Annotated in this window: 51 protein-coding genes, 1 tRNA gene and 1 riboswitch (2 of these 53 running past the window's edge); of the genes, 29 read left to right on the top strand and 23 right to left on the bottom strand. The window is 72.3% G+C overall.

Annotation, left to right across the window (positions count from 1 at the left end; genetic code table 11):
• Nucleotides 1–484, top strand: the end of a protein-coding gene (rlmB, locus tag HGB54_RS10435) for a 23S rRNA (guanosine(2251)-2'-O)-methyltransferase RlmB (protein ID WP_168916367.1). It extends 524 nt beyond the left edge of the window; only the last 484 of its 1008 coding nucleotides appear in the window; its start codon lies beyond the left edge, outside the window; its stop codon occupies nucleotides 482–484.
• Between the two features lie 79 nt (nucleotides 485–563).
• On the opposite strand, the gene HGB54_RS10430 is transcribed toward rlmB, so the two are convergent.
• Both HGB54_RS10430 and HGB54_RS10425 read right to left on the bottom strand, forming a co-directional pair.
• Nucleotides 564–1892 (bottom strand): DUF4032 domain-containing protein, encoded by a 1329-nt coding sequence (locus HGB54_RS10430; RefSeq protein WP_168916366.1) that lies wholly within the window; start codon nucleotides 1890–1892, stop codon nucleotides 564–566.
• A gap of 115 nt (nucleotides 1893–2007) precedes the next feature.
• Nucleotides 2008–3111 (bottom strand): ABC transporter ATP-binding protein, encoded by a 1104-nt coding sequence (locus HGB54_RS10425; RefSeq protein WP_168916365.1) that lies wholly within the window; start codon nucleotides 3109–3111, stop codon nucleotides 2008–2010.
• Between the two features lie 250 nt (nucleotides 3112–3361).
• Between HGB54_RS10425 and HGB54_RS10420 the strand changes: the two genes are divergently transcribed.
• The 6 genes from HGB54_RS10420 (at nucleotide 3362) to HGB54_RS10395 (ending at nucleotide 8737) form a co-directional block, all read left to right on the top strand.
• Nucleotides 3362–4294, top strand: a complete 933-nt coding sequence (locus tag HGB54_RS10420) for a DsbA family protein (RefSeq protein WP_168916364.1) — start codon at nucleotides 3362–3364, stop codon at nucleotides 4292–4294.
• A 32-nt stretch (nucleotides 4295–4326) separates the two neighbouring features.
• Nucleotides 4327–4399, top strand: a tRNA-Thr gene (locus HGB54_RS10415).
• 184 nt (nucleotides 4400–4583) lie between these two features.
• Nucleotides 4584–5519: a hypothetical protein gene (locus HGB54_RS10410; RefSeq protein WP_168916363.1), complete on the top strand. Its 936-nt coding sequence runs from the start codon at nucleotides 4584–4586 to the stop codon at nucleotides 5517–5519.
• Between the two features lie 62 nt (nucleotides 5520–5581).
• Nucleotides 5582–6565 carry a Gfo/Idh/MocA family protein gene (locus tag HGB54_RS10405; RefSeq protein ID WP_168916362.1) on the top strand — a complete coding sequence of 328 codons (984 nt, stop codon included), beginning with the start codon at nucleotides 5582–5584 and terminating at the stop codon, nucleotides 6563–6565.
• Nucleotides 6566–6641: 76 nt separating this feature from the next.
• Entirely contained in the window at nucleotides 6642–8138 is a 1497-nt protein-coding gene (locus tag HGB54_RS10400; protein ID WP_168916361.1) for a D-alanyl-D-alanine carboxypeptidase/D-alanyl-D-alanine-endopeptidase, read from the top strand.
• 14 nt (nucleotides 8139–8152) lie between these two features.
• A complete protein-coding gene (locus tag HGB54_RS10395; protein WP_168916360.1) occupies nucleotides 8153–8737 on the top strand; it encodes an isochorismatase family protein in 585 nt (194 codons plus the stop codon).
• Between the two features lie 61 nt (nucleotides 8738–8798).
• Here HGB54_RS10395 and HGB54_RS10390 read toward each other — a convergent pair whose 3' ends face one another.
• The gene (locus tag HGB54_RS10390) at nucleotides 8799–10646 is read right to left on the bottom strand and encodes an ABC transporter ATP-binding protein (protein ID WP_168916359.1); all 1848 of its coding nucleotides are present in this window, start codon (nucleotides 10644–10646) and stop codon (nucleotides 8799–8801) included.
• Nucleotides 10647–10769: 123 nt separating this feature from the next.
• Here HGB54_RS10390 and HGB54_RS10385 point away from each other — a divergent pair, with 123 nt between their 5' ends.
• From HGB54_RS10385 to HGB54_RS10375, 3 genes are read left to right on the top strand one after another with little or no spacing between them, the layout of a single operon-like run.
• Nucleotides 10770–11696, top strand: coding sequence for an ABC transporter ATP-binding protein (locus tag HGB54_RS10385; protein WP_168916358.1), 927 nt, complete (start codon nucleotides 10770–10772; stop codon nucleotides 11694–11696).
• Entirely contained in the window at nucleotides 11693–12535 is an 843-nt protein-coding gene (locus HGB54_RS10380; protein WP_228545796.1) for an ABC transporter permease, read from the top strand. Before HGB54_RS10385 ends, HGB54_RS10380 begins: the two co-directional genes overlap by 4 nt.
• Nucleotides 12532–13347 (top strand): ABC transporter permease, encoded by an 816-nt coding sequence (locus HGB54_RS10375; protein ID WP_168916357.1) that lies wholly within the window; start codon nucleotides 12532–12534, stop codon nucleotides 13345–13347. Before HGB54_RS10380 ends, HGB54_RS10375 begins: the two co-directional genes overlap by 4 nt.
• A 69-nt stretch (nucleotides 13348–13416) precedes the next feature.
• Here the strand turns inward: HGB54_RS10375 and ribH are convergent, their stop codons facing one another.
• The 5 genes from ribH to HGB54_RS10350 form a co-directional block, all read right to left on the bottom strand.
• Nucleotides 13417–13887 carry a 6,7-dimethyl-8-ribityllumazine synthase gene (gene ribH / locus HGB54_RS10370; RefSeq protein ID WP_168916356.1) on the bottom strand — a complete coding sequence of 157 codons (471 nt, stop codon included), beginning with the start codon at nucleotides 13885–13887 and terminating at the stop codon, nucleotides 13417–13419.
• Complete coding sequence (gene ribB, locus HGB54_RS10365; protein ID WP_168916355.1) at nucleotides 13884–15167, bottom strand: 3,4-dihydroxy-2-butanone-4-phosphate synthase; 1284 nt, start codon at nucleotides 15165–15167, stop codon at nucleotides 13884–13886. Before ribB ends, ribH begins: the two co-directional genes overlap by 4 nt.
• Nucleotides 15164–15769, bottom strand: a complete 606-nt coding sequence (locus tag HGB54_RS10360) for a riboflavin synthase (protein WP_168916354.1) — start codon at nucleotides 15767–15769, stop codon at nucleotides 15164–15166. The genes ribB and HGB54_RS10360 overlap by 4 nt, the downstream gene beginning before the upstream one ends.
• A 5-nt stretch (nucleotides 15770–15774) precedes the next feature.
• Entirely contained in the window at nucleotides 15775–16812 is a 1038-nt protein-coding gene (ribD, locus tag HGB54_RS10355; RefSeq protein WP_228545795.1) for a bifunctional diaminohydroxyphosphoribosylaminopyrimidine deaminase/5-amino-6-(5-phosphoribosylamino)uracil reductase RibD, read from the bottom strand.
• Between the two features lie 69 nt (nucleotides 16813–16881).
• A riboswitch (FMN riboswitch) is annotated at nucleotides 16882–17032 on the bottom strand.
• A gap of 35 nt (nucleotides 17033–17067) precedes the next feature.
• Nucleotides 17068–18096 carry a sugar-binding transcriptional regulator gene (locus HGB54_RS10350; RefSeq protein ID WP_168916353.1) on the bottom strand — a complete coding sequence of 343 codons (1029 nt, stop codon included), beginning with the start codon at nucleotides 18094–18096 and terminating at the stop codon, nucleotides 17068–17070.
• Between the two features lie 116 nt (nucleotides 18097–18212).
• On the opposite strand from HGB54_RS10350, the gene HGB54_RS10345 reads away from it, so the two are divergent.
• The 4 genes from HGB54_RS10345 to HGB54_RS10330 all read left to right on the top strand — a co-directional run bounded on the left by HGB54_RS10345 (nucleotide 18213) and on the right by HGB54_RS10330 (nucleotide 23682).
• Complete coding sequence (locus HGB54_RS10345) at nucleotides 18213–19943, top strand: glycerol-3-phosphate dehydrogenase/oxidase (RefSeq protein WP_168916352.1); 1731 nt, start codon at nucleotides 18213–18215, stop codon at nucleotides 19941–19943.
• Nucleotides 19944–20100: 157 nt separating this feature from the next.
• Nucleotides 20101–20856 carry an MIP/aquaporin family protein gene (locus HGB54_RS10340; RefSeq protein WP_168916351.1) on the top strand — a complete coding sequence of 252 codons (756 nt, stop codon included), beginning with the start codon at nucleotides 20101–20103 and terminating at the stop codon, nucleotides 20854–20856.
• 176 nt (nucleotides 20857–21032) lie between these two features.
• Nucleotides 21033–22547: a glycerol kinase GlpK gene (gene glpK, locus HGB54_RS10335; protein WP_168916350.1), complete on the top strand. Its 1515-nt coding sequence runs from the start codon at nucleotides 21033–21035 to the stop codon at nucleotides 22545–22547.
• 280 nt (nucleotides 22548–22827) lie between these two features.
• Nucleotides 22828–23682, top strand: coding sequence for an endonuclease domain-containing protein (locus HGB54_RS10330; protein WP_168916349.1), 855 nt, complete (start codon nucleotides 22828–22830; stop codon nucleotides 23680–23682).
• A gap of 124 nt (nucleotides 23683–23806) precedes the next feature.
• Here HGB54_RS10330 and HGB54_RS10325 read toward each other — a convergent pair whose 3' ends face one another.
• The 5 genes from HGB54_RS10325 to HGB54_RS10305 form a co-directional block, all read right to left on the bottom strand.
• Nucleotides 23807–24529, bottom strand: coding sequence for an HAD family hydrolase (locus HGB54_RS10325; RefSeq protein WP_168916348.1), 723 nt, complete (start codon nucleotides 24527–24529; stop codon nucleotides 23807–23809).
• A 52-nt stretch (nucleotides 24530–24581) separates the two neighbouring features.
• Nucleotides 24582–25151 carry a GNAT family N-acetyltransferase gene (locus tag HGB54_RS10320; RefSeq protein ID WP_168916347.1) on the bottom strand — a complete coding sequence of 190 codons (570 nt, stop codon included), beginning with the start codon at nucleotides 25149–25151 and terminating at the stop codon, nucleotides 24582–24584.
• A 4-nt stretch (nucleotides 25152–25155) separates the two neighbouring features.
• Nucleotides 25156–26160: a tryptophan--tRNA ligase gene (gene trpS / locus HGB54_RS10315; RefSeq protein WP_228545794.1), complete on the bottom strand. Its 1005-nt coding sequence runs from the start codon at nucleotides 26158–26160 to the stop codon at nucleotides 25156–25158.
• 101 nt (nucleotides 26161–26261) lie between these two features.
• A complete protein-coding gene (locus HGB54_RS10310) occupies nucleotides 26262–27122 on the bottom strand; it encodes an exodeoxyribonuclease III (protein WP_168916346.1) in 861 nt (286 codons plus the stop codon).
• A gap of 84 nt (nucleotides 27123–27206) precedes the next feature.
• A complete protein-coding gene (locus HGB54_RS10305) occupies nucleotides 27207–28277 on the bottom strand; it encodes a YihY/virulence factor BrkB family protein (protein ID WP_168916345.1) in 1071 nt (356 codons plus the stop codon).
• Between the two features lie 111 nt (nucleotides 28278–28388).
• Between HGB54_RS10305 and HGB54_RS10300 the strand changes: the two genes are divergently transcribed.
• Together HGB54_RS10300 and HGB54_RS10295 are read left to right on the top strand one after the other, a co-directional pair.
• The gene (locus HGB54_RS10300; RefSeq protein ID WP_168916344.1) at nucleotides 28389–29354 is read left to right on the top strand and encodes a hypothetical protein; all 966 of its coding nucleotides are present in this window, start codon (nucleotides 28389–28391) and stop codon (nucleotides 29352–29354) included.
• 112 nt (nucleotides 29355–29466) lie between these two features.
• Nucleotides 29467–30687, top strand: coding sequence for a hypothetical protein (locus tag HGB54_RS10295; protein WP_168916343.1), 1221 nt, complete (start codon nucleotides 29467–29469; stop codon nucleotides 30685–30687).
• A 99-nt stretch (nucleotides 30688–30786) separates the two neighbouring features.
• Here HGB54_RS10295 and HGB54_RS10290 read toward each other — a convergent pair whose 3' ends face one another.
• Genes HGB54_RS10290 through sdhC form a run of 4 tightly spaced genes read right to left on the bottom strand, consistent with a single transcriptional unit; the run spans nucleotide 30787 to nucleotide 34161 of the window.
• The gene (locus HGB54_RS10290; RefSeq protein ID WP_168916342.1) at nucleotides 30787–31539 is read right to left on the bottom strand and encodes a succinate dehydrogenase iron-sulfur subunit; all 753 of its coding nucleotides are present in this window, start codon (nucleotides 31537–31539) and stop codon (nucleotides 30787–30789) included.
• Nucleotides 31539–33326, bottom strand: a complete 1788-nt coding sequence (gene sdhA / locus HGB54_RS10285; protein WP_168916341.1) for a succinate dehydrogenase flavoprotein subunit — start codon at nucleotides 33324–33326, stop codon at nucleotides 31539–31541. The genes HGB54_RS10290 and sdhA overlap by 1 nt, the downstream gene beginning before the upstream one ends.
• Nucleotides 33326–33769 carry a succinate dehydrogenase, hydrophobic membrane anchor protein gene (gene sdhD, locus HGB54_RS10280; RefSeq protein ID WP_168916340.1) on the bottom strand — a complete coding sequence of 148 codons (444 nt, stop codon included), beginning with the start codon at nucleotides 33767–33769 and terminating at the stop codon, nucleotides 33326–33328. Before sdhD ends, sdhA begins: the two co-directional genes overlap by 1 nt.
• A gap of 2 nt (nucleotides 33770–33771) precedes the next feature.
• On the bottom strand, nucleotides 33772–34161 hold the full coding sequence (sdhC, locus tag HGB54_RS10275) for a succinate dehydrogenase, cytochrome b556 subunit (protein WP_267237863.1): 390 nt from the start codon (nucleotides 34159–34161) through the stop codon (nucleotides 33772–33774).
• A 263-nt stretch (nucleotides 34162–34424) separates the two neighbouring features.
• Here sdhC and HGB54_RS10270 point away from each other — a divergent pair, with 263 nt between their 5' ends.
• From HGB54_RS10270 to HGB54_RS10240, 7 genes are all read left to right on the top strand, one after another.
• Entirely contained in the window at nucleotides 34425–35546 is a 1122-nt protein-coding gene (locus tag HGB54_RS10270) for a mannose-1-phosphate guanylyltransferase (protein WP_168916339.1), read from the top strand.
• Nucleotides 35547–35782: 236 nt separating this feature from the next.
• Entirely contained in the window at nucleotides 35783–36871 is a 1089-nt protein-coding gene (locus tag HGB54_RS10265; protein ID WP_168916338.1) for a BMP family lipoprotein, read from the top strand.
• 248 nt (nucleotides 36872–37119) lie between these two features.
• Nucleotides 37120–38634, top strand: a complete 1515-nt coding sequence (locus HGB54_RS10260) for an ABC transporter ATP-binding protein (RefSeq protein ID WP_168916337.1) — start codon at nucleotides 37120–37122, stop codon at nucleotides 38632–38634.
• Entirely contained in the window at nucleotides 38631–40004 is a 1374-nt protein-coding gene (locus HGB54_RS10255) for an ABC transporter permease (protein WP_168916336.1), read from the top strand. The genes HGB54_RS10260 and HGB54_RS10255 overlap by 4 nt, the downstream gene beginning before the upstream one ends.
• Complete coding sequence (locus HGB54_RS10250; RefSeq protein ID WP_168916335.1) at nucleotides 40001–41296, top strand: ABC transporter permease; 1296 nt, start codon at nucleotides 40001–40003, stop codon at nucleotides 41294–41296. Before HGB54_RS10255 ends, HGB54_RS10250 begins: the two co-directional genes overlap by 4 nt.
• A 70-nt stretch (nucleotides 41297–41366) precedes the next feature.
• Nucleotides 41367–41783, top strand: coding sequence for a cytidine deaminase (locus HGB54_RS10245; RefSeq protein ID WP_168916334.1), 417 nt, complete (start codon nucleotides 41367–41369; stop codon nucleotides 41781–41783).
• Complete coding sequence (locus HGB54_RS10240) at nucleotides 41783–43081, top strand: thymidine phosphorylase (protein ID WP_168916333.1); 1299 nt, start codon at nucleotides 41783–41785, stop codon at nucleotides 43079–43081. The genes HGB54_RS10245 and HGB54_RS10240 overlap by 1 nt, the downstream gene beginning before the upstream one ends.
• A gap of 68 nt (nucleotides 43082–43149) precedes the next feature.
• On the opposite strand, the gene uriH is transcribed toward HGB54_RS10240, so the two are convergent.
• The gene (uriH, locus tag HGB54_RS10235) at nucleotides 43150–44103 is read right to left on the bottom strand and encodes a uridine-preferring nucleoside hydrolase UriH (RefSeq protein ID WP_168916332.1); all 954 of its coding nucleotides are present in this window, start codon (nucleotides 44101–44103) and stop codon (nucleotides 43150–43152) included.
• 62 nt (nucleotides 44104–44165) lie between these two features.
• On the opposite strand from uriH, the gene HGB54_RS10230 reads away from it, so the two are divergent.
• The 3 genes from HGB54_RS10230 to HGB54_RS10220 are packed head-to-tail and all read left to right on the top strand — an operon-like array spanning nucleotide 44166 to nucleotide 46020.
• On the top strand, nucleotides 44166–45302 hold the full coding sequence (locus HGB54_RS10230) for an adenosine deaminase (RefSeq protein ID WP_168916331.1): 1137 nt from the start codon (nucleotides 44166–44168) through the stop codon (nucleotides 45300–45302).
• Nucleotides 45299–45751: a PTS sugar transporter subunit IIA gene (locus HGB54_RS10225; protein WP_168916330.1), complete on the top strand. Its 453-nt coding sequence runs from the start codon at nucleotides 45299–45301 to the stop codon at nucleotides 45749–45751. Before HGB54_RS10230 ends, HGB54_RS10225 begins: the two co-directional genes overlap by 4 nt.
• On the top strand, nucleotides 45748–46020 hold the full coding sequence (locus tag HGB54_RS10220) for a PTS sugar transporter subunit IIB (protein ID WP_168916329.1): 273 nt from the start codon (nucleotides 45748–45750) through the stop codon (nucleotides 46018–46020). The genes HGB54_RS10225 and HGB54_RS10220 overlap by 4 nt, the downstream gene beginning before the upstream one ends.
• Before the next feature lie 54 nt (nucleotides 46021–46074).
• Here the strand turns inward: HGB54_RS10220 and HGB54_RS10215 are convergent, their stop codons facing one another.
• The 3 genes from HGB54_RS10215 to HGB54_RS10205 form a co-directional block, all read right to left on the bottom strand.
• Nucleotides 46075–47211, bottom strand: coding sequence for a hypothetical protein (locus HGB54_RS10215; RefSeq protein ID WP_168916328.1), 1137 nt, complete (start codon nucleotides 47209–47211; stop codon nucleotides 46075–46077).
• A gap of 193 nt (nucleotides 47212–47404) precedes the next feature.
• Nucleotides 47405–49084: a phospho-sugar mutase gene (locus HGB54_RS10210; protein WP_168916327.1), complete on the bottom strand. Its 1680-nt coding sequence runs from the start codon at nucleotides 49082–49084 to the stop codon at nucleotides 47405–47407.
• Between the two features lie 69 nt (nucleotides 49085–49153).
• Complete coding sequence (locus HGB54_RS10205) at nucleotides 49154–49987, bottom strand: purine-nucleoside phosphorylase (protein ID WP_168916326.1); 834 nt, start codon at nucleotides 49985–49987, stop codon at nucleotides 49154–49156.
• Between the two features lie 79 nt (nucleotides 49988–50066).
• Between HGB54_RS10205 and HGB54_RS10200 the strand changes: the two genes are divergently transcribed.
• Entirely contained in the window at nucleotides 50067–51506 is a 1440-nt protein-coding gene (locus HGB54_RS10200) for an NAD(P)H-quinone dehydrogenase (protein WP_168916325.1), read from the top strand.
• 252 nt (nucleotides 51507–51758) lie between these two features.
• Nucleotides 51759–52763 (top strand): PDDEXK family nuclease, encoded by a 1005-nt coding sequence (locus HGB54_RS10195; RefSeq protein ID WP_168916324.1) that lies wholly within the window; start codon nucleotides 51759–51761, stop codon nucleotides 52761–52763.
• A gap of 114 nt (nucleotides 52764–52877) precedes the next feature.
• On the opposite strand, the gene HGB54_RS10190 is transcribed toward HGB54_RS10195, so the two are convergent.
• Both HGB54_RS10190 and HGB54_RS10185 read right to left on the bottom strand, forming a co-directional pair.
• Complete coding sequence (locus HGB54_RS10190) at nucleotides 52878–54653, bottom strand: acetyl/propionyl/methylcrotonyl-CoA carboxylase subunit alpha (RefSeq protein ID WP_168916323.1); 1776 nt, start codon at nucleotides 54651–54653, stop codon at nucleotides 52878–52880.
• A 92-nt stretch (nucleotides 54654–54745) separates the two neighbouring features.
• Nucleotides 54746–55375, bottom strand: coding sequence for a Maf family protein (locus tag HGB54_RS10185; RefSeq protein ID WP_168916322.1), 630 nt, complete (start codon nucleotides 55373–55375; stop codon nucleotides 54746–54748).
• A 64-nt stretch (nucleotides 55376–55439) separates the two neighbouring features.
• On the opposite strand from HGB54_RS10185, the gene HGB54_RS10180 reads away from it, so the two are divergent.
• Nucleotides 55440–55479, top strand: partial view of a class I SAM-dependent RNA methyltransferase gene (locus HGB54_RS10180; protein WP_168916321.1) — the beginning only. The gene runs 1193 nt beyond the window's last position; 40 of the gene's 1233 nt are visible here — the first part of the coding sequence; the start codon lies at nucleotides 55440–55442; the stop codon falls past the right edge of the window.

The raw sequence follows: 55479 nt of genomic DNA, 5'->3' as shown, positions 1-55479 counted from the left end.
GTCCGCCCGCAAGAAGGGCCAGGTGCCGCTCCTCATGGCGCTCGACGGCGTCACCGATCCGCGCAACCTCGGCGCGATCATCCGCTCGACGGCCGCGTTCGGCGGGCACGGCGTGATCGTGCCGCAGCGCCGCTCGGTCGGCGTCACCGCCGCCGCGTGGAAGACCTCGGCCGGCGCCGCCGCGCGCACGCCCGTCGCGATGGCCCCGAATCTCACGCAGACCCTCAAGCAGCTGAAGAGCGAGGGGATGTTCATCCTCGGGCTCGACGGCGGCGGCGACGTCTCCCTGCCCCAGCTCGAGCTCGCCGACCAGCCGATCGTCATCGTCGTCGGCAGCGAGGGCAAGGGCCTGTCGCGCCTCGTCACCGAGACCTGCGACGCGATCGTCTCCATCCCGATCACGGCGGCGACCGAGTCGCTCAACGCGGGCATCGCGGCGAGCGTCACGCTGTACGAGGTGGCGCGGAGGCGCGGGGCGAAGTAGCCCGGTCAGGCCGGGTCGGGCCCGGGCGGCGCAGCCGTGCGCGTGCCCGGACCCCGCCGCGCGGGCCGCAGCCGCGCGCTCAGACCTTGTCGCGCCAGGAGCCCGTCACGATGTCGTCCTCGTCGTCGCCGAGCGCCAGCTCGATCTCGCCGGTGTCGAGGGTCGGGGGCAGCGTGATCGTCTCGGTGGTCGGGGCGATCACGGTCGCCTCGTCGCGGCGGTGGCGCAGCACGGTGTCGATGTACGAGCTGAGGGCCTCGGCGAGGGGGATGGCGCGCTTCTCGTTCTGCGAGAGGTACCAGCGGTGCTCGAGCAGCTGGTGGAACACCTCCGGCCCCTCGAGCTTGCCGCGCAAGTCCCTCGGGATGGCGCGGACGACGGGCTCGAACACGCGCACGAGCCACTCGTGGGCGACGACCTCCTCGTCGGCATCCCGGTTCGGGTAGTTCGCGGCGACGTATGAGTCGAGGTCGTTGAGCAGGCGCCGCGCCTGGTTCTCGCCGGCGTCGATGCCCGTGAGACGGATGAGGCGGCGGGTGTGATGCCCGGCATCCACCACCTTCGGCTGGATGCGCACCTCGGTGCTGTCGCCGTCGGTGCGGATCGCGAGCTCCTCGATGTCGAAGCCGAGGTCGTTGAGGCGCTCGACGCGCTGCGTGATGCGCCAGCGCTCGGAGCGGTCGAAGGACTCCCAGCCGGTGAGCTCCTTCCACAGCGTGCGGTAGGCCTCGATGATGCGATTCGAGACCTCGACGGCGTCGACGTTGTCGTCGAGGCGCCCGCCGGCCTCGAGGTCGAGCAGCTCGCCGGCGATGTTGACGCGGCCGATCTCGAGGTCGTTCTCGCGCTGCCCGTTCGAGAGCCCGCCCTCGTAGAGCTGGCCGGTCTCGGCGTCGACGAGGTAGGCGGCGAAGGCGCCCGCGTCGCGGCGGAACAGCGTGTTCGAGATCGACACGTCGCCCCAGAAGAAGCCGACGATGTGCAGGCGCACGAGCAGCAGGGCGAGGGCGTCGACGAGACGCGTGGCGGTGTCGGGGCGCAGCGTCTGCGAGTAGAGGGCACGGTAGGGCAGCGAGAAGCGCAGGTGACGGGTGACGAGCACCGGCATGAGCTCGCGGCCCTCGTCGTCGAGGCGGCCGGTGATGACGGCGACGGGGTCGACGCAGGGGATCTCGAGGCGCTGCAGCGTGCGCAGCATGTCGTACTCGCGCCGCGCCATCTCCTCCGTCGTCTCCTTGATGGCGACGACCGAGCCGCTGAGGTGCACGAAGCGCACGAGGTGGCGCGAGATGCCCTTGGGCAGGGCGGCGATCGCGTCGTCGGGCCAGACGTCGAGCGGCAGGTTCCACGGCAGGTCGAGCAGACCCGGGTCGACGACGGCGGCGGTGATGTTCAGCGATGCGCTCATGGCGGCCCTTCGCGGTTCGGTGCGGGGTTCGGGATGCTCGGCGCGCGTGCACCGGAACGCCGCGAGGGCGGGCGCGTCATGCGACGCGCCCGCCCTCGCTAGGCAGTGCTCCCGATCAGGCGGCGGTGATCGGCGCCCGGTTGAGGCGCAGGCCGGTGCCGGTGTCGAAGACGTGAACGTGCTTGGGCTCGGGGGTCACGACGACGGTCTCGCCGGCGTTCGGGTGCGAGCGGCCGTCGACGCGGGCGACGACGTCGACGCGCTGGCCGTTGACGTCGGCGTGACCGTAGAGGTAGCCGTCGGCGCCGAGCTCCTCGACGACGTCGACCTCGACCGAGAGGCCCTGCGAGCCGGCGGCGCCGACGATGAGGTCCTCGGGGCGCACGCCCACGGTCACCGAGGGGTCGGTGGCGTCGGAGAGCGAGTCGCGGTCGACCGGCGCGATGCCGGTGCCGAACTGCACGCCGCCGTCGACGATGGTGGCGGGGAACAGGTTCATGGCGGGCGAGCCGATGAAGCCGGCGACGAACACGTTGCGCGGGGTCTCGTAGAGGTCGCGGGGCGTGCCGACCTGCTGCATGACGCCATCCTTCAGCACGGCGATGCGGTCGCCCATGGTGAGGGCCTCGGTCTGGTCGTGCGTGACGTAGACCGTGGTGACGCCGAGGCGGCGCTGCAGCGAGGCGATCTGGGTGCGGGTCTGCACGCGCAGCTTGGCGTCGAGGTTCGACAGCGGCTCGTCCATGAGGAACACCTGGGGCTGGCGCACGATGGCGCGGCCCATGGCGACGCGCTGGCGCTGACCGCCGGAGAGGGCCTTGGGCTTGCGGTCGAGGTAGGGCTCGAGGTCGAGCAGCTTCGCGGCCTCGAGCACGCGGGTGGCGCGCTCCTCCTTGGCGACGCCGGCGATCTTGAGCGCGAAGCCCATGTTCTCGGCGACCGTCATGTGGGGGTACAGCGCGTAGTTCTGGAACACCATCGCGATGTCGCGGTCCTTCGGCGGCACGTCGGTGACGTTGCGGTCGCCGATGAAGATGTTGCCGTCGTTGACCTCTTCGAGGCCGGCGAGCATGCGCAGGGTGGTCGACTTGCCGCAGCCGGAGGGGCCGACGAGGACGAGGAACTCGCCGTCGGCGACCTGCAGGTCGATCGCGTCGACCGCGGGGACGGTCGATCCGGGGTACAGGCGGGTGGCCTTGTCGAACGTGACTGATGCCATGGTTGTGCTTCTCCTTCACCGGCAGGTACGTGCCGGACGATCCGTAGTGAATGGAATGACGACCCTCGGGCCGGGATGAGCGACCCCGGTCATCAGGCCTCAGTATGCCACCGATCGGGCCTCGACTGGATACTGGGCGGCGTTCGCCGTACCCTTTCCCGGGGCCGTTCGCGCCCGACCCGCCCTTCCCGCACTCCGGCGGCCCCGCGGACGGCACGACGCCATCACCCCACGAATCAGAGGACGACCCATGACGGACAGCGACGCGGCGAGCAGCTCGGAGGGCGCGATCGAGCGCCGCGCCGAGGCCCGCGACAAGGCCCGCCAGCTGCGGGCGACGCAGAAGCGCAAGGACCGCCGACTGCGCCTGCTGCTGCAGGGCGGCCTGGGCCTCGCGGTCGTCGCGGTCATCGCGATCGTCGCCGTCGTCATCGTCGGCTCGGTGCGCCCGGAGGGCTCCGGCCCGCGCAACATGGCCAGCGACGGCATCCGCTTCGACGCCGGCTTCGAGGTCAGCACCACGGCGGGGCTCGCGCCCGGCGAGCAGCCGACCCCGTCCGAGCCGAGCGCCGCGGGCGTCGTCGACGTCGTCGTCTTCACCGACTACCTGTGCATCTTCTGCGCCGACTTCGAGGCCGAGATGGATGACCTGCTCACGACCCTCGTCGACTCGGGCGCCGCGACCCTCGAGATCCACCCCCTCTCGACGCTGACGAACCGCTCGGCGGGCACGCAGTACTCCCTGCGCGCGGCGAACGCCGCGGCGTGCACGGCGAACTTCGCGCCGGCCTCGTTCCTCGCGGTGCACTCGGCGCTCTTCGAGGCCCAGCCGGAGCCCGACACCGAGGGGCTCACCGATGCCGAGCTGCTCGAGCTCGTGCAGCAGGCGGGCGCCGACTCCGGATCGATGGAGCGCTGCATCGAAGAGCGCCGCTTCTCGGAGTGGGTGCAGGCCGCGACCGCCCGCGCGCAGACGGGGCCGCTGCCCGTCGCCTCGACCGAGGTCGAGTCGCTCGGCGGCACCCCGCTCGTGCTCGTCAACGGCGTGCGCTACGCCGGCACCGACCCCTTCGACGCGGCCGACTTCTCGCAGTTCATCCTGCAGGCGGCCGGCGACGACATCGACCTCGAGCCCTCGCCGTCGCCGTCTCCGTCGCCCTCGGCATCCCCCGCAGCCCCCTGACCCGCCGGTAGGCTGGCGATCGTCTCCGCCGCGCCCCGTTAGCTCAGCTGGTAGAGCAGCTGTCTTGTAAACAGCAGGTCGCAGGTTCGAATCCTGTACGGGGCTCCGTCCGCCCGCCCCTGCCCCCTGATCGGGGGATATCCCCGCAGCGACGCGCCCCCAGTGCGGGGGTGGACCGCTCGGGCGCGGCCCTCCGCGGCTTGGCCTCGTGGTCGTGGGCCGCATACGGTGGCAGGGCAGCGGCCGGGGGGCCGCCGCGCAACAGGATGCTCTGGGGGGAGCCCGTTCCATGGCGCGCACATCCGCTGTCGTCGGCACCGCGCTCGCGGCCGCCGTTCTCGTCGCCGCGCCGTTCTTCGGCGCCGCCGGGCTGGAGTCGCTGTCGGGCTCGCCCGCCGGCGCGACCACGGCCGCGGTGTCGGGCGCCGAGGACGACGCCGTCATCCGCATGATCGACGACGTCGCGCCCGCGGCGGAGCGCGCGGATCAGCGGGAGCGCGCGGAGGCGCTCGCCCGTGCGGCCTCCGAGGAGACCGCCGCGCTCGCGGCCGCCGCCGTCGCGAAGACCGAGCGGGATGCCGCTGCCGCGCTCGCGGCCGCCGAGGCCGTCGCCGCCCAGGCCGCCGCCGAGGCTGCTGAGGCCGCCGCGGCCGCCGCATCCGCATCCTCGGCCGCCGCCTCCGCTTCCCCGGCAGCCGGATCGCCCGCGGGCGCCCCGTCGGCTCCGGCCGCTCCGACCTGCGCGGGCATGCCCGGCGGGGGCACGGCGGGCGCTCCCGGCGCGGCCTCGCCGCTCGGCGTCGCCGGCACGACCTCCTCCGATCTCGCGCAGTTCGCGCAGGCCTACAACCGCATCCGCGTGAGCAACTGCCTGCCGCCCATCCCGTTCTCGAGCATCCGCTACGACTCCTGCATGGAGCAGCGGCTGTTCTGGATGGCCGAGGACCCGTCGACGGATCCGCTCAGCGCCTGGGGCCACGCGGGCTCGCAGCGCAGCGACGGGGTGCCGAGCGTCGGCTGCGACGGCAACCTCGCCGGGGGCACGGGCAACACCGGCGCCTCGGTCGCGCAGAAGTGGTGGGATTCGGGCAGCCACCGGGCCTCGCTGTACAAGCCGGGGGCGAGCGTCGCCGGGGTGTGCATCCTGTTCTCGATGACGCACGGGGGCGTGCCGAACGAGCCGTACGACTTCACCCGCGCCGCCGCCCGCTGGACGAGCTGCTGACCCGCAGCGCCTAGGCTCGTCCTCGCGGACGGTGCCGACGCCGGCCGCGGGAAGGCCGCACTGTGAGCACTCGACCGCGCTGGGGGATCCTGGCCACGGGCGGCATCGCCCGAGCGATGACCGGCGACCTGCTGCTCGCCGGCCACACCGTCACGGCGGTCGGCTCGCGCCGGCCCGAGGCCTCCCAGGCCTTCGCCGCCGAGTTCGGCATCGCGAACGCGCACGGCTCGTACGAGGCGCTCGTCGCCGACCCCGAGGTCGACGTCGTCTACGTCGCGACCCCGCACTCGCACCACGCGGCCAACGCGATCCTCGCGATCGAGGCCGGCAAGCACGTGCTCGTCGAGAAGGCCTTCACCCTCACGCAGGCCGAGGCGCAGCGCGTCGCCGACGCCGCCGAGCAGGCGGGCGTCGTCGTCATGGAGGCGATGTGGACGCGGTTCCTGCCGCACATGGTGCGCCTGCGCGAGATCCTCGCCTCGGGGATCCTCGGCGAGGTGCGCACCGTGCTCGCCGACCACACCCAGGCCCTGCCCACGAACCCCGAGCACCGCCTGCAGAACCCCGAGCTCGGAGGAGGGGCCCTGCTCGACCTCGGCATCTACCCCGTGGCCTTCGCCGTCGACGTGCTCGGCATGCCGCAGGGCGTGCACGCGCACGCCGCGCTCACCCCGACGGGCGTCGACCGGCAGACGGCGATGATCCTCGACTACGCCGACGGCCGGCAGGCGGTGCTGCACACGGCGCTCGACACCGCGGGCCCGAACCGCGCCGCCGTCATCGGCACCGAGGGCTCCATCGAGATCGACCGCACCTTCTACGTGCCCACCTCGTTCACCGTGCGCGACCGCGACTGGAACGAGATCGAGCGCTTCGAGAGCGACGTCGAGGGGCGCGGCATGCAGTTCCAGGCCGCCGAGATGGAGCGGCGCATCGCCGGCGAGGCGGCCAGTTCCCTCCCGCTCGACGAGACGGTGGCGATCATGAGCCTGCTCGACGAGGTGCGCCGCCAGATCGGCGTGCGCTACGCCGCCGACGACGCCTGATCGGGCGGGCCGCGGCGGCGCCGACCGCGATACCGGCCGGGATGCCCCTGCCGGGGCCCCTGCGTATCATGGCCGGGTGACGCAGCCCTCCGACGACGACGCCGCGCCCGCGCCGGCCCGCCCGAGCCGCAGCCTCCTCACCCCGGGCCGCCGCCGCGCGCTCGTCGTCACCGCGGCGGTGCTCGGCGCCCTCGCCCTGCCGGCCGGCGCGCTCTTCGCCGGAGCGGCGGTGGGGGCGCGCGAGCTCGCCCCCGCGTCGGCCCCGGCGCCCACCGGCTCGAGCACCCCGGCGCCGACCCCCACGGCCGTCGTCGACCCGCCGCGCACGGCCCCCACCGTCGCGGTCGAGTCCAGCCGACTGCGCACCTGCTCCATCCAGAGCCTGGCGAGCGATCCGGTGCTCGGCAGCTTCTCCGCCGCGGTGGTCGACGCCGCCACGGGCGAGCTGCTCTTCGACCGCGGGGCCGACGAGCCCGTGCGCACCGGCAGCGTCATGAAGACCCTCACCGCCGCCGCGGCGCTCGCCGTGCTCGGCCCCGACTACCAGCTCGTCACCCGCACCGTCACCGGCGAGACCCCGGGCTCGGTCGTGCTCGTGGGCGGCGGCGACGCGACCCTCAGCCGCACCGCGCCCGGGCAGGAGAGCGTCTACCCCGGTGCTCCCAAGCTCGCCGACCTCGCCGCGCAGACGATCGCCGCCTACCGCGCGGCCAACGGCGCGGACGCCGTCATCACCGAGCTCGTGCTCGACGCCGGCTACTGGAACCCCGACGACCGGTGGCACCCCTCGTGGGATCGGGGCGAGCAGACCCAGGGCTGGCTCTCGGAGGTGGTGGCCCTGCAGGTCGACGGCGATCGGAACGATCCGAGGGCCGTGCAGTCGTCGCGCAGCACCGACCCGGTCGGGCGCGCGGGGCAGTGGTTCGCCGAGGCGCTCGCGGCGGCGGGCAACCCCGGCGTGAGCATCCGCCAGGGCAGCGCCACCGGCGAGGCGGCCCCGCTCGCCGAGGTGCGCTCGCAGCCCGTGCGCACCCTCATCGGGCAGATGGTGCCGTTCAGCGACAACACGCTCGCCGAGATGCTCGCGCGCGTCATCTCGCTGCAGCAGGGCCTCGGCGGCTCGGCCGCCTCGATCGACGACGCCTACGCGCAGGCGCTCGCCGGCTACGGCATCCCGGTCGACCGCCTGACGATCATCGACGGCTCGGGCCTCAGCGACCTCAACGCGGTGCCGCCGGTCTACGCGGCGCAGCTGGCCGTCAAGGTCGACGCCGGCGAGGGGGCGCTCGGCGTCGTGCGCGACGCCTGGCCGATCGCCGGCCAGACCGGCACCCTCACCAACCGCTACACGGGCGACAACGCGGCGGCGCGCGGGGCCGTGCGGGCGAAGACCGGCCTGCTCGCCGACGGGCACATGCTGAGCGGCAGCATCCGGGCGGAGGACGGCACGCAGCTCGCCTTCTTCTTCTCGGCCACCGCGCCGGGCCTCGGCGAGAGCAACGGTACCCGGGTGCAGCTCGACACGCTCGCGACCGCGGTGTTCCGCTGCGGCGACAACCTCTCGACCCTCTGACCGGAAGGCCCGCCATGACCCGCGCCCTGCTCATCATCGACGTGCAGAACGACTTCACCGAGGGCGGCGCGCTCGGCGTCGACGGGGGAGCGGCGGTCGCGGCCGGCATCACCGAGCACCTGCGGGCGGCGGGCGGTGACTACGCCCTGGTCATCGCCTCCCGCGACTGGCACGACGGCGAGGGCGACAACGGCGGCCACTTCGCGCGGGATGCCGATCCCGACTTCGTGACGACGTGGCCGGTGCACTGCGTGGCCGGCACCGCGGGCGCCGAGTACCACCCCGCCCTCGATGCGGGCGCCGTCGACGTGCACGTGCGCAAGGGGCAGGGCGTGCCCGCCTACTCGATCTTCGAGGGGACGACCGACGAGGGCCTCGCCCTCGCCGAGGTGCTCGACGAGGCGCGCATCGACGCGGTCGACGTCGTGGGCATCGCCACCGACTACTGCGTCCGGGCTTCCGCTCTCGACGCCCTCGGCGCCGGACGCTCGGTGCGCGTGCTCGAGGGCCTCGTCGCCGGCGTCGCCGCCGAGTCGAGCCGCGCGGCGCTCGCCGAGCTCGCGGCGGCGGGCGCCGAGGTCGTGCCCGCGCGCGACTGAGCCGCAACGCGCCTGGCTCGACCGCGTCGGACCCGCCGCGCGGCGGGCCGGCCGCGCCGCCTCAGACCAGCAGCTGGTGCTTCGCCAGGTCGCGGTAGAGCGGCACCGCGGCGACGAGCTCGCTGTGCGTGCCCGTGCCGACGACGCGGCCGTGGTCGAGTACGACGATCTGGTCGCTGTCGACGACCGTCGAGAGCCGGTGCGCGATGACGATGAGGGTGCGGTTCTCGGCGACCGCGTCGATCGCCTCGCGCATGAGCTGCTCGTTGCGGCCGTCGAGCGAGGAGGTCGACTCGTCGAGCAGCAGGATGGGCGGGGCCGCGAGCAGCGCGCGCGCGATCGCGAGCCGCTGGCGCTCGCCGCCCGAGAGCATGACGCCGTCCTCGCCGACCTGCGCGTCGAGCCCGGCGTCGGTGCGGTCGAGCACCTCGCCGAGGTTGACGCTGCGCAGCACGGCGATGCACTGCTCGTCGCTCGCCTCGGGGGTGCCGAGCAGCAGGTTCTGCCGCAGGGTGCCGGCGAGCACGGGGGCGTCCTGCTCGACGTAGCCGATGCGGCTGCGCAGCTCGGTGCGGTCGAGGGCGCGGATGTCGACGCCGCCCATCCGGATGACGCCCTCGGTCGCGTCGTAGAAGCGCTCGATGAGCGAGAGCACGGTCGACTTGCCCGCCCCGCTCGGGCCGACGAGCGCGGTGCGCGATCCGGTCGGCACCTGGAAGCTGACGCCGCGGAGCACCGTCGTGTCGCGCTCGACCTCCCCGGCGACGGCCGCCGCGGCCTTCTCGGCCTCCGTGCGGTGGGCCTGCTCGGGGTAGCGGAAGCCGACCGCGTCGAACGCGAGCGCGACGTCGGCCGAGGAGGCGTCGGCGGGCGCGGGCTCGAGAGCGGCATCCCCGTCGGTCTCGCTCGGCAGGGCGATGATCTCCTGAATGCGGCCGAGCGCGCCGAGCGCCGAGTTCACGCTCGTGATCGCCCCGAAGGCCTGACCGAGCGGGCCGATCATGAGGAAGAGGAACAGGATGAACGCCACGAGGTCGGCGATCTCGATGGCGCCGGAGGCGACGCGGAACCCGCCGACGCCGAGCACGACGAGGAACGAGACCTGCAGCGCGATCGACGAGATCGGCACGACGAGGGCAGAGATCTTCGCGACCTTGATGCCCTGCTCCCACGCGCCGCGGGCATCCGCCTCGACGCTCGCGATCTCGCGATCGGTCGCGTTCGCGGCCCGCACGGTGCGCACGGAGGAGATGGCGCGCTCGACGGCCGCGGCGAGGTCGCCGACGCGCTCCTGCGCCTTGCGGCTGGCGACCCGGATGCGCGCCGAGAGCACGACGACGGTGACCACCGAGACGGCGATCACGAGCAGGGTGAGCCCCAGCAGCAGCGGGTCGATGACGAGCATCGCGATGAGCGCGCCGACGAAGGTCAGGCTGCCGCCGATCGCCTCGACGAGGCCCTGCGTCAGCACGGCCCGCAGCAGGGTGGTGTCGCTGCCGACGCGGCTGACGAGGTCGCCCGTGCGGCGCTGGTCGAACTCGGCGATGGGCAGGTGCAGCATGCGGCGCACGAGGCTGCGGCGGCTCGAGAGCACGACGCCCTCGCCGGTGCGCTGCAGCAGGTAGTGGCCGAAGCCGCTCAGCAGGCCGCTGACGACGACGAGCAGCACGAGCAGCGCGACGAGACCGCCGAGGTCGCCGCCGCCCTCGACCACGGTGATGACCTGACTGACGAGCAGCGGCTGCGCGAGCGAGGCCCCGGCGCCGAGCACGCTGATGACGATGACCCACGAGAGCACCTTCTTGTGCTCGAGCAGGTACGGCATGAGCTGCGAGAACGTGGCCCGCGGGCCGTCGTCGGGGGTGCGGCCGAAGCCGCGGCGCGGGCGGGCGGGGGCGGGGGTGCTCATGGGTTCCTTCGACGGCTCGGGATGCTGCGCTCCAGTCTGCCGGAGCGGCCGAGCCGCACCGCCCGTGTTCGCTGACAGGGTGGCCGCCGGCGGTGTCGGAGTGCCGGGATATGCTCGACTCCCGTGCCCCAGCCCGTCATCTCCGCGACGTCGCTCACGAAGACCTACGGCGACTTCACCGCCGTCGCCGGCATCGACTTCGAGGTCGCGCCGGGCGAGTCCTTCGGCCTGCTCGGCCCGAACGGCGCCGGCAAGTCGACGACGATGCGCATGGTCGGCGCCGTCTCCACCCGCACGGCCGGCGAGCTCTCGATCCTCGGGCTCGACCCCGACCAGCACGGGCCCGACATCCGCTCGCAGCTCGGCGTCGTCCCCCAGCAGGACAACCTCGATCAGGAGCTGCGGGTCCGCGACAACCTGCTCGTCTACGGCCGGTACTTCGGTCTGCCGCGCTCCGTGATCGCCGAGCGGGCGGATGCCCTGCTCGAGTTCGCGCAGCTGACCGACCGCAGGAAGGCCAAGGTCGACGACCTCTCCGGCGGCATGAAGCGCCGCCTCACGATCGCCCGCGCGCTCATCAACGAGCCGCGCATCCTGCTGCTCGACGAGCCGACGACGGGCCTCGACCCGCAGGCCCGGCACATCCTCTGGGACCGCCTGTTCCGCCTCAAGGAGCAGGGCACCACCCTCGTTCTCACGACGCACTACATGGACGAGGCCGAGCAGCTGTGCGACCGGCTCGTCGTCGTCGACGAGGGCCGCATCATGGCGGAGGGGTCGCCCGCCGCGCTCATCCGCGAGTACTCGAGCCGCGAGGTGCTCGAGGTGCGCTTCGGCAGCGATAAGAACGCCGAGGCCGCCGAGCGCCTGCAGGGCATCGGCGACCGCCTCGAGGTGCTGCCCGACCGCGTCCTCGTCTACGGCGAGGACGGCGAGGCCGCGCTCGAGCGCATCACGCAGCTCGGGCTCGCGCCGATCACCTCGCTCGTGCGGCGCTCGAGCCTCGAGGACGTCTTCCTGCGTCTCACCGGCCGGAGCCTGATCGAATGACCTCTCTCGATACCACCCAGGGCCTCGAGCGCGACGACGCGCGCCGTGCGGTGCAGGGCGGCGCCGCCCCGCGCCGCTTCGGCGCCTGGTACGTCGCCGAGCACCGCCTCCTCGCCATGAAGGGCTACGCGGGCGACGCGCTCTTCCAGAGCCTCGGCAACCCGTTGATCTACCTCTTCGCGCTCGGCGTCGGCCTCGCGAGCCTCGTGCCGCAGGGCGTCGGCGGGGTCACCTACCTGCAGTTCGTCGCCCCCGCGCTCATGGCGACGGCGGCGATGACGGTCGCGGCGAACGAGACCAGCTACCCCATCCTCTCCGGCTTCAAGTGGAACCCGATCTTCTTCGGCATCAACGCCTCGCCGATCGCGCCGGGGCAGATCGTGTCGGGCATGTTCATCCAGATCGCCCTCCGGGCGCTCGTCACGGTCGCGATCTACTTCGGCGTGATCGTGCTGTTCGGCGCCATCACCTCGCCGCTCGGCGGGCTCGCGATCCTCGTCGCCACCCTCACGGGCATGGCGATCGGCACGGTGATCGCCTCCTACACCTCGACGATCGTCGACGACAAGGGGCAGATGGCGATGCTGCAGCGCTTCGGCATCACGCCGCTGTTCCTGTTCTCGGGCACCTTCTTCCCGCTCGAGCAGCTGCCGATCCTCCTGCAGCCGATCGGCTGGGTGTCGCCGCTCTGGCACGGCACCGAGCTCGGCCGGGTGCTCACCTACGGGCACGTCGAGCCCCTGTGGCTCTCGGTCACGCACGTCGGCTACCTCGCCGGCCTCGTCGTCGTGGGCCTCTGGGCCACGCGTCGGCACTTCGCCCGGAGGCTGAACAAGTGACCGCCGCGACCGCCCCCTCCCGCACGCCCGCGCGCGGCGCGCTGTACGCCGGCAACACCCGTGCCGTCATCGCGCGCGGCCTGCTCGCCACGCGCAGCACCAACTACCTCGTCGTGCTCAGCGGCTTCTTCGAGCCGGTCTTCTACCTGCTCTCGCTCGGCATCGGCTTCGGCGCCCTCGTCGGCTCGGTGCAGACCTCGACGGGCCAGGAGGTGCCGTACGCGGCGTTCATCGCCCCGGCCCTGCTCGCGGTCTCGGCGATGAACGGCGCCGTCTACGACTCGACCTGGAACGTCTTCTTCAAGCTCAACCACTCGAAGCTCTACCAGGGCATGCTCACGACGAGCCTCGGCCCGCTCGACGTCGCGCTCGGCGAGATCTTCCTCGCCCTCCTGCGCGGCGCCATGTACGCGGTGGGCTTCATGGTGGTCATGCAGGTCTTCGGCCTCAACCTCGCCTGGACGGCGCTGCTCGCGCTGCCCGCCGTGCTGCTCATCGCCTTCGGCTTCGCGAGCATCGGGATGGCGATCACGAGCTACATGAAGACCTTCCAGCAGATCGAGTGGGTCACCTTCATCATGCTGCCGATGTTCCTCTTCTCGGCGACGTTCTACCCCATCACGGTCTACCCGGAGCCCATCCAGTGGCTCATCCAGGCGCTGCCGCTGTGGCACGGCGTCGAGCTCGTGCGCGGCCTCACCACGGGCGCGCTCAGCGGCATGATGCTCGTGCACATCGGCTACTTCCTGGTCATGATCGCGATCGGCATCGTCTTCACGACGAACCGGCTCCGCGCGCTGTTCCTGAAGTAGCCGACGGACGACGACGGCGCCCGCCCCTGATGAAGGATGCGGGCGCCGTCGTGACCGGCTCTGGGCGGCTCAGCCCCGGATGACCCGCAGCGCCTGCGCCGTGGCGAGGGCGGCCTCAGCCGCCTCGGCGCCCTTGTCCTCCTTCGAGCCCGGCAGGCCGGCCCGGTCGAGGCCCTGCTGCTCGTCCTCGAGGGTCAGCACGCCGAAGCCCACGGGCTTGCCGGTGTCGAGGGCGACGCGGGTGAGGCCGTCGGTCGCGGCGGAGGACACGAACTCGAAGTGCGGCGTGCCGCCGCGGATGATGACGCCGAGCGCCACGACCGCGTCCGCGCCGTTCTCGAGCGCCGCCTTGCTCACAACGGGCAGCTCGAACGAGCCGGGGGCGGCGTACTCGACGATCGTCGCGCCGGAGGCCTCGAGCACGCGACGTGCGCCGGCGAGAAGGCCCGCGCTGATCTCGGCGTGCCACTGACCGGCCACGATCGCGACCGTGAGGCCGGTTCCGTCGACGTTCAAGGTGGGGCTTCCTGCTCCGCTCATGCGGTGCGTCCTTCCATCTGGGCGTACACGGGGGCGCTGGTGATGCTATCGGGCAGGCGGTGGCCCATGCGGTCGCGCTTCGCGCTGAGGTAGCCCTGGTTGTCGTCGCCGACGCCGACGAGCAGCGGCACGAGGGACGAGACCTGGATGCCGTACTGCGTCAGCTGGCGCTGCTTCTCGGGGTTGTTCGACAGCAGGCGCACGCGCGAGACGCCGAGGTCGCGCAGCATGTCGCTCGCGGCCTGGTAGTCGCGCGAGTCGGCGGGCAGCCCCAGAGCGAGGTTCGCGTCGAGGGTGTCGTAGCCGTCCTCCTGCAGGCGGTACGCCTTGAGCTTGTTGATGAGGCCGATGCCGCGGCCCTCGTGGCCGCGCATGTAGAGCACGGCGCCGCCCTGGCGCTGGATGACGTCGAGCGCGGCGTCGAGCTGGGGGCCGCACTCGCACTTGAGCGAGCCGAACGCCTCGCCCGTGAGGCACTCGGAGTGGACGCGCACGATCATGTCGTCGTGGGGCATCCCGCTCACGATCGCCACGTGGTCGGCGCCCGTCTTGCGATCGCGGTAGGCGCGCATCGAGAAGGCGCCGTGGGTGGTCGGCACGGTCGTGGCGACCTCGAACGAGACGCTGCTGAGCGCCTCGGCGGCGGCGCCGGGGGCCCCGGCCGCGAACTCCTCGCCCGACTCCAGGTAGGCGAGCAGGTCGACGATCGTGATGACGACGACGCCCTCGCGCGCGCCGAACTCGATGAGCTCGGGCAGGCGCATCATCTCGCCGTCGTCGGCCACGACCTCGCCGATGACCGCGACGGGGCGCAGCCCGGCCAGGCGCATGAGCTCGACGGAGGCCTCGGTGTGCCCGGCGCGCTCCCGCACGCCGCCGTCGACCGCGCGCAGCGGGATGATGTGGCCCGGCCGGATGAGGCTCGCGGGCGTCGAGGCGGGGTCCGCGAGCACGCGCAGCGTGTGCGCGCGGTCGCGGGCGCTGATGCCGGTCGAGATGCGGTCGGCCGCGTCGACGCTCACCGTGTAGGCGGTGCGGCGCGGATCCTCGCTGTTCTCGACCATGAGCGGCAGCTCGAGGGCGTCGGCGAGCTCGTTGGTCATCGGCGCGCAGAGGTAGCCGCTGGAGTGCTTGACCGTCCAGGCCACCCACTCCTGCGTCGCGAGCTCGGCGGCGAGGATGATGTCGCCCTCGTTCTCGCGGCCCTCGTCGTCGGCGACGAGGACCGGTCGGCCCTCGCGCAGGGCGGCCAGCGCCTGGGGGATGCTTCCGATGCTCATGAGGTGGTCCTTCCGTCGAAGCGCGCGAGTCGCGCCACGTGCCGAGCGAGGATGTCGGTCTCGATGTTCACGAGCTCGCCGGCGGTGCGGCGGCCCAGGGTGGTGCGCTCGAGGGTCTCGGGGATGAGCGAGACCTCGAACCAGTCGTCGCCCGCCGCGCTCACGGTGAGCGAGATGCCGTCGACGGCGATGGAGCCCTTGTCGACGACGAGCGGGGCGTGGGCGGCGGCGAGCGCGAAGCGCAGCACGCGCCAGGTGCCCTCGTCGCGCACCTCGAGCAGCTCGGCGGTGCCGTCGATGTGGCCCTGCACGATGTGCCCGCCGAGGCGGTCGCCGACGGAGGCGGCGCGCTCGAGGTTGACGGTGACGCCCTCGGCCCACTGCGCGGGCGCCGACATCGCGAGGGTCTGCCCCATGACGTCGGCCGTGAACCAGTCGGGCCCCTGCTCGACGACGGTGAGGCAGACGCCGCTCACGCTGATCGAGTCGCCCGTCGAGGCGTCGCTCACGGCGAGCGGGCCGCGCACGGTCACGCGCCCGGCGTCGCCGGTCTTCTCCCAGGCGACGATCTCGCCGAGCTCTTCGATGATTCCGGTGAACATGCGGGTCACTCCTGGGGTGCGGTCGGTCGGGCGGTCACGAGCAGGTCGGGCCCGAGGGTCTCGATGCGGTGGATGCTCAGCCGCAGCGCCTCGGCCATCGTGCCGATGCCGAGGTCGTCGATGGCGGTGCGCGGACCGCCGAGCAGCAGGGGCGCGAGGTAGATCAGCACCTCGTCGGCGAGCCCGGATCGCAGGAACGCGCTCGCGAGCGTCGGCCCGCCCTCGACGTACAGGCGGCGGATGCCCCGCTCCTGCAGCTCGGCGAGCCCGCGCTCGAGGTCGCGGTGCCCGAGCTCGACGAGCCCCGCCGGGTGCGCGCGCAGCGCGGCATCGGCGGGCACGGGCGTGGTGCCGAACACCACGGGCAGCGGCTGGTGGGCGAGCAGCTCGCCGCCGTCGCCGCGCGCGGTCAGGGTCGGATCGTCGGCGAGAACGGTGCCCGTCCCGACCGCGATGGCGTCGTGCGCCGCGCGCTGCTCGTGCACGCGCTGCCGCGCGGCCGCGCCCGTGATCCACTGGCTCGTGCCGTCGGCGGCCGCGGCCCGGCCGTCCAGCGTCGAGGCCCACTTGACCGTGACGAAGGGGCGGCCGAGGCGGGCGCTCGTCAGCCAGGGCCGCAGCAGCTCGGCGGCGGCCTCGGCCTGCGGGCCCGCCTCGACGGCGATGCCCGCGGTGCGCAGGCGCTCGGCGCCGCCGCCCGCGACCTCGCCGGGGTCGGGGAGGGCGTAGACGACCCGGGCGACGCCGGCGTCGATGAGCGCCTGGGCGCAGGGCCCGGTGCGGCCGGTGTGGTTGCAGGGCTCCAGGGTGACGACGGCCGTCAGGCCGCGGGCATCGGCGACCTGCGCCAGCGCGTCGACCTCGGCGTGGGCGGTGCCCGCCCCGCGGTGCCAGCCCTCGGCGACGATCTCGCCCCGGGCATCCAGCAGCACGCAGCCGACCTGCGGGTTGACGCCGACGGCGGGGCCGCGGGCGGCGAGCTCGAGGGCGCGGCGCATCGCGGCGTCGACGCGCGAGGCGTCGATCGTGGCGGTGGCGGTCATCCCTGCAGTCCTTCGCTCGAGTTCCGAGCGCGGTCCGGGGTCGCGAGCAGGCGGCATCGATCTGCCGTCCGCGCGCTCCTCCCATCCGGACTCTCACCGTCGGTGCTGGAATTCCACCAGCTCAACCGTCCCCGTCGTCCCCGCCCGAGGGCTGAGGCTACGGTCGCGGGTCGCGGACTATGACCGCCGGCTCGGACTTTCACCGACCCCGGAGCGCGTTACGTGTGCAGTGTAGTGAACGCCCTCGCGCCTGGATTATTCCCGCATGCTTCCTGAGAGCTGCGCGCCCCGCTCGGGCGTCGCATCGAGGGCGGGGGCGGGGGTCTCGAGCAGGGCGCGCGCGCTGCCCTCGTCGATGATGAGGTCGGTGACGAGGTGAGCGGCGAGCGCTCCGAGCAGCCCGGGCAGCTTCGAGAGCCCCGAGACGACGCAGACCCGGCGGGGGATGCGGCGCAGCACCTCGAAGTCCGGCCCGGTCGCCCGGGCGTTGAGCGCGATGCCCTCGGTCGAGCCGTCGGCCCGGAAGAACACGGTCGCCACGTCGCCCACCACGTTCTCGTCGCTCAGCGACTGGTAGTCGTCGGGGTCGAGGTAGCCGCCGATGTAGACGTGGCTCGGGATGTCGGCGAAGGGCGAGCCCACGCCGAAGAGCGCGATGTCCAGTCGGGACTGCATGTCGAGCACGCGGCGCATGCTGCGCTCCTGCCACAGGTGGCGGCGGGTGTCGGGGGAGTCGAAGAAGGCGGGCACCGGGAACTGCTGCAGGCGCGCGGAGTACGACTCGGCGAACCGGCGCAGGATCTCGCTCGCGTAGTCGATGCCGGTGGTGTGGGTGTTGCCGGCGCCGTTGAGCTGCACGATGTCGCTGTTGTGGGTCTCCTTGGGGGAGAGGTGCCGCGAGATCGCGCTCATCGTCGACCCCCAGGCGACGCCCATCGACATGTTGGAGTCGAAGTACTGGTTGAGAATTCGTGCAGCACCGCGGGCCACGCGCTCCTGGCGGTCGACGTCGGAGGAGCCGCCGGGCACGGGCACGACGTGCGCGCTGACGCCGAACCGGCGCACGATCTCGCGCTCCCACCGGGTGGACATCTCGAGGGGCGAGCGGATGCGGATGTCGACGAGCCCGGATTCCCGCGCATAACTCAGCAGGCGGGAGACGGAGGAGCGGGACGTGCCGAGCTCGGAGGCGATCGCATCCATCGTGAGGTCCTGCATGTAGTAGAGGTGCGCGGCTCTCAGGGCGTCGCGCATCTTGATGCTCGGCGGCGGCGCAGCGGGCATGGAGTCCTCCGATTGGTCTGCACGTTCGTGCAAACGATGCGGACGACTTCTCTCGTCCGCACCACGATTGTCTCACCGCCGCTCGACAGACGGCGGGAACAGGAGAGTGATCACCGATGCCCACGCCGACGCAGCCCACCGCTGTCCGCGACACCGTCGCCGCCCTGCGCGACCGACCGCACGCCGACGTGCTCGTCATCGGCGCCGGCATCAACGGCATCGCCACCTTCCGCGACCTCGCCCTCAACGGCGTCGACGTCGCCCTCGTCGAGCGCGACGACTACGTCTCGGGCGCCTCCGCCGGCTCCTCGCACATGATCCACGGCGGCATCCGCTACCTCGAGAACGGCGAGTTCCGCCTCGTGCAGGAGTCGGTGCACGAGCGCAATGCGCTGCTCCGGCTCGCTCCGCACTACGTGCGGCCGCTGCCCACGACCATCCCGATCTTCTCCACCTTCTCGAGCCTGCTGCGGGCGCCCTTCCAGTTCATCGGCATCAAGCCGAAGGAGGGGGCGCCGAAGAAGGAGCGCGGCGCGCTCATCATCAAGGTCGGCCTCACCATCTACGACACCTTCTCGCGCGACGGCGGCCGCGTGCCGCGCCACCAGTTCCGCGGGGCGAAGGAGTCGAAGCAGCTGCTGCCGAAGCTGCGCGACGACGTCAAGTACACGGCCACCTACTACGACGCCTCCATGCACGACCCCGAGCGGCTCGGGCTCGACGTGCTCTACGACGGCATCGCCGCGGGCGACAACGCCCGCGCCTCCAACTACGTCACCGCGGTCGGGATGACCGAGGGCGGCGCCGTGACCCTGCGCGACACCCGCAGCGGCGAGCAGTTCGAGATGACCGCGAAGGTCGTCGTCAACGCATCCGGCCCCTGGACCGACCTCACCAACGCCGCGCTCGGCGACGAGACGCGGTACATGGGCGGCACCAAGGGATCGCACGTCGTGCTCGACAACCCCGAGCTCTACGAGGCCTGCAACGGCCGCGAGATCTTCTTCGAGTTCACCGACGGCCGCATCGTGCTCATCTACCCGCTCAAGGGCAAGGTCATGCTCGGCACGACCGACCTCGAGCACGACATGAACGAGCCGATCCGCTGCACCGAGGAGGAGGTCGACTACTTCTTCGAGCTCGTGAAGCACGTCTTCCCCTCGATCGCCGTCGACCGCTCGCAGATCGTCTTCCGCTTCTCGGGCGTTCGGCCGCTGCCGCGCAGCGACGCCGACTCCACCGGCCAGATCTCGCGCGACTACCGCATCGAGAAGGGCAGCCTCGGCGGCACCCCCGTGCTCAGCCTCGTCGGCGGCAAGTGGACCACCTTCCGCGCCCTCGGCGAGCAGCTGGGCGGGCTCGTGCTCGAGACCCTCGGCCGCGAGCGCACCGTCAGCACCGACGGCCGCCTGATCGGCGGAGCCGTCGGCTACCCGACGACCGACGCGGAGCGCGCCGCCTGGCTCAAGGAGCACGGCGCCGTCGTCGGCGCCGAGCGCGCCGACACCCTCCTCGACCGGTACGGCACGAGCGCCGAGGCGATCATCGCCCGCATCGCCGCCGGGCAGGATGCCCCGCTCGCCTCCAACGCCGGCTACAGCCGGCTCGAGCTCGAGCACCTGGTCGAGACCGAGCAGGTCGTCCGCCTCGTCGACGTCGTCCTGCGCCGCACCTCGCTGGCCTTCACCGGCCAGGTGACCGCGGCGCTGCTCGACGAGCTCGCCGAGATCGTCGGCGGGGTGCTCGGCTGGAGCCCGGAGCAGCGCGCCGCCGAGCGCGCGGCCGCCGCGGACTACCTCGCCGACCACCACGGTGTGCAGGTCGATCACGCGCAGGAGGCCCGGTAGAGCATCCTGAGCATCACGACGGGGCGATGATGCCCCGAAGGATTCCGCCAGCGGCCCCCGGGTCGTGAGCGGAAGCGCCCCGGCCCCGGTCGGAGCGCGCCCCTCCCGGCCGGGACCGCGGCCGGGAGGACCACCCTGAACAGAGGAAGAAGTCAACGTGGACAATCTCGCAGTGGTACTCCTATCGGAGGTCGTAGGAACCGCCATGCTCCTGCTGCTCGGTGCGGGCGTCGTCGCCAACGCCGTTCTGGCCAAGACCAAGGGCAATGCCGGCGGATTCCTGATGATCAACTTCGGCTGGGGCCTCGCGGTCTTCGCCGGTGTGACCGTCTCATACGCCTCGGGCGCGCACCTCAACCCCGCCGTCACGATCGGACTCGTCACCAACGGTGCGACCGAGTTCGGTCAGGGCGTGCCGGTGAACCTGCTCTCGATCCTGGGATACATGGGCGCTCAGCTCGTCGGAGCCTTCATCGGCGCCGTGCTGGCCTTCCTCGCCTACAAGCAGCACTTCGATGAGGAGCCCGACGCGGGCACCAAGCTCGCCGTCTTCTCGACGGGCCCCGGAATCCGCGGCTACGGCTGGAACGTCGTCACCGAGGTGCTCGGCACCTTCGTGCTCGTCTTCGTCGTCATCGGCTTCGGCCGTGCCGAGCCCGGAGCCGGACTCGCCGCCCTCGGCGCTCTGCCCGTCGCTCTGCTCGTCGTGGGCATCGGCGCCTCGCTCGGTGGCCCGACCGGCTACGCCATCAACCCGGCCCGTGACCTCGGCCCGCGTCTGGCGCACGCCATCCTGCCCATCAAGGGCAAGGGCTCGAGCGACTGGGGCTACTCCTGGGTGCCGGTCGTCGGTCCGCTGATCGGCGGCGCTCTCGCCGGTCTCGCGGCCACGGCGCTGCTGCCCATCCTCTAGCGGTCGACGACGGCGGATGCCCGGCGCGGGCATCGTGCAGGCTCGCGCCTGGGCATCCGCCCCCCGTCGCCTCGTCCGCGCCTCGCCGCGCGCCCGCACGACCCGCACGCGCACCACCCGATCAGCATCACCCCCGCCGGCCAGCCGGCATCGATAACGAAGGAGTTACCACCCTCATGGCCACTTACGTACTCGCCATCGACCAGGGCACCACCAGCACCCGCGCCATCATCTTCGACCAGAAGGGCTCGATCGTCTCGAGCGGCCAGATGGAGCACGAGCAGATCTTCCCGAAGGCCGGCTGGGTCGAGCACGACCCGATGGAGATCTGGGCCAACACCCGCGAGGTCATCGGCCAGGCGCTCTCGAAGGCCTCGCTGACCCGTCACGACATCGCCGCCGTCGGCATCACCAACCAGCGCGAGACCGCGGTGGTCTGGGACAGGAACACCGGCAAGCCCGTCTACAACGCGATCGTCTGGCAGGACACCCGTACGCAGTCGATCGTCGACCGCCTCGCCAAGGACGGCGGCGTCGAGCGCTTCAAGCCGACCGTCGGCCTGCCGCTCGCCACGTACTTCTCGGGCACGAAGATCGTCTGGATCCTCGAGAACGTCGAGGGCGCCCGCGAGGCGGCGAACAACGGCGACCTCATGTTCGGCACCACCGACACCTGGGTGCTGTGGAACCTCACCGGCGGCACCGACGGCGGCGTCCACGCCACCGATGTCACCAACGCCTCGCGCACCCTGTTCATGGACCTCGAGACGCTGCAGTGGGACCACTCGATCCTCGAGGCCTTCGACGTCCCGGCGTCGATGCTGCCCGAGATCAAGTCGTCCTCCGAGGTCTACGGCACCGTGCACGGCAGCTCGCTGCTGCGCGAGGTGCCCGTCGCGGGCATCCTCGGCGACCAGCAGGCCGCCACCTTCGGCCAGGCCGCCTTCGACACCGGCGAGTCGAAGAACACCTACGGCACCGGCAACTTCCTCATCTTCAACACGGGTGAGGAGATCGTGCACTCCAAGAACGGCCTGCTGACGACCCTCGGCTACAAGCTCGGCGACGCGAAGCCGCACTACGCGCTCGAGGGCTCCATCGCCGTCACGGGCTCGCTCATCCAGTGGCTGCGCGACAACCTCGGCATCATCAGCTCGGCCCCCGAGGTCGAGACGCTCGCCAAGACCGTCGACGACAACGGCGGCGCGTACTTCGTGCCCGCCTTCTCGGGCCTGTTCGCGCCGTACTGGCGCTCCGACGCGCGCGCCGCGCTCGTCGGCATGACGCGCTACGTCAACAAGGGCCACATCGCGCGGGCCGCGCTGGAGGCGACCGCCTTCCAGACCCGCGAGGTCATCGAGGCCGTCAACGCCGACTCCGGCGTCGACCTCACCGAGCTGAAGGTCGACGGCGGCATGATCGCCAACAACACCCTCATGCAGTTCCAGGCCGACATCCTCGGCGTGCCCGTCGTGCGCCCCGTCGTCGCCGAGACGACCGCGCTCGGCGCCGCCTACGCCGCCGGCCTCGCCGTCGGCGTGTGGGGCTCGCTCGACGAGCTGCGCGCCAACTGGCAGGAGGACTCGCGCTGGACGCCCAACATGGACGACGCCGAGCGCGACCGCCAGATCCGCCTCTGGAAGAAGGCCGTCACGAAGACCTTCGACTGGGTGGACGAGGACGTCAACTAGTCCCCTCGCGGGACTCCCCTCCGCAGTGGTGGTAGCTGCGGAACGGCGGGCGGGGCGCTTCGGCGCTCCGCCCGCTTCGGCGTGCCGGGCCGTGATTCGTGTGCTAGTTCCTGCATTCTCGAGCCGGTGTCGCGAGGTCAAGGGGATTCGGCTGAGTCGCTCCGGCTCTCTGCCGGAGTTGCGACACGCGGCTCGTCACCAGGATCGGCTCGGGTCGTACTCTCCCGCGACGCGATGACTCGGCCGTCGCCCGAGCTCAGTGGCGAGCATCCTCGGCCGCATGGATCTCATCGCCGGCGAATCCCTCGGCCCGCACACGACTGCCGAGCTGCACGCCCTGTTCGGTCGACGACGGACGCAGGCCATGGTCGGGAGCGGTGCGCTGGTGCGGGTGCGCCGAGGCGTCTACGCGAGCCCGCACCTCCCCGTGCCGGTCCGTCACGCGATCGCCGTCGGAGGGCGCGTGACCTGCGTGTCGGCGGCCGCGCAGTTCGGGCTGTGGGCTCCGCCGGAGCCCGGGCTCCACGTGCACCTCACTCGGGATCGCGCTCGCATCCGTGACGTTGATGGGCGGCGAACCGTGACGTCTTCGCCTGCGGGCCTCACCCGGCACTGGTGGTCGATCGGCGACGAGCCGACCTCGACGTCCACCTCGATCCGGGATGCCCTCGCCCATGTCGTGAGGTGCCAGCCCCGCCCGGTCTCGGTCGCCGTTCTCGACAGTGCCGTGCATCTCGGAGCGATCACGCCGTCGGACGCACGTCGCGCGATCCGCGGCGCCCCGCGGCGTACTCGCCTCGCCGAGACGGATCTCGACGGCAGGGCGGAGTCGGGGATCGAGTCACTCGTTCGGCTCGCTCTTCGAGACGCCGGGTTGCGGGTGGACGTGCAGGTGGTGGTACCCGGCGTCGGACGCGTGGATCTGCTCGTCGAGGGCCGGGTGGTCGTCGAGGTGGACGGGCGGCGGTGGCACCACGACCAGCAGGCGCGCGACTACCCTCGCGATCTCGAGCTGATTCGGCGTGGATTCGTGGTCGTGCGGGTCGATTATGCGCAGGTGATCGGCAATCTGCCCGGTGTCGTTCTGGCTGTTCGCCGGGCGACCAGCGCCGCTCATCGCCCGGGCGTGACGTAACTCCTGCAATCGTGAAGGAGAGACTTGACCGGACGGAGAGCGGGCGCGGTCCAGGACCCGAATTGCAGGATTTCCGGCACGCCCGCCGGCGTCGGTACACGTATTCAGGCAGATGAGGCGCGAACTACGGCGCGACGCGCTCGGGCAGCTCGAGCAGGCTCGTGATGCGCGGCACGGGCAGGGCGTCGGGCGACGCCGCGGACTCGGACGCGAGCGCGCTCGACAGCTCGCCGCGGTCGAGCCAGAGGCCGAGCATCCCCGCGTCGTGCGCGCCGATCGCATCGGTGCGCAGCCGGTCGCCGACGTAGGCGCACGCCGCGACGTCGACGCCGAAGGCGCGCGCGGCCGCCTCGAAGATGCCGGCGGCGGGCTTCGCGATGCCGACCTCGCCCGAGGCGATGACGTGGTCGATGCGGTCGGCGAGTCCGATCGCGACGAGCTTCTCGGTCTGGAAGGCGATGTCGCCGTTGGTGATGATGCCGAAGCGGATGCCCGGCACGCGCTGCTCGAGCGCGTCGAGCGCCGGCAGCACGTCGTCGTAGAGCGCCCACCCCGCGCGGTAGCCGTGCATGTAGCCCTCGAACCAGTCGAGGGCCTCGGAGGGCGAGGGCGCGATGCCGAACGGCGCGAGGAACCCGCGCACCCGCTCGCGCCGCTGCTCGAGGAAGTCGAGCTCGTCCGTGAGGTACCGCGCGTAGTGCTGCTCCTCGAGCGCGCGCCAGCGCCGCAGCTCGGCCTCCGCGTCGGCCGCGGCGAGGGCGCCGCCGGCTGCGATCCGCGCGGCGCCGAGCCCGTGGGCGACGGCGCGGGAGTGCGCCATGAGGCAGTCGTCGAGATCGAACAGCATCACCCGGACGGCCGCGGCGCTCTCCGCGCGGCGGTCGGCCGCGGACGACCCGTCAGCGCGCACCCAGCACCGGCCACTCGCTCGCGGGCTGCACGGTGCCGAGGTGCTCCCGCCGCAGCACGGCGCGCCAGCCGCCCTCCTCCAGGTCGGGGCGCACGTTCGCGATGCGGCCGGTGCCGTCCCAGCGGAACCCGGTGCGTTGCGCGACCAGGGCCGAGCCGAGGTTGCCGGCAGCGGCCTCCCACCGCAGCTCGTCGACGCCCTCGTGCCCGAAGGCCCAGTCGATGACCGCGGCCGCCGCCTCGGTCATGACGCCCTCCCCGCGATGCGAGGCCCCGAGCCAGTAGCCGATCATGCCGCGGGCGCGCTGCCAGGCGACGACGCCCATGAGCGGAGCATCCGCCGCCCGTCGGATGCCGAAGACGTACTCGACGTCGTCGCGCCACCACTCGGGCACGAGCTCGAGCACGAAGCCCTCCGCGTGGAACCGCTCGTAGGGCACGGGGACGGGCACGAAGCGCTGCAGCTGCCGATCCTGGCAGGCGGCGAACACCGCGTCGACGTCATCGGCGCACGGCGCGGACAGCGTGAACCGCGGCGTGGTGAGGACGACCGGCTGCACGCGATCAGCCCCGGGGCAGGAACCCGACGGCGTCGTAGACGCGGGTGAGCGTGGCGTCGGCGATGGCGGATGCCCGCTCGGCGTTGATCCTCAGCAGCCGGTCGAGCTCGCCGGGGTCGTCGAGCAGCTCGAGGGTGCGCTCGCGGATCGGCCGCAGCTCCTCCACGACGGCCTCGGCGACCGCGCCCTTGAGCGCGCCGTACTGCTGCCCGGCGAAGGAGTTGACGAGGGCGTCCATGCCCGTCCCAGTGACGAGGGAGAGCATCGTGAGCAGGTTGGAGACGCCCGGCTTCTCGACCGGGTCGAAGCGCACGACGCCCTCGCTGTCGGTGACGGCCGACTTGATCTTCTTCACGATGGTCTTGTCGTCGTCGAGCATCCACACGATGCCCTGCGGGCTCTCGCCCGACTTCGACATCTTCGCGGTCGGGTTCTGCAGGTCGTAGATCTTCGCGGTCTCCTTCAGGATGCGCACCTCGGGCACGACGAGCGTGTCGCCGAAGCGCGAGTTGAAGCGCGCCGCGAGGTCGCGGGTGAGCTCGATGTGCTGGCGCTGGTCCTCGCCGACGGGCACGACGACCGCGTCGTAGAGAAGGATGTCGGCCGCCTGCAGGATCGGGTAGGTGAAGAGCCCGACCGAGGCCGCCTCGACGCCGCCGCGGGCCGACTTGTCCTTGAACTGGGTCATGCGGGCGGCCTCGCCGTAGCCCGTGATGGTGTTGAGCACCCAGGCGAGCTCGGCGTGCGCGCGCACGTGCGACTGCACGAAGAGCGTCGAGTGCTCGGGGTCGATGCCTGCGGCGATGTACTGCGCGGCGGTGCGACGGGTGCGCTCGCGCAGCTCGGCGGGATCCTGCGGCACGGTGATGGCGTGCAGGTCGACGACGCAGAAAACGGCGTCGTGGCTCGCCTGCATGTCGCGCCACTGCAGCAGCGCGCCGGCGTAGTTGCCGATGTGCAGGCTGGCGGCGGAGGGCTGCATGCCCGAGAACAGGCGGGGGAGGCTCATGGGTTCATCCTCTCAGGGGATGCGCGGCGCGAGTGACCCGCCGAGATCCGACGAGGCGCAGCCTCGTCGGCGCTGGCGTCGCGGGATCGCGATGCGATCCTCTATCGCTCCAGCGCGCAGATCGAGTAGTCGACGACCACCGGAGCGTGATCGCTCCACCGGGTGTCGTACGAGGCGGCGCGGTCGACGCGGTAGTCGACGACCCGCTCGGCGAGGGCCGGGGTGGCGACGTGGTAGTCGATGCGCCAGCCGGTGTCGTTGTCGAAGGCCTGGCCGCGCTGCGACCACCAGGTGTACGGCCCGTCGACTTCGCCGGCGTGGCGGCGGCCGACGTCGACCCAGCCGAGGCCGGGGCCGGTCGACCCGTCGACGCCCTCGACGGGCTCGCCGAGCGGCCCGAAGAAGCGGTCGAAGTAGGCGCGCTCGCGCGGCAGGAACCCGGCGCTCTTGCGGTTGCCGCGCCAGTTCTTGATGTCGAGCTCGCGGTGGCCGACGTTGAGGTCGCCGACGACGAGCGCGAGCTCCGAGTGCGCCGCCAGCTGCGGCAGGCGCTCCTCCATCCCGTCGAGGAACTTCCACTTCTCGTCCTGCTTGGGGGTGTCGACCTCGCCCGAGTGCACGTAGCAGCTGACGACCGTGAGCCGGGTTCCGTCGACGTCGAGGTCGGCCTCGAGCCAGCGGCCGGCCGAGTCGAAGTCGTCGGGCCCGATGGCGGTGCGGTGGGCGTCGAACTCGCGCCGGGCGGCGATCGCGACCCCGGCGCGGCCCTTGGCCGTGGCGGCGTCGTGCAGAATGCTCCAGCCGTCGCCCAGCAGGCCGCGCAGGTCGTCGGTGGAGGCGCGCACCTCTTGCAGGGCGAGCACGTCGACGCCCCGCGCATCCAGCCAGTCGCCCATGCCCTTGCGGTACGCGGCGCGGACGCCGTTGACGTTGACGGAGGCGATGCGGAGCGGTGCGGGCATGGTCCCCATCCTAGATTCGACCACCGACAGGGATGCCCGGCCTCCGCGCGGCCGCGCCCCGGCCGACCGGCGTGCGACCGCCGGTCAGCGCCGCAGCAGCCGCGCCCAGAAGCCGCGCTTCCCCGCCGACGCCTCGGGGTGCGCGGCGACGAGCGCGCGCGCCTCCTCCAGCCGCTTCGCCTCGAGCTCGGGGTCGAGCACGATCGCGGCGTCCGTCACCCCGACCGCGATCCAGGCCGCCGCGATGAGGATCACCTGGCACACGAGGTTGAAGAAGATCAGCAGACCGATGATGACCGCGAAGGAGGCGAGCAGCGGGTTGGAGGTCGCGCCGCCGAGCAGCAGGCCGCTGAGCACCTTGAGCGCGCCGAGACCGGCGGCGCCGAGGAGGGCGCCCGTGCGCAACCGGGCGAAGGGGATGGGCACGCCCGCGAGCACGCGGAACAGGGCGGCGAGCACCACCGTGTCGAGGGCGAACATGACGGCGAGCGAGACGATGCGCGAGAGCACGAGAGCGACGGGCGTCTCGCGCAGCCCGACGAGCCCGAGCACGAGGTCGGTGGCCTGGGTGCCGACGACGCTCAGTGCGGCGGAGAGGATGAGCAGGGCGCCGAAGCCGACCGCGAGGCCGAGATCCTTGAGGCGCAGCAGCAGCACGTTGCCCTCGACCGCGGGCAGTCCGAAGAGCGCGCGCACGGCGTCCCGCGCCGAGGCGAGCCAGCCGAGCGCGGTCACGAGCAGGCCGATGAGGGCGATCACGCCGCTGAGCCGGAACACGCCCGCGTTCAGCAGATCCTCCGGGTCGATCGCGCCGCCCCCCGCGCCGTCGTCGATGAGGCCGGGCACGCTCTCGCTGAGGATCGAGATGAGGCTCTGCCGCAGCCCGACGTCGCCGGTGAGCACGAGCCCGGCGATCGAGAAGCCGACCCAGATGCCGGCGAAGACGGCGAAGATCGCCTGGTACGCGAGCCCGCTCGCGAGGATCGGCCCGCGCTCGGAGCCGTAGTGCAGGAAGACCCGCACGACCCGCCACTGCATGACGCGCTGCACGATCACGCCGATCCGGGCGCCGATGGCGGGATGCTCCGCCTCGGGCTCCTCGTCGCCGTCCCGCCGAGCGGGCGACGGTCGGGGGTCGGTGCGGGTCTCGGCCATCGTCCAACCCTAGCGAGCGCGGTCGTCTCGGTAGTTCTACCGAGAGGGGGTTGACGGATGCTCGCAACAGGAGCATGGTTCCTCTACCGATCGCACCCGGGGGGTGATTCGATGAGCGGAGTCGCTGAGGGGCGGCCCTCCACGGCACAGGCCGTGGAGCAGAGCGCGACGCGCCGCGGCGCGGGATCGCGCTGGCGCTCCCTCCTCGTCGCCGGCCTCGCGCTCGCCGCCGGCTGGACCCTGTTCGGCGTCCTCTCCCCGAGCGACGGCGCCGCGGCGGCCGAGCAGCGCCCGGCGTCGCTCGGCTCCCTCCTCGGCGGAGCGGGGGACGGCCTCACCTCCGTCGTCGACTCCGCCACCGATGCCGTCGACGCGACCGTCGACGGCGCCGTCGCGGTGGTGGATGCCGCTGCCCCCGTCGCCGCCCCGCTCACGCAGATCGTGGTCGAGCAGGGGGCCGCACCGGTCACCGCCGCGGTCGACTCCACCACCGGCGCCGCCGTCGGCGCGGTCGTCGGCACGACCGCCCCGGTCGTCGAGGTCGTCGTCGAGGTCGTCGCCGACCTGCCCGCGCTGCCCACGGTTCCCACCCCCGAGCCCCCCGCGACGGATCTCCCCGGCGCGCCGGCGCCCTCGCCGGCCCCGACGCAGCCCGCCGTCGACCTCGTGCCCGGGCTCGACCCGGCACTGCCCGCCGGACAGGGCGCCGAGACCGACCTCGGCGCGGCGTCGAGCGCGGCCCTCCCCGCCGCCCTCGTCGGGAGCGTCGGCATCGCGGTCGCCGCCGAGCCGTCGACCGTCGCCGGCCCCGTCCCGGGCGCCGGCGCCGAGCTCCCCGCGCCGGTGGGCGCGCCCGACCTGCTGAGCCCCGCCGACGACCCGACCGCGCACGGTCCGCTCGCCGGCGACCCCGTCGCCGTCTCGTCCGTCACCGCGGGCGCCGCGCCCGGCGTGCTCGGGGCCGCGATGCTCGACGCCTCGGGCGCTCCGCAGCTCGACGCCGGCCGCACGGCGCCGCCGCGCGATGACCGGCTGCCCGTCGCCCCGTCCTCCGACTCCGTCCCGTCTCCCGACTGAGAGCGGATGCGCTCGCGCGCGCCCTCAGGGCAGCGCGAGCACACGCATCCTTCGCGTCCGGCGCGACCGCGCCGACGTCCCTCTCAGCACGCAGACCAAGGAGTACATCACCATGTCCAGATTCATGACCAAGGCGCTCTGGAGCGTCGTGATCGCGGGCGGCATCAGCGTCGCCGGCGCGACGGCGGCATCGGCCGCCGACTCGAGCGGCGACGACTCGCTGCTCGGCGGGACCGTCGTCGGCGGTCTCGTGTCGATCCCCGTGTCGGTGGGCGACGTGTCGCTCGGCCTCATCGGCGACGCCGCGACGGGCGGCTCGACCGCGCCCGCCCCGGCCCCGGCCCCGGCTCCCGCCCCGGCCCCGGCCCCGGCCGCATCGTCCGGTGCCGACTCGATCGGCGGCGGGACGGTCGCGGCGCCGGTCGTGAGCATCCCGATCTCGGTGGGCGACGTCTCGCTCGGCGTGATCGGCGACGCCTCCTCCGGCGGATCGACCGCATCCGCACCCGCGCCGGCGCCGGCCCCGGCGCCCGTCCCGGCGGCACCCGCGACCTCGACCGGTGACGACTCGGTCGCCGGCGGCACGGTGGTGTCGCCCGACGCGATCGCTCCGATCACGGTCGGCGACGTGGCGCTCGGCGTCATCGGCGATGCGACGACCGGCGGCTCCACCGCCGGCGGCGCGCCCGTCGAGGCGGCGCCCGCTGCGGGCTCCGGCTCGAGCTCGGGTGACGACTCGATCGCCGGCGGCACGGTGGTGTCGCCCGACGTGATCGCTCCGATCACCGTCGGCGACGTGGCGCTCGGCGTCATCGGCGACGCGACGACCGGCGGCTCCGGCACCGGGGGCGGGATGCCCGGCCTCCCGATCATCGGCGGGGGCACGGGCGGCACCTCCGGCGACGACTCGCTGCTCGGCGGCACCCTGCTCGACCCGACGATCACCCTGCCGATCACCATCGGCGACGTGGCGATCGGCGTGATCGGCGACGCCGAGACCGGGACCGACCCGGGCACGGATCCCGGAACCGACCCGGGCACGGACCCCGGCACTGACCCGGGCACGGACCCCGGCACCGACCCGGGCACCGACCCGGGAACCGACCCCGTCACCGACGCGGCCCCCGACGGCACCGTCACCACCGGGACCGGTGCGGACGATGACGGCGTGACGCCCGCCTCGGTCACCGCGGCGGCGTCGGAGGGCCGGCTCGCGCTGACCGGAGCGAGCCCGGTCGCCCCGGCGCTCGGCCTGCTCGGTGCGCTGCTCGCCCTCGTCGGCCTGGGCTCCGCTCTGCTGGTCCGTCGCCGCGCGGCGCTCGCGGCGGAGTGATGCCCGCGGTCGCCCGACCGGCGTCGTCGGCCGGGCGACCGCGCACGACCGACGGCCCCGGGATGAGCATCCCGGGGCCGTCGGTCGTGCGCGGTGCGACTAGGGCTTGCCGCGCAGGATGGCCTGCTTGACCTCGGCGATCGCCTTGGTCACCTCGATGCCTCGGGGGCACGCCTCGGAGCAGTTGAAGGTCGTGCGGCAGCGCCACACGCCCTCCTTGTCGTTGAGGATGTCGAGGCGCACCTGGGCGGCCTCGTCGCGGCTGTCGAAGATGAAGCGGTGCGCGTTGACGATCGCGGCGGGGCCGAAGTACTGCCCGTCCGTCCAGAACACCGGGCACGAGGAGGTGCAGGCGGCGCAGAGGATGCACTTGGTGGTGTCGTCGAAGCGGGCGCGCTCCTCGATCGTCTGCAGGCGCTCCTTCTCGGGCTTCGAGCCCGCGACGAGGAACGGCTGCACCTGGCGGTACGACTCGAAGAAGGGCTCCATGTCGACGATGAGATCCTTCTCCAGCGGCAGGCCCTTGATGGCCTCCACGTAGATGGGCTTCGTGATGTCGAGGTCCTTGATGAGCGTCTTGCAGGCCAGGCGGTTGCGGCCGTTGATGCGCATGGCGTCCGAGCCGCAGATGCCGTGGGCGCACGAGCGGCGGAACGACAGCGTGCCGTCCTGATCCCACTTGATCTTGTGCAGGGCGTCGAGCACGCGATCGGTCGAGTACATCTCGACGTCGAAGTCCTCCCAGTACGGGTCCGCATCCTTCTCGGGATCGAAGCGCCGCACGATGAGGGTGACGGTGAACGCCTGGATGGCCGCGACCTCGGCGGCCGGGGTTGCGGTGGCGGTCGCCATCAGTACTTCCTCTCCATGGGCTGGTAGTGGGTGATCACGACGGGCTTCCAGTCCATGCGGATGTGGTCGCTCGCGTCGGCGCTGTGCGCGTCGCCCGTGAGGTACGCCATCGTGTGCTGCATGTAGTCGGCGTCGTTGCGGTCGGGGAAGTCGTCGCGCATGTGGCCGCCGCGGCTCTCCTTGCGGTTGCGCGCCGAGTAGACGACGACCTCGGCGATGTCGAGCAGGAAGCCCAGCTCGATGGCCTCGAGGAGGTCGGTGTTGAAGCGCTTGCCGCGGTCCTGGATGCCGATGTTCTGGTACCGGTCGCGCAGGCGCTCGATGGTCTTCGTGACGCTCTCGAGGCTCTCCTCGGTGCGGAAGACCTGGGCGTTCTTGTCCATCTCCTCCTGCAGCTCCTTGCGCAGCACCGACACGCGCTCGGTGCCCGTCGAGGTGCGCAGGCGCTCGACGAGCTCCCGCACCTCCTTGGCCGGGTCCTCGGGCATCGGCACGAGCTCGGCGGTGCTGGCGTACTCGACCGAGTAGCGGCCGGCGCGCTTGCCGAAGACGTTGATGTCGAGCAGCGAGTTGGTGCCGAGGCGGTTGGAGCCGTGCACCGAGACGCACGCGCACTCGCCGGCGGCGTAGAGGCCGGGGATGACGGTGTCGTTGTCGCTCAGCACCTCGGCCTTGATGTTGGTCGGGATGCCGCCCATCGCGTAGTGCGCGGTCGGCATGACCGGCACGGGCTCGTGCACGGGGTCGACGCCGAGGTAGGTGCGGGCGAACTCGGTGATGTCGGGCAGCTTGGTCTCGAGCACCTCGGCGCCCAGGTGCGTGCAGTCGAGCAGCACGTAGTCCTTGTTGGGGCCGGCGCCGCGACCCTCCGCGACCTCCTGCACCATGCAGCGCGAGATGATGTCGCGCGGGGCGAGGTCCTTGATGGTCGGGGCGTAGCGCTCCATGAACCGCTCGCCGCTGGCGTTGCGGAGGATGGCGCCCTCGCCGCGCGCGCCCTCGGTGAGGAGGATGCCGAGACCGGCGAGACCGGTCGGGTGGAACTGGAAGAACTCCATGTCCTCGAGGGGGATGCCCTTGCGCCAGATGATGCCGACGCCGTCGCCCGTGAGGGTGTGGGCGTTCGAGGTGGTCTTGTAGATCTTGCCGAAGCCGCCGGTGGCGAAGACGATGCTCTTCGCGCGGAACACGTGCAGCTCGCCGGTGGCGAGCTCGTAGGCGACGACGCCCGCGGCCTTCCCCTCGTTCATGACGAGGTCGAGCACGTAGTACTCGTTGTAGAACTCGATGCCGAGCTTGACGCAGTTCTGGAAGAGCGTCTGCAGGATCATGTGGCCGGTGCGGTCGGCCGCGTAGCAGGCGCGGCGCACGGGCGCCTTGCCGTGGTCGCGGGTGTGCCCGCCGAAGCGCCGCTGATCGATCTTGCCGTCGGGCGTGCGGTTGAAGGGCAGTCCCATGTTCTCGAGGTCGATGATCGCGTCGATGGCCTCCTTCGCGAGGATCTCGGCCGCGTCCTGGTCGACGAGGTAGTCGCCGCCCTTGACGGTGTCGAAGGTGTGCCACTCCCAGCTGTCCTCCTCGACGTTGGCGAGGGCGGCGGCCATGCCGCCCTGCGCCGCACCCGTGTGGGAGCGCGTCGGGTAGAGCTTGGAGATCACGGCGGTCTTCGCGTTCGGGCCGGCCTCGATGGCGGCGCGCATGCCGGCGCCGCCGGCGCCGACGATGACGACGTCGAACTCGTGGTGGTGCACCGCCGGCGTGGCCGGCGACGTCAGGGTGTCAGTCATCAGAGGTCCTCACAGAACGATGCGACGAGCGAAGGGTCCGCGCCGGCGGGGCACGGGTCGAAGGTGTAGATAACGAGCGTGCCGAGGATCACCAGGGCCGCGGTCGAGACGGCGATCGCGCCGAGCAGGATGCGGCGCACCTGGGGCTTGTCGACGTAGTCGTTGACGATCGTGCGCATGCCGTTCGCGCCGTGGATCATCGCGAGCCAGAGCAGCGCGGTGTCCCAGACCATCCAGAACGGATCGGCGAGCTTGCCGGCGACGAAGGCGAAGTCGATCTGCTTCACGCCCTCGCCGAGGAAGAGGTTGACGAAGAGGTGGCCGAAGATCAGCACGACGAGCACGACGCCCGATGCGCGCATGTAGATCCAGCCCCACTTCTCCCAATTGACGCCCTTGCGGGTCGTCGCGTACGGGGTGCGGGGTGCGTCGATGGTCGTCATGATCAGCCTCCGAAGACGTTCATGAGGTGGCGGGGGGCGAAGCCGATCATGAGCACGGCCCAGAGCCCGAGCACGCCGTAGAACATGCCGCGCTGGTACCGGGTGCCGACGCCCCAGAAGTCGACGAGGATGATCCGCAGCCCGTTGAGCGCGTGGAACCCGATCGCGCCGACGAGGGCGAGCTCGCCGAGGCCCATGATCGGCGTCTGGTACGAGCCGATCACGATGTTGTAGGCCTCGGGGCTGACCCGCACGAGCGCGGTGTCGAGGATGTGGACGAGCAGGAAGAAGTAGATGGCCACGCCGGTGATGCGGTGGAGCACCCATGACCACATCCCCTCGCGGCCGCGGTACAGCGTTCCGGCGAGTCGAGACGGTCGGGGAGCGGGGATGGTCGGGGGTGCGGAGCCGACGGCTCCTGCTCCCGTTACCTTCGCTGGCACGAGAAACCCTCCTCAGGGCAGGGACGACGGGCGCAGGATTCTGCGTCCATGAGATCCGGTGATGCCCGGACCGAGCTCGACTGGTGGCCGCCGATGACTGAAGTCTACGTCGACTTATCTGAGTGCTCGGGATGCTCCGCTGACCACCCCCTCCAAGGGGGGAGTGCTGTCGGCGGTGCACCGCGAGCCGAGCGCCACTAGGGTTTCGCCCTATGGAGCGACTCGAAGGACCCCTCGCCGACTTCCACGCCATCATCCCCGCGGGCGGCGTCGGATCGAGGCTCTGGCCGCTCTCGCGGGCCGAGGCTCCCAAGTTCCTCCACGACCTCACCGGCAGCGGCCACACGCTCCTGCGCGACACCTGGCAGCGCCTGCTGCCGCTCTGCGGTGAGGACGGCATCACGGTCGTCACGGGGCGGGCTCACCGCGGCGCCGTCGAGAAGCAGCTGCCCGAGCTGCGCGCGCAGAACATCATCCTCGAGACCGAGCCGAAGGACTCCTCGGCCGCGATCGGGCTCGCGGCGGCCATCCTGCATCGCCGCAACCCCGACGTCGTGATCGGGTCGTTCGCGGCCGATCACGTCATCTCCGACGCGCCGCGGTTCCGCCGCGCGGTGACGGAGGCCGTCGCCGTGGCGCGCGCCGGCTACATCACCACCATCGGCATCACGCCCACGGAGCCCTCGGTCGGCTTCGGGTACATCCACTGCGGCGAGCCGCTCGTCGTCGAGGGCGCCCCGCACGCCGAGATCGTCGACAGCTTCGTCGAGAAGCCCGACCTCGAGACGGCGACGCGGTACGTCGCCTCCGGCGACTACCTCTGGAACGCCGGCATGTTCATCGCCCGCGCCGACCGGCTGCTCGCCCAGCTGGCCGAGACGCAGCCGGAGCTGCACGAGGGCCTGCTGCAGATGGCCGAGGCCTGGGACACCCCGAAGCGCGACCGCGTGGTCGACGCCATCTGGCCGATGCTCACGAAGATCGCGATCGACTACTCCGTGGCCGAGCCCGCCGCGGCGGCCGGACGCCTCGCGGTGGTGCGCGGCGACTTCCCGTGGGACGACGTCGGGGACTTCTCCTCGCTCGCGAAGCTGCTCTCGGGCGGTCGCACCGGCGATCTGGCGATCCTCGGCGAGGGCGCGCGCGTGCTCGCCGACTCCTCGAGCGGCGTCGTCGTCAGCCAGAGCCAGCGGCTCATCTCCCTCATCGGGGTCACCGACATCGTCGTCGTCGATACGCCGGATGCTCTGCTCGTGACCACGCGCGAGCACGCGCAGCGCGTGAAGAGCGTCGTCGACGCCATCAAGCTCTCCGGTCGCAACGACCTGCTCTAGCGCACCCGCGAGCCCGGAGCGGCCGCCGCCCGGCGCGCCCCGACCTGCTCATCCGCGCACTCCTGCGCGCATCCACCGGTTCGAGCCTTGGATTTCCGCGGAATTTCGGGCGCGTCGCATCTTCGTAACGCTTGCATCACCCGGCCCCTCCGGCACTGCTCAGCAGGCCCGCGCACCGCTAACGTGTAGCCACACAGCCCCAGCGCCCCTCGCTGGGCACCTTTTTGGAGGACACAGTGAACTTCACTTCCCGTAAGGCCGCGGTCAGCGGTCTTGCCATGCTCGGAGCGAGCGCGCTCGTGCTCGCCGGGTGCGCCGCGGCGCCCGAGGAGGGCGGCACCGCCGGCCCCACCGACGAGGCGCTCGACTTCCTTCCCTGCATCGTCTCCGACGCCGGCGGGTTCGACGACCGCTCGTTCAACCAGGCCGGCTTCGAGGGCCTCGAGCGCGCAGCGGAGGAGCTCGGCGTCGAGTTCACCGATGTGCAGTCGCAGGACGAGAACGCCTACGGCCCCAACGTGCAGAGCCTCGTTGACGAGGGCTGCGACCTCATCATCACGGTGGGCTTCCTGCTCGAGGAGGCGACCGCCGAGGCCTCCGCCGCGAACCCCGACATCAACTTCGCGATCATCGACTCGGCCGTCGAGGGCGACAACGTCAAGCCGATCCAGTTCGACACCGTCCAGGCGGCGTTCCTCGCCGGCTACGCGGCCGCGAGCTACTCCGAGACCGGCGTCGTCGGCACCTTCGGCGGCCTGCCCATCCCGCCCGTCACGATCTTCATGGACGGCTTCGTGCAGGGCGTCGAGTACCACAACGAGGTCAACGGCACCGACGTCCAGGCCCTCGGCTGGGACTTCGAGGCGCAGGACGGCGCCTTCACCGGCGGCTTCGACGCCGGCACCGAGGCCCTCACCACGGCCCAGGGCCTCCTCGACCAGAACGTCGACGTGCTGCTGCCCGTCGGTGGCCCGATCTACCAGTCGGCCGCCGAGGCCATCCGCGACTCCGGTCGTGAGGTCGCCCTCCTCGGCGTCGACTCCGACGTGTTCGAGACCGACCCGAGCGTCGGAGACCTGCTCCTCACCTCGGTGCTGAAGAACATCAGCAACGGCGTGTACGACGTCGTCATGGCCGCCGGCGAGGGCAACTTCGACAACTCTCCCTATGTCGGCAACCTCGAGAACGAGGGCGTGGGCCTCGCCCCGTTCCACGACTTCGAGTCGCTCGTCGACGCCGAGCTGCAGGCGCAGCTCGACGAGATCACCGTCGGCATCATCGACGGCTCGATCGAGGTCAGCTCGCCGGCGTCGCCCGGTCAGTAGTCCCACCCAGTTCCACCCGGGGGAGGCCAGCGCTGCTGGCCTCCCCCGGCCCGTTCTCCGGGCTCCCGCCGCTGCTCGCCGACGGGGCCACTGCTCAGATGCGCGCATCCCTGCTCATATCGCGGTGCTCGCGCTCCCGTACCATTAGCCGCAGGGCACGCCGCGGTCGCCCTGCTGCGGCCTGCGGTACCCGGAACTCCACCACTCGCACAGCGCCGGCCCACCCTCGGCGCGGGAAGGCGCGGAGCATGAAACTCGAGCTTCGTGGCATCACCAAGCGCTTCGGCGCCCTGGTCGCCAACGACCACATCGACCTCATCGTGCAGCCCGGCGAGATCCACGCCCTGCTCGGCGAGAACGGTGCGGGCAAGTCCACGTTGATGAACACCCTCTACGGCCTGTACCAGGCCGACGAGGGCGAGATCCTGCTCGACGACCAGGTGCAGGCCTTCGCCGGCCCCGGCGACGCGATGAACGCGGGCATCGGCATGGTGCACCAGCACTTCATGCTCATCCCCGTCTTCACGGTGGCCGAGAACGTCATGCTCGGCAACGAGAAGACGCGCGCGGCCGGTCTGCTCGACCTCGACGCCGCCCGGGCGAAGGTGCGCGAGATCTCAGCCCGCTTCGGCTTCGAGATCGACCCCGACGCCAAGATCGAGGATCTGCCCGTGGGCGTGCAGCAGCGCGTCGAGATCATCAAGGCCCTGTCGCGCAACGCGAACGTGCTCGTCTTCGACGAGCCGACCGCCGTGCTCACCCCGCAGGAGACCGACGAGCTCATGGGCATCATGCGCCAGCTCAAGGACGAGGGCACGTCGATCGTCTTCATCACGCACAAGCTGCGCGAGGTGCGCGAGGTCGCCGACCGCATCACGGTCATCCGCCTCGGCACGGTCGTCGGCGAGGCCTCGCCGACGGCGAGCAACGCCGAGCTGGCCTCCCTCATGGTCGGCCGCGCGGTCGACCTCACGGTCGATAAGGACACCGCGACGCCGGGCGACGACGCCCTCGTGGTGCGCGACCTCACCGTCACCGACCCGCTCGGCCAGGTGCTCGTCGACGGCATCTCGTTCAGCATCCGCCGCGGTGAGATCCTCGCGATCGCCGGCGTGCAGGGCAACGGGCAGACCGAGCTGACCGAGGCCATCATGGGCCTGCAGCGCCACACGGCCGGGTCGATCTCGCTCGACGGCGCCGAGCTCATCGGCCGCTCCACGCGCCAGGTGCTCGACGCCGGCGTCGGCTTCGTGCCCGAGGACCGCAGCGAGGACGGCATCGTGAAGGAGTTCACGATCGCCGAGAACCTCATGCTCGACCGCTCGACGGGCGAGCCCTTCGTCAAGCGCGGCACCCTGCAGCTCGCCGACCTCGACCGCTTCGCGGAGGAGAAGGTGCGCGAGTTCGATGTGCGCGCGCAGGGCATCACGTCCAAGGTGGGCCGCCTGTCGGGCGGCAACCAGCAGAAGGTCGTGCTCGCCCGCGAGCTGAGCCGCGAGCTGCGTCTCTTCATCGCCGCCCAGCCCACGCGCGGCCTCGACGTCGGATCGATCGAATTCGTGCACAAGCGCATCGTCGCCACGCGCGACGCCGGCGTGCCGGTGATCGTGGTCTCGACCGAGCTCGACGAGGTCGTCGCGCTCGCCGACCGCATCGCGGTCATGTACCGCGGGCGGATCGTCGGCATCGTGCCCGGCGACACCCCCCGCGACGTTCTCGGATTGATGATGGCCGGCGAGACGCCGGCGGAGGTGGCCGCATGAGCGACTCGAACACCACGCCCCCGCACAGCGGTCGCGCTCCCGACGGCCCCGGCAACGGACTCCCTGCCGCGCCGACCACGGCCGCCGTCGCCGCCGAGGCGACCGGGCCGCACGATCCCGCGACCACCGGCGCCGCGGCGGGCACCCCGCACGAGCAGCCGAAGTCGAACCAGCTGCTGAAGGAGATCTTCGGCGGCAGCGCGGCCATCTCGGTGCTCGCCGTCGTGCTCGCGCTCGTCTTCGGCGGACTGCTGATCGTCCTCACCGATGAGCGCGTCGCCGAGACCGCCGGCTACTTCTTCTCGCGCCCCGCCGACATGCTGCGCGCCGCGTGGGATGCCGTCAGCGGCGGGTACGCCGCCCTGTTCCGCGGGTCGATCTTCAACTACGAGACCGACCGCGGCTTCGCGGTCGCGATCCGCCCGCTCACCGAGACGATCGTCTTCGCCACGCCGCTCATCGCGGCCGGCCTCGGCGTCGCGCTCGCGTTCCGCGTCGGCCTGTTCAACATCGGCGGCCGCGGCCAGATCCTCATCGCCGCCGCCGCTGCGGGCTACGTCGGCGCCTACGTGCCGATGGCCCCGGGCCTGCACCTCGTGGTCGCGCTCGTCGTCGGCATCATCGGCGGCGCGATCTGGGGCGGCATCGTGGGTCTGCTCAAGGCCCGCACCGGCGCCCACGAGGTGATCGTCACGATCATGCTCAACTACATCGCGTTCTACCTCATCTCGTTCCTGCTGCGCACGCCGGGCGCCCTTCAGGAGCCGGGGCAGAACAACCCGCAGAGCGGGCCGATCCTCGAGTCGGCGCAGTACCCGAGCCTCCTGGGCCCGCAGTACAACCTCGACATCGGCTTCATCCTCGTCGTGCTCGCCACGATCTACGTCTGGTACCTGCTCAATCGCTCGGCGATGGGCTTCCAGTTCCGGGCCGTCGGCGAGAACCCGCACGCGGCGCAGACCGCGGGCATCGACGTCAAGGCCGTCTACGTCAAGGTCATGCTCATCGCCGGGGCCCTCGTCGGCCTCGCCGGCGTGCAGCAGGTGCTCGGCAACTTCACCGGGGGCTTCGCCGCCGGGCTCGACGCGGGCATCGGCTTCGACGCGATCACCGTCGCGCTGCTCGGCCGCTCCAAGCCCTGGGGCGTCTTCTTCGCGGGCCTGCTGTTCGGCGCGCTCAAGGCCGGCTCGTTCACGATGCAGGCCTCGGAGGGCATCCCGGTCGACATCGTGCTCGTCGTGCAGTCGTTCATCGTGCTCTTCATCGCGGCGCCGCCGCTCGTGCGCTCCATCTTCCGACTGCCGACGCCCGATGGCACGTACCAGTGGCGTCTGCCCCAGCTCGCCCGCAAGGCGGAGGTGACCCAGTGACCGCTGCACCCGCAACCGCCGCGCCGGTGACGACCCCGGCGGGAGCATCCAGCCCCATCGTGGTGCGCAGCTGGAAGGCGCCCATCGGCTTCGCGGTCTTCACCGCGCTCGCCGTCGTGCTGTTCTTCGCCCTCGGGCGCGGCGACCAGACGACCTCGTTCCGGCTCTCGGAGGCGCGCGACGCCATCCAGCTGCCGGCGCTCGACCTGCCGCTCATCGCCACGAGCGTCGTCGTCACCGTCTCGATGCTCGTCATCACCGGCGTCGCCTTCGCGCTCGTGCGCGCGGCGAAGAAGGTGCCGCTGTGGGTCGTGACGCTCTTCGCGGTGCTGTTCCTCGTCGGCTTCCTCACGTGGGCCGCCGCGGGCGCCACCGTGCCGCTCGTCGGCCTCCTCGCCGGAGCCCTCACCGTCTCGACGCCGCTCATCTTCGGCTCGCTCGGCGGCGTGATCTCCGAGCGCGTCGGCGTCGTCAACATCGCCATCGAGGGCCAGCTGCTCGCCGGCGCGTTCATGGCCGCCCTCATCGCGACCGTGACGGGCAGCCCGTGGGTGGGCCTGCTCGGCGCCATGATCGCCGGCGCCCTCGTCTCGTTCGTGCTCGCCGCCTTCGCGATCAAGTACTTCGTCGACCAGGTCATCGTCGGCGTCGTGCTCAACGTGCTCGTGCTGGGCCTCACGAGCTTCCTGTACTCGACCGTCATGGTGCCGAACCCCGAGCTGTTCAACTCGCCGGCCCGCTTCGAGCGCATCGCGCTGCCGCTGCTGAGCGACATCCCCGTGCTCGGCGGCATCCTGTTCCGCCAGACGGTCATCGTCTACCTCATGTACATCGCCATCGCGGTGGTCTGGTTCGGGCTCTTCAAGACGCGCTGGGGCCTGCGCCTGCGCGCCGTCGGCGAGCACCCGACCGCGGCCGACACCGTCGGCATCAACGTGCGCGGCACCCGCTTCTGGAACGTGCTGCTCGCCGGCGCGATCGTCGGCGGCGGCGGGGCGTTCTTCACCCTCGCGGCCATCGGCTCCTTCGGCAAGGACATGACCAACGGCGCCGGCTTCATCGCGCTCGCGGCCGTCATCTTCGGCCGCTGGGATCCGATCAGGGCGACGCTCGCCGCGCTGCTGTTCGGCTTCGCGACGAACCTGCAGTCGACGCTGTCGATCGTGGGCTCGCCCGTGCCGAGCGAGTTCATGCTCATGCTGCCGTACGTCGTCACCATCGTGGCGGTCGCCGGCTTCGTCGGGCTCTCCCGAGCCCCGGCGGCGAGCGGCAAGCCCTACATCAAGGCGTGATGCTCGGGATGCGGCGGGCGCGCAGCGCGCCCGCCATCCCGCCCGCGCCCATCGCAAGAGGAGAGTCATCGTGACCGACGCCATCGACTGGGACGCCCTGCGGGCCGTCGCCCTCGACGCCATGCGGAAGGCCTACGTGCCGTACTCGAGGTTCCCGGTCGGGGTCGCCGCGATCGTCGACGACGGCCGCGTCATCGCCGGCTGCAACGTCGAGAACGCCAGCTACGGCCTGACGCTGTGCGCCGAGTGCGCGCTCGTCTCGAGCCTGCACATGACCGGCGGCGGCCGCCTCGTCGCCTTCACCTGCGTCGACGGCAACGGCGGCGCTCTCATGCCCTGCGGCCGCTGCCGCCAGCTGCTGTTCGAGCACTCGGCCGAGGGCATGCTGCTCGAGACCGTGTCGGGCATCAAGACCATCGACGAGGTGCTGCCCGACGCCTTCGGCCCGCGCACCCTCGCCGCCTACACCACCCCTGGAGAGCAGTAATGGCCGTTGAGCCCTACGACGTCGTCGACCTCATCCGCACCAAGCGCGACCGCGGCGCCCTCGACCCCGAGCAGATCGCCTGGATGGTCGACGCGTACACCCGCGGCTACATCGGCGACGAGCAGATGGCCGCGATGGCGATGGCGATCTTCCTCAACGGCATGGAGCGCGAGGAGGTGCGCGACCTGACGCTCGCCATGGTGGCGAGCGGCACCCGCCTCGACTTCTCCGGGCTCTCCAAGAAGACCACGGACAAGCACTCGACGGGCGGCGTGGGCGACAAGATCACCCTGCCGCTGGCGCCGCTGGTCGCCGCCTTCGGGGTGGCCGTGCCGCAGCTCTCCGGGCGCGGGCTGGGTCACACCGGGGGCACGCTCGACAAGCTCGAGAGCATCCCGGGGTGGCGGGCGAACGTCAGCGTCGACGAGATGATGGCGCAGCTCGAGAGCGCCGGCGCGGTCGTCTGCGCCGCGGGCTCGGGGCTCGCCCCCGCCGACGGCAAGCTCTACGCCCTGCGCGACATCACCGGCACGGTCGAGTGCATCCCGCTCATCGCCTCGTCGATCATGTCGAAGAAGATCGCCGAGGGCACCGCCGCCCTCGTGCTCGACGTGAAGTTCGGCTCGGGCGCGTTCCTCAAGGACATCGAGCAGTCGCGCGAGCTGGCGAAGGTCATGGTGCGCCTCGGCGAGGACGCCGGCGTCGCCACGCGCGCCGTGCTCACCAACATGAACGTGCCGCTCGGCCTCGCCATCGGCAACGCCAACGAGGTGCGCGAATCGGTCGAGGTGCTCGCCGGCGGCGGCCCCGCCGACGTGGTCGAGCTCACCGTCGAGCTCGCCCGCCACATGCTCGACCTCGCCGGCGTCACCGACGTCGACGTCGCTGCGGCCCTCCACGACGGCCGCGCGATGGACGCGTGGAACGCCATGATCCGCGCCCAGGGCGGCGATCCGGATGCTCCGCTCCCGGTCGCGTCCGAGACCCACGTCGTCACGGCCGACCGCGACGGCGTGCTCGTCGCGCAGCAGGCCCTGCCCTTCGGCATCGCCGCCTGGCGCCTCGGAGCGGGCCGCGCCCGCAAGCAGGACCCGGTCGACCACGCCGCCGGCATCGACCTGCACGCCAAGCCGGGCGACACGGTCACCAAGGGCCAGCCGCTGTTCACCATGAGCACCAACGACGCGGCGCGGTTCGACCGCGCGCTCGAGGCGCTCGAGGGCGGCTACCGCATCGGCGACGCCGGCGATGAGATCGAGACCGGCGGGCCGCTCATCGCGGGGGTCGTCGAGGCGTAGGGGTTTCGCGCTGGTGTCCGACCGAGCGCAGCTCGGTCGGCGCTGGGGTCGCGGATCGCTTCGCGATCCTAATGCTCCACCGCGCCAGCGGCGATGCGCTCGAGCGCGTCGACGACGAGCGCCCAGAAGCGGTCGTTGTCGAGGTCCATCGCGACCTGCGTCGTGCATCCCTCGGGGGCGGGCCCGCGCAGGTCGGCGACCGTCATGCCCACCGTGAGCGCGCCCGTCAGCTCGACGTCGAGCGGAGCCCGCACGGTGGTCATGATGCTCGGGTCGATGACGTAGGCGACCGCGCAGGGGTCGTGCACGGGCGGGTGCTCGAAGCCCTGCGCGTCGCGGTAGGTGCGCCCGAAGAACTCGAGCAGCTCGCCGACGAAGCGCGCGGGGCCGGTGCCGACGGCGGCGATCGCGGCGGCGACCGCGGGCGTCGCGATCGCCTGGTGCGTGAGGTCGAGGCCCACCATCGTGAGCGGCCACCGCTCGTTCATGACGATGTGCGCGGCCTCGGGGTCGATGACGATGTTGAACTCGCTCACCGCGCTCCAGTTGCCGACGTGCACGCCGCCGCCCATGAGCACGACCTGCTTCACCCGCTCGACGATGCGCGGCTCCAGCCGGGCGGCGAGGGCGATGTTGGTGAGGGCGCCGGTGGGCACGAGCGTGACGGTGCCGGGCTCGTGGGCCATGACGGTGTCGATGATGACCTGCACGGCGTGCCGGGCATCCAGCTCGATGGTCGGTTCGGGCAGGACGGGGCCGTCGAGCCCCGATTCCCCGTGGATGCTCGGCGCCGTCTCGATCGCGCGCACGAGCGGGCGGTGCGCGCCCCGGGCGAACGGCACGCCCGTGATGCCCGCCACGCGGGCCACCGAGAGGGCGTTGCGGGTGACCTTCTCGATGGTCTGGTTGCCCATGACCGTGGTGACGGCGAGCAGCTCGATCTCGGGGCTGCCGTGCGCGAGCAGCAGCGCGATCGCGTCGTCATGGCCGGGGTCGCAGTCGAGGATGATCTTCTCGGGCATGCCCTCAGCGTAGGGCTCCGCCCCCAGCGCGCTCTTGCCCGCCGGGCGGTAGGTTTAGCCCTATGACGACGGCGACTGAGACCCTCCTCCCCGGCACCGACATCGCCCTCGAGCAGCTGCCCAAGGTGTCGCTGCACGACCACCTCGACGGGGGTCTGCGGCCGCAGACGATCATCGAGCTCGCCGCCGGGATCGGCCTCGAGCTGCCGGCGACGACGGCCGACGAGCTGGGTGCCTGGTTCGCCGAGAAGAGCAACTCGGGCTCGCTCGTGGAGTACCTGAAGACCTTCGACATCACCACCGCCGTGATGCAGACCGCCGAGGGGCTGCGCCGCGTCGCGCACGAGTTCGTGCTCGACCTGGCCGCCGACGGCGTCATCTGGGGCGAGATCCGCTGGGCGCCCGAGCAGCACCAGCAGAAGGACCTCAGCCTCGACGAGGCGGTCGAGGCCGTGCAGGCGGGCCTCGACGACGGCGTCGCCGAGGCGCGCGCCGACGGCCGCACCATCCGCGTCGGCCAGCTGATCAGCGCGATGCGCCACGCCGACCGCGGTCTCGAGATCGCCGAGCTCGCGGTGCGCCACCGGCACGCGGGCGTGGTCGGCTTCGACATCGCCGGCGCTGAGGCCGGGTTCCCGGCGGGCCGCATGCGCGACGCCTTCGACCACCTGGCGCAGAGCTTCTTCCCCGCCACGGTGCACGCGGGCGAGGCCGACGGCCTCGACTCGATCCGCGGCGCGCTGCTCGACGGCCGCGCCCTGCGCCTCGGCCACGGCGTGCGCCTGGCCGAGGACATCGAGATCTCGACCGAGAACGGCACCAGCTACGCCCGCCTCGGCGAGCTCGCCGAGTGGATCAAGGACCGCCGCATCTGCCTGGAGACGAGCCCGAGCTCGAACCTGCAGACCGGCGCGATCGCGCAGTGGGGCGACGAGATGGTCGACCACCCGCTCGACCTCTTCTACCAGCTGGGTTTCCTCGTGACGGTGAACACCGACAACCGCCTCATGAGCGGCACGACGCTGAGCCGCGAGCTCGCGCTCGTGAGCGAGGCCTTCGGCTACGACCTCGACGACGTGCTCACCCTTCAGCTCAACGCCGCGTCGGCCGCCTTCCTCTCCGTCGACGACCGCGAGACCCTCACCGACGCGATCATCGCCGGATTCGAGCCCTTCCTCGACGCCGAGGGCGATCGATGACCCTGCCGCCGCTCGCCGATCGCGCCATCGTCGTGGGCGCCCGCGCCGCCGACTGGCGCGATGCGGTACGCCTCGCCGGCGACGCCCTCGTGGATTCGGGATGCACGACCGCCGAGTACACCGAGGCGATGATCCGCATGGTCGACGATCACGGCCCGTACATCGTCATCGCGCCCGGCCTCGCCCTCGCCCACGCGCGCCCCGGCGCGGACGTGCGCTGCGAAGGGCTCTCGGTGGTGACGCTCGCCGAGCCGGTCGCCTTCGGGCACGCGCACAACGATCCGGTGCGGGTCGTCATCGGCCTCGCCGGCGTGGCTCCGGATGCCCACCTCGCCTCGGTCGCCGCTCTCGCGAACGCGTTCAACGACTCCTCCGCCATCGCGGCGGTCGCCGCGGCGACCACGCGCGACGAGGTGCGCGCCATCCTCGAGGGCCGGAGCGGCGCATGAAGATCGTCACCATCTGCGGCGCGGGCATCGGCTCGAGCGGCATCCTCAAGGTCAACGCCGAGCGCGTGCTGCAGCGCCTGGGCCTCACGGCCTCGGTCGTGGCGGCCGACATCGCCTCGGTCTGCACCGTGGCCGCCGACGCGCAGGTCATCCTCACGAGCGCCGAGTTCGTCGAGGCGATCGGCCCGACGCGCGCCGACGTCGTCGTGATCGAGAACTACTTCGACACCGAGGAGCTGAGCCGCAAGATCGAGGCCGCGATCGGCTGAAGGTCCTCGCGACGCGACGCGATGCGACGCGTCGGCGCGGCGCTGCGGCCCGGTTCAGCCGGCGGCGGTCGCCGACTGCGGCGGCCGCGTCGGGCGCGGGGCGCTCGCCGCCTTCCGGCGGAACGACATCGCGGTCGTGACGATGGCGACGACCGCGATGAGCAGGCCGCCCGTCGGCACGATGGTGAGCCACCACAGGGTGGCGGCGAGTACGGCGACCTGGGCCGCGCCCTCGCGGCCGGCTCCGCGCCCGAGCCGGGCGAGCGCGCCGGCGAGCAGGGCGACGGCGGCCGACTGCAGGGCGATCGCCGCGAAGCTCACGGCCTCGAGCGGCACGAGGAGGGCGGTGAGGGCGGCGAGAGCGAGCATCCCGGCGCCCGCGATCGCCCACGGCCGGAACGCACGCGCGCTGCGCATCAGCAGCGCCGTCTGCAGGGCGAGCGGGATGACGGCGAGCGCGACGACGGCGAAGGCCTGCCCGACGGCGGCGGCGCCCAGCAGCTCGCCGATGCCGATGCCGACCGCCCAGGCGAGGGCGACGACGAGCACGGCGGCGAGGCCGAGGACGAGGGCGCGGCGGCGTTCCCGCGGGGTCCAGCGCGGGGCGGGCGCGGGCACCGGCTCGCCGCGGAGGCGTGCCTCCCGCACGGCGAGCTCGTGCGCCTGGTTGCGGTGGTAGGCGCGGTCGGCGATGGCGAGGCCGACGGCGCCGGCCATGACGGCCTCGGGGGCGGCGCCCGCGACGATGAAGGGGATGGCGAGGCCGGCGCCGCCGATGCCGCTCCACACGTGGGCGGGCATGGCCTCGACGTGCGCGCGGATGAGGATCGTGGTGCCGGCGCTCGCCGCGGCGCTCGCCGTGACGATGCCGATCGCCGCGGTCGCGCCGATCAGGCCGATCGGCCGGTCGGGGCCGTTGTTGAGCAGCCAGATGATGGCGACGGCCGCGAGCGCGGTGGCGACGGCCATGATGACGGCCGAGATGGCCGGCAGGCGCTCGAGGCGGTCGTGCCCGCGGCGGGCCCACAGGGCGACGAGGGCCGTGGCCGCGATGAGGATGCCCGCGGTGCGCAGCAGCCCGGAGAGCTCCGGCTGCCCCACCGCACCCGCCCCGATGCCGACCGCGCCGACGACGAGCGCGAGCAACAGCAGGCGCGCCACGAGGGGGGTCAGCAGGCGGGGTCGGGGCACCCGATCAGTCAAGCACAGGGGGCTACGGGCGGGATCGGGGTGGGGGCGGCGGCACGGGTCGGCGTGCCGCAACTCCTGCAGTCTTCGCGCGGCGAGGGCGAGGCGTCGCGGCAGCGCGCGGAGCGCGGGCACGGATGCAGGAGTTGCGACACGCAGCGCTCTCACGGGGCGCCGGCCGAGGCGACGGGCCGGCTCAGGCGACGAGCGCCCGCATGCCCTCCTCGAGCGCCGCGACCTGCGCCTCGGCGTCTCGTCGTCGCTCGGCCGCCGGGCCGGCGGTCGACGAGGCGTCGATGTAGACCTTGACCTTGGGCTCGGTGCCGCTCGGCCGCACGATGACGCGGGCGCCGCCGTGCATCCAGAACCGCAGGATGTCGCCCGCCGGGAACACCCCGAAGCCGTCGATGAAGTCGTCGACCTGGCGCACCTCGACGCCCCCGATCGATGTCGGCGGGTTCGCGCGCAGGGCGCTCATGATCGCGCCGATGCGGGCGAGGTCGGTGACGCGCAGCGAGACCTGGGCGCTCGCGAAGGCGCCGAAGCGCTCGTCGAAGTCGGCCTGGTGGTCGGCGATCGTGCGCCCCTCGGCGGCCAGCTCGCCGACGAGGGCGAGGAACTCGACCGCGGCCGAGATGCCGTCCTTGTCGCGCACCTTCTCGGGGTCGACGAGGTAGCCGAGGGCCTCCTCGTAGCCGTAGGCGAGCCCGCCGACGCGCGAGACCCACTTGAACCCGGTGAGGGTGTCGCTGTAGCTGAGGCCGTACGAGTCGGCGACGGCCGCGAGGGCGGGGGAGGAGACGATGGATGCCGCGAGCTTCGCCCGCGCACCCGCTCGGTGCAGGCGCTCGGCGATGCGCCAGCCCAGCAGCGCCCCCACCTCGTTGCCGCTCAGCCGGCGCCACCCGTCGGGCGCGGACGCGTCGGGCACGGCCACCGCGAGCCGGTCGGCGTCGGGGTCGTTGGCGATGACGAGCTGCGCGCCCGAGCGGTTCGCCGTCGCGTACGACAGGTCCATCGCGCCCGGCTCCTCCGGGTTCGGGAAGGCGACCGTCGGGAAGGCGCCGTCGGGCGCGATCTGCTCGGGCACGACGGTGGCCTCGCCGAGGCCGGCGGCGGCGAGGACGCGCTCCGCGACCTCCCACCCGACGCCGTGCATGGCGGTGTAGACGAAGGGCACGACGACGCGGGCGGGCGCGCCCGCGCCCGACGGCACGAGGGCGGCCGTGCGCTGCACGTACTCCTCGACGACGGCCTCGTCGGCGAGGGCGTAGTCGGTCGACCGCGGGAGGGCATCCACCGTCGTGCGATCGGCGACCGCGAGGATCGCCCGGTGGATCTCGCCGTCGACGGGGGCGACGATCTGCGAGCCCTGGTCCGCGCCGCCGAGGTAGACCTTGTAGCCGTTGTCGCGCGGCGGGTTGTGGCTCGCCGTCACCATGACGCCGGCGCTGACGTCGAGGTGGCGCACGGCGAAGGCGAGCACGGGCGTCGGCAGCGCGCGGGGCAGCAGCACAGCGCGCACCCCCGCGCCGGCCATGATCTCGGCGGTGTCGCGCGCGAAGACGTCGGAGTTGATGCGCCCGTCGTAGCCGATGACGATGGAGGGGGCATCCTCTCGGGCCCTCAGGAAGTCGGCGAAACCGGCGGCCGCCTGCGCGACGAGCACGCGGTTCATGCGGTTCGGGCCCGCGCCCAGCTCGCCGCGGAGCCCCGCGGTGCCGAAGGCGAGTCGGCTGTCGAAGCGGTCGCGCAAGGCGGACATCGCGGCCGCGTCGCCCTCCTCCGCGCGCGGGATGAGCGCGTCGAGCTCGGCGCGCGTCTCGGCATCGGGATCCTGGTCGCGCCAGGCCTTGGCGGCGTCGATCGTGGTCACGGGATGCTCCTTCCGGCGGCAGCGGTGCCGCGGTGGTCGCTCGGGTCGGGGGCGGGTCGGTTGGCGGGGCTACAGCGCCGCGACGATGCGGGCCAGCAGCGCGCTGATGACCGGCTCGGCGTCCTTGCCGGCCTGGATGACCTCGCCGTGGCTGAGCGGCTCGGGCGAGATGCCCGCGCCGAGGTTGGTGATGAGCGAGAGGCCCAGCACCTCCATGCCCGACTGGCGGGCCGCGATCGCCTCGAGCGCCGTCGACATGCCCACGATGTGGCCGCCCATGGCCTTCGCCATCTGCACCTCGGCGGGCGTCTCGTAGTGCGGTCCGCGGTTCTGCACGTAGACGCCCTCGTCGAGGCCCGGGTCGATCTCGCGGGCGATGGCCCGCAGGCGCTGCGAGTAGAGGTCGGTGAGGTCGATGAAGGTGGCGCCCTCGAGGGGCGAGTCGGCCGTGAGGTTGAGGTGGTCGCTGATGAGCACGGGGGTGCCGGGCGTCCAGTGCTCCTTGATGCCGCCCGCGCCGTTGGTGAGGATCATGATGGATGCCCCGGCCGCGGCCGCCGTGCGCACCGAGTGGACGACGCGGCGCACCCCGTGCCCCTCGTAGTAGTGGGTGCGGGCGCCGATGACGAGGGCGCGCTTGCCGCTCGGCAGCAGCACCGAGCGGAGGGTGCCCACGTGGCCGCTGAGCGCCGGCTTGCTGAAGCCGGCGACGTCGGTCGCGGCGATCGTGTGCGTCGTCTCGCCGATGAGGTCGGCGGCCTTCGCCCAGCCCGAGCCGAGGGTGAGGGCGATGTCGTGCTTCTCGACGCCCGTGATCGCGGCGATCTGCGCCGCGGCCTCCGCGGCGAGCGCGAACGGGTCGGCGGCGGGGTCGTCGAGGGGGTGCGCGGCGTGGTCGGTCATGGCCCCCATCGTATTGCCGCGCAGGTGAGCGGGCTTCTGCGCATCGGTGCGCATCCGCGCCGCGTGGGAGGATAGGGGCATGCCCAGTCTCTTCGAACGCCAGCACCGCATCGTCGTTCTCGGGGGAGGGCCCGGCGGCTACGAGGCCGCCCTCGCCGGCGCCCAGTTCGGCGCCGACGTCACCCTCGTCGAGCGGGTCGGCGTCGGCGGCTCGGCCGTGCTCACCGACGTCGTGCCCTCGAAGACCCTCATCGCCACGGCCGAGGCCGCGGGCGCCATCGGCGACGCCACCGACCTCGGCGTGCAGTTCTTCGCCCGCGGCGAGAGCGGGCGCAGCGTCAAGCCCGAGGTCACCGTCAACCTGCGCGCCGTCAACCAGCGCCTGCTGCGCCTCGCGCGCCAGCAGTCGGAGGACATGAAGCAGCAGCTCGTGAAGGCCGGCGTGCGCATCGTCGTCGGCGACGGGCGGCTCGACGGCCCGCAGCGCGTCGTGGTCTCGGTCGGATCCGGCAAGAAGCGCACGGACGTCGACACCTGCGACGCCGACACGGTCATCGTCGCCGTCGGCGCCTCGCCGCGCGAACTGGATCATGCGAAGCCCGACGGCGAGCGCATCCTCACCTGGAAGCAGCTCTACGAGATCGACGACGTGCCCGAGCACCTCATCGTCGTCGGCTCGGGCGTCACCGGCGCCGAGTTCGCCAGCGCCTACACCGCGCTCGGCGCGAAGGTCACCCTCGTCTCCAGCCGCGACCAGGTGCTGCCGGGCGAGGATGCGGATGCCGCCGCCCTCATCGAGCGCGTGTTCCGCCGCAACGGCATGGAGCTGCTCAGCCGCAGCCGCGCGCAGTCCGTCGTCCGCGACGGCGACGTCGTGCGCGTCGACCTCGGCGACGGCCGCGTCATCGAGGGCAGCCACGTGCTCATGGCCGTCGGGTCGATCCCGAACACCGCCGGCATCGGGCTCGAGGAGGCCGGGGTGCAGCTCACCGAGAGCGGGCACATCCGCACCAACCGGGTTGCGCGCACCTCCATCCCGTCCATCTACGCGGTCGGCGACTGCAGCGACTCGCTGCCCCTCGCCTCGGTCGCCTCGATGCAGGGCCGCACCGCGGTCTTCCACGCGCTCGGCGACGCCGTCTCGCCCATCGAGCTGCGCAACGTCACCTCGAACATCTTCACCGCGCCCGAGATCGCCACCGTCGGCTGGTCGCAGAAGCAGATCGAGGACGGCGTCGCCCAGGGCCAGATCTACAAGCTGCCGCTCGCCTCGAACCCGCGCGCCAAGATGCAGGGCGTCAAGGACGGCTTCATCAAGCTCTTCGCCCGCACCGGCTCGGGCACCGTCATCGGCGGGGTCGTCGTCGGGCCGAAGGCCTCCGAGCTCATCCTGCCCATCGCGCTCGCGGTCGAGCACCGCCTGACCGTCGACCAGCTGGCCCGCGCGTACTCGGTGTACCCGTCCCTCTCGGGCGCCGTGACGGATGCTGCGCGCGCGATGCACGTCGTGCACGAGTAGCGCGTCCCGCGCGGCCGAGCCGCGCCGCGCCCCACGCGGTGGCCGCGCTGGCGCGACGTAGTCCCCCTCGATTCGCCGAGTTGCGGCGGTCCCGTCGAGTTGTCGCTTCAGAAACCTCAACTCGACATCGAGAGCGCAACTCGACGAGCGCGCAGGCCGTGCGACTCCTCCCGAACCGGGGGTGGTCGTGAGATGGCCCCGATCGTGCACGGGTGGCGCCGAGCCGCTCTCGCGGGCGGGCATCCTCCGCGCATGGCGCACATCGCGGAGGGCTTCAGCGGGATCATCACCACGGCGGGCCCGGCGGTCATCGGCCGGCCGACGTGGGTCGACGAGTTCGTGCGGCGCTCCGACTGGTCGGCTCGCGGGCTTGAGGGCGAGCTGCGGGCGTTCGTCCGCGCCGGCGAGTTGACCCCCGTGGTGCGTGGAGTGCTCCGCTGGCGCAACGCCACGACGTCCGCGATCGCTCGAGGCGAGCATCCCGACGACGATCGATTCCGCGCACTCACCCGCGCCGCCGGTCTCGTCGCTCCCGTCGGCAACGTGATCTCGCACGAATCGGCGGCGATGCTGCACGGCGCGCGCACGCTGTCGCGGTGGCCCGATCGTCCCATTCTGACCGTGCCGCAGGGATGCTCGGCGCACAGCAGCGGACGAACCGCGCGACACTCGCATGCGCTCGCCGAGATCGACCGCGTCGACGGACTGCCAGTGACGACGCCCGCACGGACGCTCGCCGACGTCGCTCGCACAGCTCCGCGCCGCACCGCCTTCGAACTGCTGTGCTCTGGACTGTTCTCGCCTCGAGACGGGTCGCCCCTCACGACGCCGGCGGAGGTCGGCGCCGAGTTGGACCTGCTCGGCGCCGCAAGGGGAGTCCGCGCGGCGCGAGCGCTGCTGCGACTCGCGACCGACGGGTGCGAGTCGCCGGCCGAGGCGCGCAGCCTGCTGCTCATCCTCGATCTCGGATTCTCGCCGCCGAGGCAGCAGGTCGTCTTCCGCGACCGCGAAGGGCCGATGGTCGTCGACTTCTTCTGGCCGGAGGCGCACCTCGTCGGCGAGTGCGATGGTGTCGCCAAGTACCTGACGAGGGACGCGGGCGACGGTCGATCCGCGGCCAGGGCCGTCGTCGACGAGAAGCTGCGCGAGGACCGGCTGCGCGCGCTCGGCCTCGGCGTCGTGCGCTGGACGCCGACGACACTGCGCGATACAGGAGCGTTCGCCCACCTGTTGGAGCGTGCCGGCGCGCCGAGATGAGCGTTCGGTGCCGAGTTGAGGGTTCCGAGCGCGCAACTCGGCAGGAAAGCGCAACTCGACGCAGGGGCGACTCGAGCGGCGGGCCGGCGCGGGCGCGAGCGCCGCGGCGCCGCGCTAGTCGGCGATGGAGAGCAGCACGTGGCCGGAGGCCACCGTCTCGCCGACGGCCGCGCCGATCGACGCGACGACGCCGTCCTTGTGGGCCGACATCGGCTGCTCCATCTTCATGGCCTCGAGCACGACGACGAGGTCGCCCTTGACGACCCGGTCGCCCTCGGCGACGGCGAGCTTGACGACGGTCGCCTGCATGGGGCTCGTCACGGCATCCCCCGAGGCGCCGACGGCGACGGCGGACCCGCCGCGGCGGCTGGGCGGGGCGGCGAGGGCGGTGGCGGCCCGGGATGCTCCGCTCGGCATGAGCGTGCCGGGCAGCGACACCTCCAGCCGCTTGCCGCCGACCTCCACGACGACCGTGTGCCGGGCATCCGCCACGGGCACGGTGTCGGTGAGCGTGCCGCTCCACGGCTCGATCGTGTTGTCGAACTCGGTCTCGATCCAGCGCGTGTAGACGGTGAACGGGGCGCCGTCGGCGGGGGCGAAGGCCGGGTCGTCGACGATCGCGCGGTGGAAGGGCAGCACGGTCGGCAGGCCGGCGACCTCGAACTCGGCGAGGGCGCGGCGTGAGCGCTCGAGCGCCTCCTCGCGCGTCGGCGCGGTGACGATGAGCTTCGCGAGCAGCGAGTCGAAGACGCCGGAGATGACGTCGCCCGTGGTGACGCCCGAGTCGACGCGCACGCCGGGGCCGCCGGGGAACCGCAGCACGTGCACGGGGCCGGGCATCGGCATGAAGTTGAGGCCCGGGTCCTCGCCGTTGATGCGGAACTCGAAGGAGTGCCCGTGGGCGGGCGGGTCGTCGTAGCCGAGCGCCTCGCCCTCGGCGAGCCGGAACTGCTCGCGCACGAGGTCGATGCCGGTGACCTCCTCCGAGACGGGGTGCTCGACCTGCAGTCGGGTGTTGACCTCGAGGAAGGAGACGGTGCCGTCGGCGCCGATGAGGAACTCGCAGGTGCCGGCGCCGACGTAGCCGACCTCGCGGAGGATGGCCTTCGACGCCGTGTAGAGCAGCTCGGTCTGCTCGGCGCTGAGGAACGGCGCGGGGGCCTCCTCGACGAGCTTCTGGTGCCGGCGCTGCAGCGAGCAGTCGCGGGTGGAGATGACGACGACGGTCCCGTGCGCGTCGGCGAGGCACTGCGTCTCGACGTGGCGCGGCTTGTCGAGGTACTTCTCGACGAAGCACTCGCCGCGGCCGAAGGCGGCGACGGCCTCGCGGGTGGCCGAGTCGAAGAGCTCGGGCACCTCCTCGCGGGTGCGGGCGACCTTGAGGCCGCGACCGCCGCCGCCGAAGGCCGCCTTGATGGCGACGGGCAGGCCGTGCACGTCGACGAAGTCGAGCACCTCGGAGGCGTCGGCGACGGGGTTGAGCGTGCCCGGGGCGAGCGGGGCGCCGACGCGCTCGGCGATGTGCCGGGCGCTGACCTTGTCGCCGAGCTGCTCGATCGCGTCGGGCGACGGCCCGATCCAGGTGAGGCCGGCGGCGATGACGGCGCGGGCGAAGTCGGGGTTCTCGGCGAGGAAGCCGTAGCCCGGGTGCACGGCGTCGGCGCCGGAGCGGCGGGCGATCGACAGCAGCTTCTCGATCACGAGGTAGGTCTCGGCGCTCGTCGAGCCGTCGAGCGCGTACGCCTCGTCGGCGAGCTTCACGTGCCGGGCATCCCGATCCTGATCGGCGTAGACGGCGACGGTGCCGATGCGGGCGTCGCGGGCGGCGCGGATGACGCGGACGGCGATCTCCCCGCGGTTGGCGATGAGAACCTTCGTGATGCGGGCCATGGTTCTCTACCCTAGGGGCGCGCTCGACCGGCGGCGGTTGGGCCACCCGCACAAAAGCACGGCCGATGCCTTGCAGGAGCCCACAGCGGGCGTCAGCGGTTCCAGAGCTCCGTCCACCGGCCGCCGAGCTCGTGCACGAGGGTGCGCACGAGGGGCACCGAGAGCCCGACCACGGCGTGCGGGTCCCCTTCGATGCGGTCGATGAAGGCCGCCCCCTTCGAGTCGATGGTGAAGGCGCCGGCGACCTTCAGCGGCTCGCCGGTGGCGATGTAGGCGTCGATCTCGGCCTCGTCGATGTCCTGCGCGAACTGCACGAGCGCCTGGGCCGGCCGCCCGACGGCCCCCCGCACGGCGCCCCCGCGGTGGTCGATGAGCCAGTGGCCGGAGTGCAGCACGCCGCTGCGCCCGCGCTGGCGCAGCCACCGCTCGCGCGCGACCTCGGGACGGTGCGGCTTGCCGTGCACGGCGCCGTCGAGCTCGAAGGCCGAGTCGCCGCCGAGGATGAAGCCGTCGATCTCGTGCGCCGGCAGGGAGGCGGAGCCGAGCACGGCCTCGGCCTTGAGGCGCGCGAGCAGCTGCACCATCTCGGGCGCCGTGAGCGGAGCGGCCGCAGCGACCGCCGCCTCCTCGTCGACGCCCGGGGCGATCGTCACGGGCTCGATGCCGACGGCGCGCAGCGTGGCGAGGCGCGCGGGCGAGGTGGAGGCGAGGTAGAGGCGCATGCGGCTCCTGCCGGTCGAGCGCCGCCCGGCGCCGTGCCGTGAGCCGGGAACCTAGGCTGGGCGCATGGGTGAATTCATCGGCCGCGAGGTCGAGGTCGAGGTTA

It is taken from the genome of Microcella flavibacter (assembly GCF_012530535.1).
GTDB lineage: Bacteria > Actinomycetota > Actinomycetes > Actinomycetales > Microbacteriaceae > Microcella > Microcella flavibacter.
The sequence above is the reverse complement of the archived record's forward strand: the minus strand, read 5'-3'. Positions and strand labels throughout refer to the sequence as shown.

What these genes read in the sequence shown, in the direction of transcription:
- HGB54_RS10325 (WP_168916348.1), bottom strand. Translation starts at nt 24,529, where the DNA reads ATGCTGTTCGATCTCGACGACTGCCTCATGGCGCACTCCCGCGCCGTC.
- HGB54_RS10425 (WP_168916365.1), bottom strand. Translation starts at nt 3,111, where the DNA reads ATGGCATCAGTCACGTTCGACAAGGCCACCCGCCTGTACCCCGGATCG.
- HGB54_RS10305 (WP_168916345.1), bottom strand. Translation starts at nt 28,277, where the DNA reads ATGGCCGAGACCCGCACCGACCCCCGACCGTCGCCCGCTCGGCGGGAC.
- HGB54_RS10195 (WP_168916324.1), top strand. Translation starts at nt 51,759, where the DNA reads ATGGCGCACATCGCGGAGGGCTTCAGCGGGATCATCACCACGGCGGGC.
- HGB54_RS10220 (WP_168916329.1), top strand. Translation starts at nt 45,748, where the DNA reads ATGAAGATCGTCACCATCTGCGGCGCGGGCATCGGCTCGAGCGGCATC.
- HGB54_RS10390 (WP_168916359.1), bottom strand. Translation starts at nt 10,646, where the DNA reads ATGAGCACCCCCGCCCCCGCCCGCCCGCGCCGCGGCTTCGGCCGCACC.
- HGB54_RS10380 (WP_228545796.1), top strand. Translation starts at nt 11,693, where the DNA reads ATGACCTCTCTCGATACCACCCAGGGCCTCGAGCGCGACGACGCGCGC.
- ribB (WP_168916355.1), bottom strand. Translation starts at nt 15,167, where the DNA reads ATGAGCATCGGAAGCATCCCCCAGGCGCTGGCCGCCCTGCGCGAGGGC.
- HGB54_RS10260 (WP_168916337.1), top strand. Translation starts at nt 37,120, where the DNA reads ATGAAACTCGAGCTTCGTGGCATCACCAAGCGCTTCGGCGCCCTGGTC.
- HGB54_RS10205 (WP_168916326.1), bottom strand. Translation starts at nt 49,987, where the DNA reads ATGACCGACCACGCCGCGCACCCCCTCGACGACCCCGCCGCCGACCCG.
- trpS (WP_228545794.1), bottom strand. Translation starts at nt 26,160, where the DNA reads ATGAGCCTCCCCCGCCTGTTCTCGGGCATGCAGCCCTCCGCCGCCAGC.
- HGB54_RS10360 (WP_168916354.1), bottom strand. Translation starts at nt 15,769, where the DNA reads ATGTTCACCGGAATCATCGAAGAGCTCGGCGAGATCGTCGCCTGGGAG.
- HGB54_RS10290 (WP_168916342.1), bottom strand. Translation starts at nt 31,539, where the DNA reads ATGGCGACCGCCACCGCAACCCCGGCCGCCGAGGTCGCGGCCATCCAG.
- HGB54_RS10310 (WP_168916346.1), bottom strand. Translation starts at nt 27,122, where the DNA reads ATGCCCGCACCGCTCCGCATCGCCTCCGTCAACGTCAACGGCGTCCGC.
- HGB54_RS10255 (WP_168916336.1), top strand. Translation starts at nt 38,631, where the DNA reads ATGAGCGACTCGAACACCACGCCCCCGCACAGCGGTCGCGCTCCCGAC.
- sdhA (WP_168916341.1), bottom strand. Translation starts at nt 33,326, where the DNA reads ATGACTGACACCCTGACGTCGCCGGCCACGCCGGCGGTGCACCACCAC.
- HGB54_RS10230 (WP_168916331.1), top strand. Translation starts at nt 44,166, where the DNA reads ATGACGACGGCGACTGAGACCCTCCTCCCCGGCACCGACATCGCCCTC.
- HGB54_RS10185 (WP_168916322.1), bottom strand. Translation starts at nt 55,375, where the DNA reads ATGCGCCTCTACCTCGCCTCCACCTCGCCCGCGCGCCTCGCCACGCTG.
- glpK (WP_168916350.1), top strand. Translation starts at nt 21,033, where the DNA reads ATGGCCACTTACGTACTCGCCATCGACCAGGGCACCACCAGCACCCGC.
- HGB54_RS10395 (WP_168916360.1), top strand. Translation starts at nt 8,153, where the DNA reads ATGACCCGCGCCCTGCTCATCATCGACGTGCAGAACGACTTCACCGAG.
- HGB54_RS10330 (WP_168916349.1), top strand. Translation starts at nt 22,828, where the DNA reads ATGGATCTCATCGCCGGCGAATCCCTCGGCCCGCACACGACTGCCGAG.
- HGB54_RS10430 (WP_168916366.1), bottom strand. Translation starts at nt 1,892, where the DNA reads ATGAGCGCATCGCTGAACATCACCGCCGCCGTCGTCGACCCGGGTCTG.
- HGB54_RS10225 (WP_168916330.1), top strand. Translation starts at nt 45,299, where the DNA reads ATGACCCTGCCGCCGCTCGCCGATCGCGCCATCGTCGTGGGCGCCCGC.
- sdhD (WP_168916340.1), bottom strand. Translation starts at nt 33,769, where the DNA reads ATGACGACCATCGACGCACCCCGCACCCCGTACGCGACGACCCGCAAG.
- ribH (WP_168916356.1), bottom strand. Translation starts at nt 13,887, where the DNA reads ATGAGCGGAGCAGGAAGCCCCACCTTGAACGTCGACGGAACCGGCCTC.
- HGB54_RS10270 (WP_168916339.1), top strand. Translation starts at nt 34,425, where the DNA reads ATGGAGCGACTCGAAGGACCCCTCGCCGACTTCCACGCCATCATCCCC.
- HGB54_RS10410 (WP_168916363.1), top strand. Translation starts at nt 4,584, where the DNA reads ATGGCGCGCACATCCGCTGTCGTCGGCACCGCGCTCGCGGCCGCCGTT.
- HGB54_RS10420 (WP_168916364.1), top strand. Translation starts at nt 3,362, where the DNA reads ATGACGGACAGCGACGCGGCGAGCAGCTCGGAGGGCGCGATCGAGCGC.
- HGB54_RS10200 (WP_168916325.1), top strand. Translation starts at nt 50,067, where the DNA reads ATGCCCAGTCTCTTCGAACGCCAGCACCGCATCGTCGTTCTCGGGGGA.
- uriH (WP_168916332.1), bottom strand. Translation starts at nt 44,103, where the DNA reads ATGCCCGAGAAGATCATCCTCGACTGCGACCCCGGCCATGACGACGCG.
- HGB54_RS10240 (WP_168916333.1), top strand. Translation starts at nt 41,783, where the DNA reads ATGGCCGTTGAGCCCTACGACGTCGTCGACCTCATCCGCACCAAGCGC.
- HGB54_RS10300 (WP_168916344.1), top strand. Translation starts at nt 28,389, where the DNA reads ATGAGCGGAGTCGCTGAGGGGCGGCCCTCCACGGCACAGGCCGTGGAG.
- HGB54_RS10190 (WP_168916323.1), bottom strand. Translation starts at nt 54,653, where the DNA reads ATGGCCCGCATCACGAAGGTTCTCATCGCCAACCGCGGGGAGATCGCC.
- HGB54_RS10295 (WP_168916343.1), top strand. Translation starts at nt 29,467, where the DNA reads ATGTCCAGATTCATGACCAAGGCGCTCTGGAGCGTCGTGATCGCGGGC.
- HGB54_RS10345 (WP_168916352.1), top strand. Translation starts at nt 18,213, where the DNA reads ATGCCCACGCCGACGCAGCCCACCGCTGTCCGCGACACCGTCGCCGCC.
- HGB54_RS10350 (WP_168916353.1), bottom strand. Translation starts at nt 18,096, where the DNA reads ATGCCCGCTGCGCCGCCGCCGAGCATCAAGATGCGCGACGCCCTGAGA.
- ribD (WP_228545795.1), bottom strand. Translation starts at nt 16,812, where the DNA reads ATGACCGCCACCGCCACGATCGACGCCTCGCGCGTCGACGCCGCGATG.